A 56,811-nucleotide genomic window follows, 5' to 3' on the forward strand; every position below is an offset into this window, starting at 1 on the left:
GGAGTGGAATAAAGAATGGGCACGCCAACCGAGGTTGGGTGCCCATTTTTTGTGGCTACTTGATTATTTCCACATTGCTATCAAGCCCAGAGTCACAATGCCGGTTAATGCCGTTAGAAGAGACCATTGCAACACAACTAGCTTTCGCCTGAGGTCTCTAGGGAAGTTTTCAATATCCTCCGCACTGACGATGCCGTGTTTCAGGAAAAATCGAGGGAACGTTACGACACTGGAGACTGAGTAAACCAGCCGGGTTTTGCCCCTGAGTCCTTTGTCTATGCGTGCCGGGACAGTTATGAGTGAAGAACTGTTTTTGAAGTGCTCCGACAAGACCTCTCCCTTGGTGTATCCCAGATAAATAGCGACCCCAAAAATAATAATGGCACCACCAAAAACTAATAGACCTGACACCACGAAGAGTGCGTCTGCAAAGCTGATGTTCATTGAGTGGCCTCAAAAATTATTAGCTATTCAAGTACTCCTGATATTCACCATGCGATGAGTAGCGCCATCGCTTTCTAGGGATCATTACTGGATCTGGTCTGTGATTTTTCCAATACCCCACAGCAAAAATAGTGCCCCCACAAGCGTTACTACTCTCCGGCGCAAAAAACCAACTTGCGCTTGATTGGTGCTGGGAGGTTCTTTATATCTTCAGCACTGATGCTACCGTTTTCGATACCTTTACGTGGCGAGGTAACGTAATCAGCAATGTTGCCTATCAGCCTCAGCCGTCCCCATGGTCCAGCATGTCGCCAGAAGGCAAGAACCGTGATTGCTGGGCTGTTTTTCAGGTGCTCGAAGATCACATCCATCTTGGTGTAGGACATATGAAGCGCAACGACAATCCAGATGAACATCAGTATGAGGATTCCGCCACCGATAATACCAAATGTCATCTCGGTCGTACTCATTTCGTTGCCTCGTAACTGCGGACGTCCAAATGGTAATCATGAAAATTTTTAATGCTGTTTGACAAAAATTAATGTCGTAGAGGCGCCTATTCTGTTGGTGTGAAGAGCTTTTGTTAAAACTAGTTATATTGTTCAGTTTTAATTGAGTATTCCTGATCGTCCTATTATGACGAGCGATACCATTGAAGCGATAAGACCTATAAAGCTCCACTGCAGAATTTTAAGTTGTCGTTTTAGTGGGGAGGGGAAACTTTCTATTTCCTCAGCGGTAATTAGTTTCCGGCTGATGAAGAAATTCGGGAACGTAACAATGCTGGAAATATTTCCTATCAGCAGTATTCTCCTATAGAAGGTTGTCCCTTTGTGAATGCCAAAAATAAGCAAGACTGAGCAATGTTTGAAGTGAGACGAAATTATGTCTTTCTTCGTGTGGCTCAAATACAAAGCTGATCCAATGCAGATGAATTGTCCAGTGATAACTATGAGACACAAACTACCGAGAATTAGATTGGGGGTAATCATTTTATGGTCTCGTATATTTGCTCTCCAGCCATTTCACCAAGTGCGCCACCAAACTTCCCTCCAGCGTAAGAACCAATTCCAACTACCAAAATACTGCATGCTAATGGCGCAAAGCCGGCCGTAGGTACACTTAGTCCTATGCAAAGTCCTCCGACTAGCGGAGCAGTTATACCTCCCGCCAACACACCACCCCAATCCCACCCGCGAAATTACCCGCCTCAGTGAATTTAACCTGCTTACAGGCCTCGGTATTTCCCGCTGTACATACGTCCTGAACCTTCAGGGCAGACGCCCCGCCGCCAATCGCTGTACCCACCCAACCTCCGTACTGGATGTATTTAGAAGCCTTGGCCACTCCTTCAAGATGAGTCGCATGCCCCGGTATCTGCCCCCCAGGACTGGCGTCGGTCCAGAGGTGAACCAGGCTTTGGCTGGAAATGCCTAGTCTCTTTTTCAGGTTTATATGGTCAGGAAACCCGATGCCCTTGCGGGTGAGTGCCGTCATATGCGAATTGAGCTGTGCGAGCAGGCGTTGGCGTTCTGCAAAAAACGTCGGTGAGCGTAGATGTCCATCTTTTTGAAGCGTTCTTTGCTGCAACGCTTCGAGTTCCCTCATGGCCTCGCCAACGTTATCCAGATTATTTTTGAATATGCTCGCACCGACACCGATTGCGCTCGAACCATAGCCGAGGAATGTCTGGATGGCATCACGGTGGCGCACCATGAAATCCGCTTCTTCCGAGCTGAGTGTTTCAATGATCTGGTTGGTTTTAGCTGCCACCTCCATGAGCATGGCTTCTTGCCGGGTGCATTGATGGTTATTGGGATCACCGAGCACGATCATCGAGCCCGCTTTGACATCACGCAGATTAGGGTTCAGCAGCTTGAATTTGCCCATCACCGCCGGGTCGCGCAGGGTGAAGAGGTTGGACTCAAGTTGTTCGCGAGTGGTGCTTTTGGGGGCGATGTAAAAACCTGGTTCCTGGGCCGAGGTGTTGAGCGGAATTGGATTGGGATTGCTCCGCGCAGTCGCAAATGAGGATGGCATAGCTACCGGGTGGCTCGTGGCGCCTGCGGCCGGTTGTCTGACGGTCGGTGCTGCATGCGGTGAAGTACTTATTCTGGACCCATACGAGCCTGAGAAATTCGAGCCGATCAATGTCGCCCTGCAAGGGCAACCGCTGTAACTGTCCAGCGTACCGGCACGCAATCGTCCATTACTCTTCATGTAAGGAATACCGCCTAAAATCTTGTAGGTTTGGCCGTCCACGCCACAGCTGACCGGATCGCCTTCGCAAGCATAGGCGAGGCCATTCGCGCGACTGCTTGTATCGGCGTCTGTGACCTCGCCTCCGCAGGTGGTCTTGTCACCCAAAACGATGAAGTGCCCTTTAACCATCATTAAACTCCCTGTCTCTTCGCGCCATGAAGCGCACTGCCATTAACGGTGCATTGCACCGACTCAGGTTTAAGTTGGCCTTATGCAAGGTACTTATGAAAAGACGCAACTCAAGACGGCAGAGATCAAATCGGACGTGTCCTACGCGTGCTTCAGAAACAGGGAAGGGATCTGTGTAGGAACGCTCACTACCCCAGTGGCTTGGCCAAGAAAAACCCCGATTGGTGTCATCACCAATCGGGGTTTTTCCTGCATTGAGGGTTAGATGGTTCGACTGTGTTGCTTGGCAATAATCGCCGCCATTTCCGGTTCATCCAGATGATCCAGCGCTCGCTCTACCAACAATTCACACCATCGGCCATGCGGTTGAGCGCCAAGGCTACAGAGCGGCGTGAGCCATCCACGTCGTCGGCGAGGTCGGCAGCGATGGCGCTGATGGACAGCAGATCTTCTGAGGCGTTGGCCAGGAGTGCTTCAGTGTCGATGTCTGGGCAGACGCTGAAGAGTTGACCGTTACGTTTGGGTGGTTTCTTTTCGGTTGGCGGGAAGTGATGGTCGAGGGCGCGTTCGGCGGCTTCGTGGAGTTTCTTTGAATCGATGTTTTCGTAGGGCGATGCCGGATCGGTGTCCGGCGGGTTAGGTGTCACTTTGAACATGTCTTAGCTCTCTCTTGAGTGAGGCCGCGACCAGTTCGCTACTAAACGAAAGGGAGGCAGCTGTACGCAGGTTAGTAGACCGACGAGCTAAGAAATCGGCGCGCCCAAGGACGCCCTACGCACAGCTACCATCAAGGACAGAGTTGGACCCTGGCTGATGAAACTTGTACGACTTAACTACGGCAGGCTACTAAACCCGATCACTGACGATCAGTGACGCGAATCAAGTTACCGAGCGGTTCCAAGGCGCACAAGCCGGCGGATTCTGGCGTAACTGTAGGCAACGGCACAAGGCGTTGTAGCTTTCACGAAGTAAATCTGACAGTGGTTAAACAAACATTTTTTGCGTTAACTATTAACAATGAAGGCGAAATTTTGCCTGTCGAAAGGCTATTAAAGAGCGCAAAAAATTGCACAGTCGAGGTCAGTAGTGAACCAATATCCGCCAGTAAATGCATGTCGTACACAGCCTTAAGGCAATTCGTATGAAATGCGGAGAAACTTCCTACATACGTATTATCGATTACAGAATAAGTTCTTGGTCCTTCACCAAATGCCCTTTTGCTTATCTTCGAGTCGAGTGCACATGTCCAGAATCAAGCCGTAGGTCGGTGCTATCTTGAGCTAATACCTGCGAGCGTCGCTTTCGGTGCAACTTGTAAGTTTATATGACGTACTCAAATAAACTTTCGGCGCACTATTCCGATTTAGCCAAAGCACCTGTCCGCGAAGAAAAATTCGCAGGGGAGGATGCCCGCTACTCAAGCGAGTATGAAGCGCTGGAATACGAGCTTGGCAAAGCCCAGTCCGTGCACGAATGCGGTCAGATCGACTGGCTGAAAGTTCGCGAAAACTGCGAAAGCCTGCTGCGCACCCAGTCCAAGGATTTGCGAGTCGGCGCTTGGCTGACCTGGGCCTTGTACCAGTGCGAATCATTCCAGGGACTATTGGCTGGTCTCGGATTGCTTCGCTATCTATGTAAAAACCATTGGCTCGAAATTTACCCGAGCAAACCCCGCACCCGCGCCGCCGCTATCAGCTGGTTGGTGCCGCGTCTTGAACAGGTACTCACTGAAAACGTCGCGATCAAAGAGCAGTTGCCCTTGTTCCGCCAACTTGTGGAGCATCTGGAGGGACTAGATGCCATTTGCACCGAACATCTCGGTGGCGATGCACCCTTGTTGCTACCGATTTGCCGTCGCCTGAAAAATCTGGTGCAGCGCGCTGTCGAACATCAGCCCGCACCCAGCGTCCTGGAGTCCGCGGTGGCTCAGGTCAAGCAGGTTGCCACGCAGTTGTTCAATCCCTGCGCACCCATCGATAACGAAAAAGATGCCCATAAAGCCTTGCGTGCTCAACAGGACAGCGCGCGGCCACTGTGTGCCTGGTGGCTTAAGCAGAGGGCCACCGATCTGCGCGCATTACGCCTGAATCGTACGCTGCTCTGGCTACCTGTAGACACATTGCCCGAGCGCAACGCAGAGCAGATCACAGTGCTGCGCGGACTACCTGTCGACAGGCTCAAGTTCTTTCAGGAGCGTTACGATCAAGCCCGTTACGCCGACTTGCTGGTGGAGCTGGAGCCCAGTCTGTCCAAAGCGCCGTTCTGGTTTGATGGTCAGAGATTGGTTTGGGAGTGTCTTCAGGGGCTGAACGCGGAAATGGCCATGCGTGAAGTGGAAATCCACTTCGCACTGTTGATGCAGCGTCTGCCCGGCATCCTCGAATTACGCTTTCATGACGGCACTCCTTTCGCCGACCCGGCCACACGCTCGTGGGTCGATGTCCAGGTCACGCCGCATCTGCAAAATCCCCATGCACCGCGTCCTGTAGAAACCGCCGAAATACAACCAGCCTGGGAGCAGGCCCTAGAAGACGTTCAGCCGATTCTGCGCAAGGACGGCCTCAAGGCTGCGGTGCAGATTCTCAAGCAAGGCCTGCACAGCGCCTATGGCGCCCGCGAGCAGTTTTTCTGGCAGTTCGCTCTCGCGCGGCTTTGCTTTATGGCCAAAAATTTGAATTGGCCAAGAGCCAACTTGAAAACCTTGACCAGACATTACGGGACGCAGGCCTGCATACCTGGGAGCCGGATCTTGCGCTGCAGGTGCTGCAACTACTGCATAACTGCTGCGAGTTGTTGCCGCAGAACCACGCGGTGCGCGAATGCAAGGAAGAGATTTATCGCAGGCTGTGCCACCTCGATCTTGAAGTGGCACTCGACTAGGCCCAAGGGCCCCAACCGCAAGGAGAATCGCCATGGCCAAAGAAGGCTCGGTAGCCCCCAAGGAACGCATTAACGTCACTTTCAAGCCCGCAACTGGAGGCACTCAGGAAGAGATCGAACTGCCGCTGAAGCTGCTGGCGATCGGTGACTACACCCAACGCAAGGACGAACGCAAAGTTGAAGATCGCAAGCCGATCAACATCGACAAGATGACCTTTGACGAAGTGATGGCTAAACAGGATCTCCAGGTGACGTTGAGCGTGCCGAACCGACTTCAGGATGACAGCAGCACTGAAGACCTGGTCGTGGATCTGCGTGTCGATTCGATGAAGGATTTCAATCCAGCCAGCCTGGTCGAGCAAGTGCCTGAACTGAAAAAACTGATGGAGCTGCGTAATGCGTTGGTGGCGCTCAAGGGACCGCTGGGTAACGCACCGGCGTTCCGCAAGGCCATTGAAGGTGTTCTGGCAGACGACGAATCCCGCAGCCGCGTACTAGACGAGTTGGGGCTGAACGCCGCCGCCCAACCCGCCTGAATCCGCCATCAGTCAAGGAAGCCAATATCGTGAACACGAATGCAGCACAGCAACATAGTGATGAGAGTGAATACAGCATTCTCGATAGCATCATTGCCGAGACCCGCCTGAGCCCCGACGACGAAGCCTACGACATCGCCAAACGCGGTGTGTCTGCGTTTATCGAAGAGCTGCTAAAGCCACAGAACAGTGGGGAGCCGGTTAAAAAGGCCATGGTCGACCGGATGATTGCCGAGATCGACACCAAGCTCAGCCGCCAAATGGACGAAATCCTCCATCACCCGGACTTTCAGTCGCTGGAGTCTTCATGGCGTGGTTTGCAATTGTTGGTTGATCGCACCAACTTTCGCGAGAACATCAAGATTGAGATCCTCAACGTCTCCAAAGAAGACCTGCTGGACGACTTCGAAGATTCGCCAGAGGTGATGCAGGCTGGGTTGTACAAACACATCTACACCGCTGAGTACGGTCAGTTCGGCGGTCAACCGGTCGGAGCGATCATCGCCAACTACTTCATGTCCCCGAGCTCGCCGGATGTGAAATTGATGCAGTACGTTTCCAGTGTTGCCTGCATGTCCCATGCGCCCTTCATCGCTGCGGCCGGACCGAAATTTTTCGGCCTCGAGAGCTTCACCGGTCTGCCGGATCTGAAAGATTTGAAAGATCACTTCGAAGGCCCGCAATTTGCCAAATGGCAGAGTTTCCGCCAATCGGAAGATGCGCGTTACATGGGGCTGACGGTCCCCCGTTTCCTACTGCGTAATCCGTACGACCCGGAAGAAAACCCGGTGAAATCGTTCGTATACAAAGAAACGGTGGTCAACAGCCACGAGCACTACCTGTGGGGCAATACTGCATACGCACTCGGTACCCGACTGACAGACAGCTTCGCCATGTTCCGCTGGTGCCCAAATATTATCGGTCCGCAGAGCGGCGGTGCGGTTGACGATCTGCCGTTGCATCACTTCGAAAGCATGGGCGAAATCGAAACCAAGATTCCGACTGAAGTGCTGGTATCTGATCGCCGTGAATACGAGTTGGCGGAGGAGGGGTTTATCGCCCTCACGATGCGCAAGGGTAGCGACAACGCAGCATTCTTTTCCGCGAGCTCCGTTCAGAAGCCGAAACACTTCGGCATCAGCGCCGAAGGCAAGGTTGCAGAGTTGAACTACAAACTCAGCACTCAACTGCCTTACATGATGATCGTCAACCGACTCGCTCACTATCTGAAAGTGCTGCAGCGTGAGCAACTTGGTTCCTGGAAGGAGCGGACCGACCTGGAGCTGGAGTTGAACGAGTGGATTCGACAATACGTGGCTGATCAGGAAAACCCGAGTGCCGAGGTCCGTGGACGTCGGCCACTGCGTGCGGCTCAGATCATTGTCAGCGATGTTGACGGCGAGCCTGGTTGGTACCGCGTCAGCCTCAACGTGCGCCCGCACTTCAAGTACATGGGTGCAGATTTCACTCTGTCCCTGGTCGGCAAACTGGACAAAGAGTAAGCGGAGCTGACGCATGACTGGATACGGCAGCCTCTTCGAACGCCTGGGTGGCGACGCGAAAAAACGTGTCGGCTGGAGTCGCGAAAACTCCGCCATGGCGTCTGTGGCTGCCCATCTGGCCAAGATGCTAAGTACCCGCGCGGGCAGTGTGCGGACACTGCCCGACTACGGATTACCCGATCTCAATGATATGCGCCTGAGTCTGCACGACTCCTTGAGTCAAGCGCGCCTGGTCATCGAAAACTTCATCGAGGCCTACGAGCCTCGTCTGAGCAAAGTTCGTGTTTCTGCTGGGCCTCGTGATGACGATCGGCTTCGCCTGTCCTTCAGCATTGAAGGTCTGCTGGAAGTCGACGGCTTCAAACATAAGGTGTGTTTTGCCGCGTGCCTGGATGGCAGCGGGCAGGTAAAGGTCAGCCAATGACAAACGGAATTTTCCATGTCCTTTAACCACTACTACCAAAGCGAACTGACCGCACTTCGCCAGTTGGGTCGTCGTTTCGCCGAACGTAGTCCTGCTTTGGCGCCTTTCCTGGGGCAGCCCGGACGGGATCCGGATGTGGAGCGTTTGCTGGAAGGCTTCGCGTTTTTGACCGGGCGCCTGCGGCAGAAGCTCGACGACGAATTGCCAGAGTTAAGCCACTCGTTGATGCAATTGCTTTGGCCCAACTATATGCGACCGCTGCCGGCATTCAGCATTTTGCAGTTCGCGCCATTGGCGCGTTCGGAGTCGGCATTTGTGGTTGAACGCGACACCCCGGTGGAAAGTGTACCGATCGATGGTGTGCGTTGCCGTTTCCGCACGTGCTACTCAACCGAGGTCTCAGCGCTGGATCTTGTAGCGCTGAATTATTCGGTCAAGGGCGATGGTTCGCTTTTGAGTCTACGACTGGGGATGAGCGCTGAAGGCCATTTTGGTGAGCTGGGATTGAACCGTTTGCGTCTGCACTTTACGGGCGAACGTTACATTAGCCAAATGCTTTACCTGAGCCTGTTGCGCCATCTGCAAGGCATCGAGCTGATCCCGCTAGATGGTGCCGGCAAGCCAATCGCCGGGGTGAACGACATGCCGCTGTCACTTCGGTTACCTGGCGATCGCGTGCAACCGGTGGGTTTTGCCGAAGAAGACGCGTTGGTTCCGTACCCGTTGAATACCTTCCGTGGTTATCGCTACCTGCAAGAGTATTTCGCTTTTCAGGACAAGTTCCTGTTCGTTGACATCAACGATCTCGACCTGCTCAGGAGCTTGTCCGAAGACCACGTAAAGCAAGTGCGGGGTCTGGAGTTGCGCTTTGATATTCGCAAGAGTGGAATGCAGCGACTGCGCCCGACCCTGGACAACATAAAGCTCCACTGCACGCCGATCGTAAATCTGTTCACGCACGATGCGCTGCCAGTGCGTCTCGACGGAAAGCAGGATGAACACTTGCTTCTGCCAGCCCAGTACGACCCGGAAAACTGCGGTGTTTTCTCGGTAGAAAGCGTCACCGGATGGAGGTCTGGTGGCTTTGGTGAACGGGAGTACGTGCCGTTCGAGTCCTTCGAGCACGATCCGAGTTTTGATGTGCCGGCCAGCCGTCCGCATTACAGCGTTCGCCAGCGCTCATCCTTGCTACACGACGGCCTCGATACCTATCTGAGCTTCGGTATTCAACACTCTGAAGTGCAGGAAACGCTCTCGATCGAGTTGGTGTGCACTAACCAGAATCTGCCTCGCAAGTTAAAGCTCGGTGACATCAATCAGCGTTGCTCACAGACGCCGGAGTTCCTGAGTTTTCGCAATATAACTTCCGTCACGTCATGTTTTGCACCGCCGCTCAATCGGGACTTCCTCTGGAAGCTGATCAGCAACATGTCGCTCAACTATCTATCCCTGGCTGACGTGAATGCGCTGAAGCTGATTCTCGAAACCTACGACCTGCCGCGCTACTACGACCAGCATGCTGAAAAGGTCAGCAAAAGGCTGCTCGACGGGCTCAAGTCGATCAAGCATCAGCACGTCGACAGATTGCACCGTGGATTGCCGGTACGAGGCTTGCGCACTGAATTGATCATCGACCCACAAGGGTACATCGGCGAGGGCGATCTGTTCGTGTTCGCTTCGGTACTCAACGAGTTTTTCGCACTTTACGCCAGCCTCAATTCGTATCACGAACTGCGGGTAATAAGCACGCAAGGAGAAGTCTATCAATGGACGCCCCGCATGGGTCTTCAGCCCCTGCTTTGAGCGGGCTGAGCCAGGTAATACGCGAGTACTCACTGTTTCAGGCCGTGCGGCTGGTGATTGATCGACTGCGCGAGAAACACCCGCACCTGAGTGAAGACGATTTGTACGATCAACTGGAGTTCCAGGCCAATCCGAGCCTCGGTTTTCCTGGTAGCGATGTGGACAGCGTGGAATTTTTTGAGGAGCACGGGCAGATGCGAGCGCGGTTGCGCTTCAACCTGATGAGTCTGGTGGGGGCCGGTTCACCACTGCCGGCGTTCTACGCCGAACAGGCATTGAGCGATAGCGAAGATGGCAACCCGACCCGCAACTTCCTCGATCTGTTCCATCACCGTTTGCAGCGATTGATGTGGCCGATCTGGCGCAAGTATCGATACCACGCTGGGTTCCAGAGTGGTGCCCTTGATTCGTTTTCATCGCAGCTGTTTGCCCTGATCGGCCTTGGTGGCGAAGAGATTCGCAAGGCCCAGGAGCTGAACTGGAAGCGCCTATTACCGTACCTGGGTCTGCTCAGTCTGAGGGCACACTCGGCTGCATTGATCGAGGCAGTTCTACGGTACTACTTCAAGCATGCAGAGCTGACCATCGAGCAATGCATCGAGCGTAGTGTCGACATTCTCGACGAGCAACGTAATTGCCTTGGACGTAGTAACAGCAAGCTCGGTGACGACCTGGTACTGGGCGAACGCGTTCGCGATCGCAGCGGAAAGTTCCGGATTCATATCCGCGAACTTGACTGGCAACGCTTTCACGAATTCCTGCCGATCGGGTTCGGCTATCAACCTTTGTGTGCGCTGGTGCGATTCACCCTGCGGGATCCGCTCGATTACGACATTCGTCTTGTCCTGCGTCGGGAAGAAGTCCGCGAACTGCGCATCGGTGAGCAGAACGTCTGTCATCTGGGGTGGACCAGTTGGCTGGGCTGCGAACGCGCTGACGGCGTGGTGACCCTGAGCAGCAAAAATTCATTAAGGATGTGAGCAATGATCAACATGGACCTGCAACAACTTATCCAGGCGCTGGATCCCGATAGTCGTCGTGACCTGGAAAGTTCTGCTGAACGCAGCATCGCCCGTGGAGGCAGCAAAATCCTCATCGAGGATTTTCTGCTGGCTTTGTTGGAACGCCCGCAAGGTTTGCTCGGTCGTGCCCTGCGAGATGCTGAAGTAGATGCCGGTGAGCTGGCGGCCGCGTTGCAATTGCGAGTTGAGAACAGTGCCTCGCACAATCCGGTGTTCGCTCCGGAGCTGGTGCAATGGCTGCAGGATGCCTTGTTGGTGGCGACCCTCGAGTTGGGTCAGAGCGTGATTGACCAAGCCGCGCTGATCCTCTCATTGCTGCGCAATCCGATGCGCTACGCCGGCAGCCGTTATCAGTTGTTGCTTGCCAGGCTAAACATCGAGCGACTGAAAGAATTTGCGTTGTCCCGGATAGAGCAGCCCACCGTCGGCAAGTCGGTTGTAATCGGTGAATCGTTGTTGGAGCGCTTCACTCACAACCTGACTCAACAGGCCCGTGACGGCACACTCGACCCGGTGTTGTGCCGCGATGTTGCGATCCGTCAGATGGTCGACATCCTCGCCCGTCGCCGCAAAAACAATCCGATCGTGGTCGGCGAAGCGGGCGTTGGCAAAACTGCGCTTGTCGAAGGCTTGGCCTTGCGCATCGCTGCCGGTGAAGTGCCGCCAGTGTTGAAGGGTGTTGAGCTGTTGTCCCTGGACATGGGGCTATTGCAGGCCGGTGCCAGCATTAAAGGTGAGTTCGAGCGGCGCCTCAGGGGCGTGATCGATGAGGTCAAAGCACGGCCGAGTCCGGTGATCCTGTTTATCGACGAAGCCCATACGCTGATCGGCGCGGGGGGCAATGCCGGAGGTTCCGATGCGGCTAATCTGCTCAAACCGGCTCTGGCCCGTGGCGAGTTGCGGACTATCGCCGCCACGACCTGGGCGGAGTACAAGAAATACTTCGAAAAGGACCCTGCGCTGGCCCGACGTTTCCAGCCCGTGCAATTGCATGAGCCCACCATCAGCGAAGCGGTGACGATCCTTCGCGGCCTGGCTACGGTGTATGAGAAGAGCCACGGCATTTACCTGCGTGATGACGCTGTGGTGGCAGCGGCCGAATTGTCTGCGCGCTACCTGACAGGCCGTCAGCTACCGGACAAAGCCGTTGATGTCCTCGACACCGCATGCGCCCGTGTGCGTATCAGTCTGGCAGCTGCTCCGGAAAGTCTGGAGCGTTTGCGTAGGGAACTGGCTGAAGGTGATCGGCAGCGTCAGGCCTTGTGTCGGGACGCCGAAGCCGGGTTGCTGATTGATTACGCAGTGCTGGCCGCTCTGCAAGAGCGTCTTGCCTTGGTTGATGACGAAAGGGCCGAGTTCGAGTCTCTGTGGACCAGACAAAAGGAACTGGCCGAACGGCTGCTGGAACTGCGTCAGCAACTGGCCAGTGCCAGAGGAGGTGCCACCACTGAAACAGCGACACCTATGCAACAAGCACCACGCATCGAAGTACTGGAAATTGCGCTCAACGAAGCCCATCGCGACTTGACTGATGCGCAAGTCAAACAACGTCTGGTGAGCTTCGAAGTGTGCCCGCGTCTGGTGGCCGAAGTGATTAGTGCCTGGACGGGTGTGCCGTTGGCGCAGCTGGCCCGTGAGCACAATACCAAGGTCGCCAGTTTTGCCACCGACCTGCGCAACCGTATTCGAGGTCAGGAACAGGCTATTCAGGCACTGGATCGCTCGATGCGCGCTACGGCCGCGGGCCTCAACAAACCCGACGCGCCTGTGGGCGTGTTTCTGTTGGTCGGCCCGAGCGGCGTCGGCAAGACCGAAACCGCGCTGGCGCTAGCGGATTTGCTGTACGGCGGTGATCGTTTTCTCACCACAATCAACATGTCGGAGTTCCAGGAAAAGCACACTGTCTCGCGCCTGATCGGTGCGCCACCTGGTTATGTTGGTTACGGGGAGGGCGGCATGCTTACTGAAGCCGTGCGTCAGAAGCCGTACTCCATCGTGTTGCTTGATGAAGTCGAGAAGGCGGACCCGGACGTACTCAACCTGTTTTACCAAATATTCGACAAAGGCATGGCTAACGATGGGGAAGGACGCCAGATCGACTTTCGCAATACGCTCATTTTGATGACCTCCAACCTGGGCAGCGAGCGGATCAGTCAATTGTGCGAAAGCATTGCGCGGCCATCCGAGCAGGAGCTCGAAGCGTCCATTCGGCCGATCCTCAACCAACACTTCAAACCGGCTCTGCTGGCGCGCATGAGCATAGTGCCGTATTACCCGGTCAGTGGGCCGGTGCTGCGGGAGCTGATCGAAGTCAAACTCGGTCGCTTGAGAGAGCGCTTGCACCGTCGTCAGCTGGATTTCGGCTATTGCCAGAACCTCGTCGATCACCTGACCGAGCGCTGCACTCAAAGCGACAGCGGTGCCCGTCTGATTGACCAGTTGCTGGACCTGCATGTATTGCCTCAAGTAGCTGACCGTCTGCTTGATGGGATGGCAACGGGAGAACACTTCACGCGCGTTCATGCGACGCTGAATGCCGATGCACGCGTCATCTGCGAGTTCGCTTGAGATGGGGGTGTTCACTCAACTGCCGCAGCCGCTTGTGTACGCCGAGGCCTTGCTGGAGCAGTTCGCCAGTTTATCCCAGGCGGCGGACAGCCCTGCGTTGCTAGGCGCCTTCCTGCGGGGGGTGGCGCAACTCAGCGGTTGCGAACTGACGCAATTGTATTTGCTCGATGCAAACCAAAGCAGCCTAGAACTGAATGCCGAATACCTGAACGGCATCCTGCAACCTCGGGACTTGGCGCAATCCCCGTTGAATTGCAACGATGCGCAACTACTGCAATTCGCCCTGCGCAAGAATCGCGTGGTGTGTTTCGGGCACTTGAGTGGCAGCTTGTACGAAACAGATTTTTTGCCGCCCCAGGCCAAACCATGGCAATCGCTATTGTGTGTGCCGCTGCTGAATCGGCGAGATGCCGTTGAAGGTTTAGTTCTTTGTGCCAGTCGCAGGCATATCGACCTGCAAGGGTTCGCCGACTCTCTGGGTCAATTGGGTTCGTTTGTACTTGGCCAGCTGCAACTGTTGCAACGGCTACATCGGCCGACTGGCAATGCGCGACCTGCACCGGCCAGTGTCCCGAATGCCAGCGGCTTTGGCCTGATCGGCAATAGTCTGGCGATGCGCCAAACCTATTCGCTGATCAGCAAGATCCTGCATAGTCCTTACACCATATTGCTGCGCGGTGAGACCGGTACTGGCAAGGAAGTGGTCGCGCGAGCGATTCACGATGGCGGCCCGCGGCGTTCCCGACCGCTCATCGTGCAGAACTGTGCAGCGTTCGCCGAAAACCTCCTGGAAAGTGAACTGTTCGGCCACCGCAAAGGTGCCTTTACCGGTGCCGACCGCGACCGCGCCGGTCTATTCGATGCGGCTAATGGCGGCACCCTGTTCCTGGATGAAATCGGCGATATGCCGTTGTCCTTGCAAGCCAGATTGTTGCGGGTTTTGCAGGAAGGTGAGATCCGGCCACTGGGATGTAACGACACTCACAAAATCGACGTGCGCATAATCGCGGCGACCCACCGTGACTTGGCGTTGCTGGTCAGGGAAGGCAAGTTTCGTGAGGACTTGTACTACCGTCTCGCGCAATTCCCGATTGAGCTGCCGCCCCTGCGTCAACGTGCAGGCGACATCCTTGATCTGGCCCGACATTTCGCTGACAAGGCCTGCACATTTCTGCAACGGGATAATGTGTACTGGTCCGAAGCGGCGCTGAGTCGTCTGGCCGCCTATGCCTTTCCTGGCAACGTGCGTGAGTTAAAAGGGCTTGTTGAGCGCGCGGTGTTGCTGTGCGAGGGCGAAGAGTTATTGACCGAGCACTTTTCTCTGCCCCAGGACGCGTTTGCGCAAGACAGTAGCCTGTATTTGCGCGAACGCCTGGAGCAGTTCGAGCGCAGCCTGGTGATCGATTGTCTGCGTAAAAACAATGGCAACCAGACGGTTTCTGCCCGACAACTCGGGCTTCCACGCCGCACTCTGCTGTATCGCTTCGGGCGTCTGAACATCAAGCCGGGAGACCTCAATGGTTAATCAGTGGCAACAGATGACCGAGTCCCTGCGTCAGTTTCACCTCATCCCAATCTCTTTTTCCTTCGGAGACCTTCGCATGCCTGGTCGTCACTGGCAGGCCGCTTTGCTGGCACTCGTCGTTCTATGCGGCGTCGGTGGCTGTGGCGGTAATTACAAGTTCAACGACAACACTTATCGCCCCTTGGGTGATCCGCAGGCGGTCAATCGCGGCAAGTAACAGCAAGGAGCATCAACATGGAACTTGTTTTCGAAATACTGAACAACAATCAGTTCTTGTCGACAGATTTTTGCCAGAAGACCTTTACACAATCCGGTGGAATTATTGGCCGGGGCGAGGGTTGTGACTGGGTCATTCGGGACCGCAAGCGTCACCTTTCAAGTCACCACGCGATAATCAGCTACCACGACGGCGCGTTTTATCTGACCGATACCAGCAGAAACGGCATCCAGGACCTGGTCAGCGGTTTGCACCTCAAAAAGGGCGAAGCGCTGCGTATCGAAACCGGAAGCATTTATGGGCTGGGCGACTTCGAGATTCGCGCACGTCTGAGCCATGGCTCGGCACTCTTGGACGTCGAGCCATGCCGTCGGCACAAGACAGGCCATATCATTCCTGACGATGTGTTTATCGGGCTCGACCCATTGAAGGCCGTTGATCAGCAAGAGCATATTTACTGTGAACCCGACGAGCTGAGCGACTTTGATGGGCTTTTTGAGGCTCCCATGCAACGCGCTGACTATGCACGCATCGACATGGAAAACTTGACGGTGCCTTTCCTGGTTGAAGCCCCGACAAAACCTGAACCAGTCAGGCCCAAGGTTACCGAGGGTCAGCGCGAAGATTTCTGGGAGTGTTTCGGTGCCGCGCTGGGAGTGGATTTGAAGGGCCTCGACCCTGCAGCCCGAGAAACACTGGCGATCAATGCTGCGCGCTTGCTCAAGCAGAGCGTCGGCGGACTACAGCAAAGTCTGCGCACCCGCAGCGAACTGAAAAACGAGCTGCGACTGGCCCAGACGACTGTACAAAGTCTGCACGCAAACCCGCTCAAAATTGGCGTCGGTGCAGGTGAGGCGTTGGGCATGTTGCTGGCCAACAAATCGGGGCAGTTACCAGCAGAGCATGCGATTTCCCGCGCTTTCCTTGACCTGCAGGCGCACCAAGTGGCTTTGCTGGCCGCCAGTCGCGCAGCGGTTCGAGGGGCCCTTGAGCACTTTTCGCCACAACAGCTGACCCTGCGTTTCGAGCGCGATAAAAAATCGCTGATCGCCACTTCCGGCAGCCGCTGGAGAGCCTTCAGCCGTTATCACCAAGCCCTGCTACAGGATGATGACTGGAGTGAGCGCCTGCTGACGCGGGACTTTTCCCAGACCTACGAAGAGCAGATTCGCCTGATCTCCACCCTCCACACTGACCTCCAGGGATGATGCACATGTCTCGCAGTCGGACCGCTCCAATCAATGCCCTGACGCTTCTTGCCGCACTGCTTATTCTCACGGGTTGCTCGGCGTTATCGCCGTATTCCAGCGTGACCAAACTCAATTTGAAGCTGACTGCCAGTGATCAACTGAATCCGGATATCCATGGTCGTCCGTCGCCGATTGTCTTGCGTCTGCTGGAGCTCAAGCACCCGGTTGCGTTCGAAAACGCCGATTTCTTCAGCCTCTATGAGCGCGCCGGGAAATCCTTGGCGCCGGACCTTGTGACCAGTGAGGAACTGCAGCTGCGTCCCGGGGAAACCGTAGAGTTCAAGCTCAGCGTGCAAGAGGGAAGTCGTTACGTCGGCATCCTCGCCGCTTACCGCGACCTGCCTGAAACCAGGTGGCGCTACACCGTGCCACTCACATCGGGAGGCGTTACCAACACTGACCTGAAGCTTGATCAGGCCGGTATCCGCAGCAGCACTGAAACACTCGCCAAGGCAGGTGACTGAACATGCACGCCCATAAGGTCATTTGGCAAGAAGGCATGTTGCTTCGTCCGCAGCATTTCCAGCACAACGATCGATACCACGACTATCAGTTGAAAACCCGTACTCAACTGTTGGGCAGTTACACCTGGGGTTTCCTTGACCTGGAAGTCGATTTGCAATACCTCAATATGAGCAAACTGGTGATCAACCGGGCTTCGGGGTCCTGCCGGACGGCAGCCTCTTCGAGGTGGGCGGCAGCTCCAGGCCGCTGGCCCTGGATGTACCTGCCAATACTGGCAATACCCCCATCTATCTGGCGTTGCCATTAGTGACCGGCAACCATGTCGAGTCCCGCCGGCCGGAGCAGTGCGACGTGCTCGCGCGTTACATCGCGTATGAAATGGCTGTCGCCGATTCCAATGCGGGAGACAGTTGCACCAGCGAGGTCAGTTGCGCCCGTCCGGACTTTCGCTTACTGCTTGGCGAGCAGCACAACGATCAGGCCTGTGTGAAGCTGAAAGTCTGCGAAGTGCTCGACACCACACCCGATGGCGTGATCAGCCTCGATCCGGATTTCGTTCCGACGTACCTGCGGGTGCACTCGTCCAGCTATCTGCTCTCTTGTCTGAAAGAAGTCATCAGCATGCTCGGCCATCGGGGCGACGCTATTGCTGAGCGGATTCGCTCCAATGGCAAAGTTGGGGGGCGGAAGTAGGCGATTTCATGATGCTGCAATTGATCAACCGTACCGAACCACTGTTGCGTCATTACCTCACCAAGGAGCAGGTTCACCCTCAAGAGCTGTACTGCACGCTACTGACACTGCTGGGCGAACTGGCCACATTCTCCAGTGAGAGCAAGCGCTCGAATCTGGACAGCCGATACGAACACAGTGATCAGGCCACAAGCTTTCGCAAACTCATGGAAGCGATTCGTCAGGTTCTATCGATGGTGCTCGAACAGCATGCCATCGAAATGCCGATGCAGACGCGTCAGTACGGAATCATGGTTTCACCGTTAAACGACCATAAATTGCTGGGGTCGGCCTCGTTCGTGCTGGCCGCCAGTGCTCAATGCGACGCAGAGGAACTGCGCCATCGGTTGCCGGCACACCTCAAGGTCGGTCCGGTGGAGAGCATCCGCCAACTGGTCAATCTTCATTTGCCTGGCATCAAAGTCAGGCCGTTACCGGTAGCCCCTCGACAGATTGCGTTCCACGCCAACAAAACCTATTTCATCCTCGAACTCAGTTCCGAAGACCAGGCACAACTCGAACGCTCCGGCGGCTTCGCGTTCCACGTGTCCGGAGAATTTGCCGAGCTCGAATTGAATTTCTGGGCCATCAGGAACTGAGCGACATGAAGGACATGGAACACCATCAGGACGACAAAACCGTGCTGCTCGATCGTCTGGGCCAGGGCCCGGCGCAGGGAAACCTGACTGACTCCACCGTGCCACCCCGTTTCGAACAGTTGGAAGAGCGCATGATTTACGCCGCTCGACAGTCGCCAGCACACACCTTCAGCATCAGCCTTAACTCGTTGGTGGCGGCGGCGTCCGGCCTGCTTTCGGAAGTGGTGCGGCTCAAACAGAGCTCCGCTGCTGAAGATTTACCAACCCTTAACCAGCGACTGAGTACTGCACTTGGACACTTCGTCGATAGCGCGCGGCAAAAAGGCATCGAAAATAGCCAGGTATCAACTGCAAGTTATGTGTTGTGCACAGTCATTGACGAGGCGGTAGTGACTACTTCGTGGGGTAAGGAAAGCGAGTGGTCGAAAATGAGCCTTCTCAGCAAACTCCATAATGAGACGTCTGGCGGTGAAAGGTTTTTCCAGTTCCTTGATCGGCTATCGAAAAACCCGGTCAAGCACCTGCCGATGCTGGAACTGATGTACCTGTGCCTGGCGCTTGGATTCGAGGGTAAGTACCGAATTCAGTCGCGTGGCCTTCTGGAGCTCGACAATCTTCGTGACGCCCTCTATCAGCAGATTCGCCAGCTACGCGCAGATGTCCCGCGTGAACTCTCACCACACTGGCAAGGCCTTGGCGAAGGCCAGCAACACAATCCGGTGCGGATTGTGCCGTGGTGGATGGTGGCGCTGATTACGCTGGTGTGTCTGGTGGTGATGTACACAGGATTCGCCTGGGTATTGGGTGAACAACGCGCTTCGGTTTTACAGCCGTTCCAGTCGTTTGAACAAACAATGGATCAACCGCGGTCGCAGCAGTTGAAGGGGCGCGGGTGATGAAAAATTTCTTCAGAGAAGTTGGCGTTTTCTTGCAAAAGACGTGGGTCTGGAGCCTGTTGTTGGTGCTATTTGTCGCGTTGCTGGTGTGGTGTGTCGGGCCGCTGTTGGCGGTGGATGACTACAAGTTCTGGGAAAGCCAGGTGTCGCGCCTGCTGAGCATCAGCGTGTTGTTCCTGATCTGGGGCCTGAGCATGGTTTTCGTCAGTTGGCGCGCCGGTGTACGCACGCAGACACAGGATGGCGCCGAAGACGGTCAGGCATTTCTGCTGCGCAATAAACAGATCGATGAAGAACGCAGAGAGTTGAGGGTGCGCTTCAAGAGCGCCCTTACCACCCTCAAAACTTCGAGCCTCTATCGCGGGCGCCGGGAGTTGCCGTGGTATTTGTTGATCGGTCATCAAGGCAGTGGCAAAACCAGTCTACTGGACCACTCGGGCCTTGAATTCCCGCTCAACACGTTAGACCGCAATATGTCCCGCGAGCCGCTCGGTACTCAATATTGCGATTGGTATTTCGCCGAGAACGGTGTGCTACTCGATACGACAGGCCGCTACCTGACCCAGTCAAATGCCGAAGTCGACGCCAGCGCATGGAGCACCTTACTCGGCCTGCTGCATAAACGGCGTCGCATCGGACCACTCAATGGTGTGTTAGTGACACTCCCGGTGCAAACCTTGATCAGCCACGATCGGGACAGTCTGCGCGCTTTGGCGAAAGACGTGCGTTCACGCTTGCAAGAGGTGCAGCAAAAGCTACACGTCGACCTGCCGGTTTACCTGGTGTTAAGCAAAACGGACGAACAACCAGGCTTTCACGAGTTCTTCGATCAGTTGAGCCGGGAGGAACGGGATCAGGTGTTGGGCGCTAGTCTGAGTGAGGTGTCGGGTGCGTCTGATGCAGCCGCGGTGCGAGTCGAGTTCGAAGCACTGCTGCAGCGACTCAACAGCCAGGTGATCATTCGCATGCATCAGGAGCGCGACCCTCTGCGTCGAGGCCGCATCCTCGACTTCCCGCATCAACTGGGGCTGATCGGTGAAGGGTTGTGCCAATTCGTCAAGGAGACCTTCCCCGGTAGCGGTAACCAGCGCACGAGCAAATTGCGCGGGTTCTATTTCACCAGCGCCACTCTCTCAGGCAAGCCGCTGGATCAGCCGACGGACGCCAATGCGGGGGTAACGCAAGATACTGTTGCGGTTCGACATACCGGGCATTCGCGATTTATCCATCATTTGTTCAGTCGGGTCATTTTTCCGGAGGCAGGTCTTGTCGAGCTGGACAAGCGCGAGCATAGCCGTCTCTATTGGGGGGAGCGCACGGTGTACGCGGGGGCGCTGGTTGCACTGAGCCTGTTTGGTTTTTGGTGGGTTGTTAGTTTCTCTGCCAACCATGAGCGATTGGATAACTTGCGTGCTCTGGCTCAAACCTGGACTCAACAGCGCTCGGTCCTAAGCGGGGGGGACGAATGGCTGGCCGCGCTAGAGTCCCTCGACACCAGCTACGCGGCAACCCGCTTGTTCCCTCAGAAAGCAGATGTCTCGTACCTCGAGCGTGGGGGCTTGTATCAAGCTGAAGCGGTCAATCCGATGCTCAGGAGCGCCTACGAACGTGAGCTTGAAACGCACCTTTTGCCCCGACTCGCGACGCTGCTGGAGGGGCAGATTCGCGCCAGCATGAAAGACCGCGAACGCTTGCTCAATAGCCTGCGTGTGTACCTGATGCTGAACATAAAGGATCGCCGCGACGCGCCATGGCTGAAGGAATGGGTTGCCACCGATTGGTCCGTTCGGTACGCGGGCAACACGTCGTTGCAAAACCGCTTGAACACCCATATTGATCATTTGTTGAAACTGCCATTCAGCTACCCGCTCAATGATTCACTGGTTGCTCAGGCACGTCAGATCTTGCGCAGCGAGTCCTTGGCCAGCGTGGTTTACAGGATGCTCCGCGAGCAGGCTCGCATTCTTCCGGAATACCGTTTGAGCCAGCACCTGGGGCCGCAGGGTGCTCTATTTGTTGGCACCGATCATGTGATTCCCGGGTTTTACACCCAGCAGGGTTATCAAAAATATTTCTCGGTCCGCGGGGCTGCACTCGTTACCGACATCCTGCGTGACAATTGGGTATTGGGCGAGGGCTCGGACATCAGCGCCATGGACTTGCGGCGCCTGATGGTCGAACTGGAGCAACTGTATTTCCGTGACTATGCCAATGCATGGGGAGATGCGATGGGTCGAGTAGCGCTACAGCCCATCAACAACGCCGCTGAAGGGGCGGAGCAACTGGCCGGACTGACTTCTGCCAACTCACCCGTGCTGCAATTGCTCGTACAAGTGCGGGAGAACACGCATTTTTCGGTGGTTGCAGACGCTGTCGATGACGTAACGACAGCTGCACAGGCTTTAGCCGAGAAGGGTGGCAATGCAGGAAAACTCGCCGCCGCCACAGTAAAAAAGGCTTCAGGCGCATTGGCCAACAATCTGCCGGATACTGCAAGAAAAGCGCTCCAGCGTCGCTTCGAACCCCTGCACCGCTTACTGGATGAAAATAACGGTCCGAGCGCTGACCTGAACCCGGTATTGCAAGCGCTCAATGAGCTGCAACTGCAGCTGGCGAGCCTGGCCCGTGCCAGCGCGCCTGACCAAGCGGCGTATGACCTGGCAAAGGCCCGCATGGCCAGCCAGCGTGATGCGCTGAGTCATCTGCGCATGGCCTCAGGTCGCTTACCGCGCCCGGTCGGCGTCTGGTTCAACGTGCTGGCCGAAGATACCTGGCGTCTGGTACTCAGCGATGCCTATCAGTATCTGAATCAGCGTTATCAGAGTGAGCTGTACAGCTTCTACGGCAAGGCGATCAACAAGCGTTATCCCTTCAGTGCACACAGCGCCAGCGACGTAGCGATCAACGACTTCCGCGAGTTTTTCAAAGTCCAGGGCATCGTTGACCGCTTCTTTGATGACTACATGCGTCCATTTGTCAGCGGCGCCCCGGGTACCTACCGCTTGCGCACTATTGATGGTCAAAGTCTGCCTTTGTCTCGGGTTTACCTCGACCAGATGGCTTCGGCACACGTGATCCGCCAGAGCTTCTTCGCCGAAAGCCCCTCCGAGCCGCGCGTACAGTTCAAGCTGGAACCGTACACCCTGGACCCGGCTGTCAGCCGTTCCGAGTTCCGCTTTGGCGACAAGACTATGGAATACCGCCACGGCCCCATCGTAGCGGCTTCTTTCAAATGGCCAACCGATGCCGAGGATGGTCGCACTAGCCTGGTACTCGACAGAATGGCCGATCGTCCGATCGGCATCGAGAAGAACAGCGGTCCATGGTCACTGTTCCGTCTGCTGGACTTGATGCAATCCGAACACCTGATCGGCCGCGATGTGCTTGTGCTCAAAGCCGATCTGGGTGGTCTGCGCGCCAACTACTTGCTGACGAGTCAGCGCACACCGAACCCGTTCGATATGGGTGTGCTGCGCACGTTCCGCATGCCAGTGCAACTCTGATGCCGATGGTCAATCCCTGGCGCAGTGCTGCGCGTACTGACACTGGAAAAGTCAGGGCGCGCAATGAAGATGCATTTCTCGATTGTCCACAGCAGGGCCTGTGGGTGGTCGCCGATGGCATGGGAGGGCATCAAGGGGGCGACATCGCCAGCCAGATGATCGTCTCCAGTCTGGCGGAGTTGCCGGTACAACAAAACTTCGACGAGCAGCTCAAAGCCGTGAGCCAGTGCCTGCATTGGCTCAATCGTCGCCTGGGCCACGAATTGACCCTCATTGCGGGACAACAGGACAACATCATGGGCAGCACCGTTGTAGCGCTGCTGGTGGACGGAAGTCGCGCTGCCTGTATCTGGGCTGGTGACAGCCGATGTTATTTGTGGCGCGATCAGCGCTTGTATCAGCTAACCAAGGATCATTCGCTGATGCAGCAGCTGATTGATAAACAACAGATGTGCGCCGCACAAGCCTGTACTCAACCGTATGCCGGTGCTTTGACTCGGGCAGTAGGGGCAAGCGAAGTGCTGACCCTCGAAGTACTGGAATTGGTGGTGTATCCCGGAGATGCATTTTTGCTATGCAGCGATGGTTTGTATCAAGGCTTGAGCAGCAACGCGCTGGGGAGTGCCTTGAGCGTGAATGTACCGGCGCTTGCGCTGGCGCGTTTGTTCGAGGGCGTCTTGTGCGGGCCGGCGCGGGACAACCTGACTGGTGTGGTGATTCGCCAGTGAGTGAGTCTGCACTGCCGCTCGACAAGCTACCGATCAGTGTAGAGGAGGTTCCCGACCTGACTTACTTCGCTTTCGCCAAACCCGCTGCCGAATCTGGTGAGATTATGTCGACCCAGCCCCATCCCCCCGAGTTGCTGGACGTGTTGACGGGGCGATACCGCATCGAGCGGTTGCTCGGTGCCGGTGGTATGGGCGTGGTGTACCGCGCGCGGGATTTGTTGCACGAACAGTTCGGTGATCCTGAGCCATATGTTGCGCTGAAAATGCTCGGTGAAGAGCTTGTCGACTCCCCGGATGCCAGCGCCTTGCTCTACAGCGAGTTTGCCCTGACCCGGCGCTTGCACCATCCGAATGTGCTGCGCGTGCACAGCTTTGAAGTAGACACACATTGCCGACGAGCCTTCATCACCATGGAGTTGATGCGCGGCAAGACGCTGGACAAATTGCTCTGCGAACGGCCTCTGGGTTTATCGTGGCCAGAACTGCGTGACATTGCGCTTCCTTTGCTCGATGCGTTGGCCTATGCCCACGGCCGCGGCGTGCTGCACGGCGATTTGAAACCGAGCAATGTGATGCTCAGTGAAGAAGGCGTCCGGCTGTTTGATTTCGGTCTGGGCCAGGCTGAGGAGCGCATCATTGCGGGTCTGCCAAAGCTGAGTCGCCAGCGTTTCAATGCCTGGACTCCAAGCTATGCAGCCCCCGAACTGCTCGAAGGCGAACCGCTGTCGGCCGGCGCGGACGTCTATGCCGTAGCTTGTGTGTTGTACGAATTGGCAGGGGCAAACACCCGTTCAGCCGTTGGCCCTCAACTCGCGCGCGGGATGAGCATCTGGACCGTGAGCTGCGTGCTCCCAGGCATCTGCCGAAACACTGTTGGCCCGCGTTACGAGTGGCGCTGAGTTTCGATGCGGCGCAACGGGTCAGCTCGGCCCAGGGACTTTATGACGCCATGAGCAATCAACCATCTTGGCTGCGACGCTGGTCTGCCCCGTTACGTTTTTACTCCTGTTGAGGCGTTGCTTGTGACACGGGGTGTAGGAGCGTTCAGTGAGGTGAGATAAATGTGACTTAGCAGTCATCATGTAGGAAACAGTATTGATCTTCTTCTAACACAACTCGATAGTAGCGTTCTTGCTTCAACTCGCTACACTGCGCCAGCCGTTCATTTTTCTATTGAGGCTTGCGCATGAAGTTTCGTTTTCTGCTGTGGATGATGGGTTTGTTGATGGGCAAGGCCAGTCGGACCAACCCGGCGTTCCAGCAGCAGTTGGGTGACAAGGAGTTGGTGTTTCAGTTGCAGACCCTGGACGGGAAAGTCGCACGGCATTTTCGGGTGAAGGATCAGCGCATCACCAGCAAGTCAGGCGTGTATGCCGAGCCTGCGTTTGCGATTGCTTTTAAAGACGCGGCTTATGGCTTTGCCACGATGCAGGCGAAGAACAAGCAGTTGGCGTTCATGACGGGGATTCAGGACAAGTCGATTCAGATCAAGGGCAACCCGGCGTTGGTGATCTGGTTTCAGGGGTTGACCAAGTATTTGAAGCCGAAGAAGGCCAAGCCCAAAGCTTGAGGTTTTTCAGGTCGCGCGCGGGGTGCTGCGTCGGGTCGCCGCCCGGAGCTAGTTCGCCTCCTCAGTCATCCGATTCAGGAGGCTCCCCGGCGTCGAGAGGCTGTGCCCTGTATGTCTTGTAGATCTGCTGGACTTGCGGGTTGTCCAGGCTCTCATAGGTGATGCCTTCCTTGTCCAGACCATCCAGGCCTCGGATGCCGCTGATGGTCTCAGGCCACTCGTCACGACTGGATATCTCAACAATGAACGGTTTCAGGTAGTTATCGAGATACCGCTCGCGAGGTTCTCGGATCTCGTCGCTGAGTGCCCGCAGGTAGTCGTCTTTGTTTGTCTTTGACCAGTCGATGGCGAACCTGGCTCGATAGCAGAGTTCCATGAAGACCAACAGGATTGTGCGCCCGTTGCCGTCCAGGAATGGGTGTGCGAAAGCCAGCTGGCCCATCACCCGGCCTGGCTGCTCTTTGAAACGCTTCTTGTCTGCTGCCAGCTCAAGCGCATAGTCGACAGACAACTTGATTGAGTCCGGGTGCTCGAAGAAGGTGCTTTGGGGATCGTTGTATGGACCCTTGAAGACTGCCAGGTGAGGTACAAGCTCGTTCCGATCTTTCCCTGCCCAGTGATAAAAGCCGGAGAACAGGACTTCATGGACTTGGAGCACGGCCTTGTAGTCGATTGGCTTCTTCTTGGCCAGATAGGCAAGGGCATCCTCGATGCTCAGTTCGAACGAGAGATGCTCTGACTCTTTTACTTCGGTGGGGTCTTTCAGTTGCAGCGAATTTTGCAGATATCCAGCAGCTTCGAAGTCGCCGAACGGATCGAAAGTCATGCGCTATGGTTCTGTGAACGCCTTTCCTGAAGGTAGCGTCCTTGGAGTGTCAGGGTCTCAGACTTGCTCAGAACACCTTTTTTCTTGAGATTGACGAGCAATTGTTCGACGCCATCCAACTCAACGACATCGCCAGCCATGCGGGTAATGATCACGGCCATACGGCTCATGCCGTCAGGATCAGCGGTAATGTTGTGATCTTTGGCCAGCTTGCGGACTTGACTTGCAACACTGACAGCCGCGGTTTGGGTCATCGGAAAGCCCTCTGTTTGCAGTCAAATAATAGCAGGGCGCTTGCTTTTTGTCCGTTGGCTCATGGGCGAAGATCAGGGAATGAGGGGGCACCCATGCCTGGGTTCAGTCAGTCAGACCGAGTTGGGTTCTTCGCGGGCAAGCCACGCTCCTACAGGATTTGTCGTTCAATACATGGGTGAACGACACAAATCCTGTAGGAGCGTGGATTGCCCGCGAAGCTTTTTCAGGCCTGGATGAATTGCGAAGCCAGTTCACGCAGCAGCATTTCGGCTTCGAGGACTTTGCTGACGACGTCTTCGGCTTTGGCGCGGCTCAGGCCGAGGCGTTCGAGCAGGGCGTCGGGGATGTCTTCGTCCGGGCCGGAACCGATGCCGCGGCTGCGTAGCAGGCGCACCGACAGGCACACCAGGTTCGGGTATTCGGCGTAGTCGCCGTCGTAGCCCGGATCGTGCTGGAAGCGCAGCGCGGTGGCCAGTTCATCGGGCATGTCCCAGTAGCGCATCAGCCACGCACCGATCTGTTCACGGCTGATGCCCAGCAGGTGTTGCTCGATGTAGCTGTGGCACAGGTGCGGGTTGACCTCCATGTGGCGGCAGATCAGCGAGAAGTGCGGCGGGAACACGTGGGCCAGCAGCAAGTAGCCGAAGTTGTGCAGCAGGCCGGCGAGGTAGGTCAGGCCGGCTTCCGGGCGCTGGGTGCGCGGCATGGCGCGGGTTAGACCTTCGATGACGGCCGCGGTGTAGATCGATTGCTGCCAGTACGGCGTGCTGTGTTGCGGGTGGTCTTTGGGCAGGCTCAGGGTTTTGCCCAGTGCCAGGCCCAGCGCCAGGTTGATCACCAGATCGAAACCCAGCACCCGCACGATGGCGTCTTCCACCGAACGAATCTTGCCCGGCGAGGCGTAGTACGGCGATGCCGCCCAGCTCACCACTTGCGCGGCCAGTGCCGGGTCGGTTTCGACCACGCCGGTGATGTCGTCGATGGTGGCGTTGGGGTCGACGCGCAGCTTGATGATCTTTTGCGCCGTTTCGGCCAATGGCGGAATTTCGATGGTCGCTTCCAGGCGTTGCTGGATGCGCCGCGCGGTGAACGCTTGAACCGCCTGGGTGATTTCCTCCCGGTCATCATCGGGGCGATCGAGGTTCGGGCGGATGCTGCTCAGCGGCTCACCGAAGTTGGCGGCACTGGCTTTGTTGAGCATGGATTTGAAGGCTTCGCTGCTGATTTCCAGCAACACATCCGGCTCACCCGAGTTGACCAGCACTTTCGGCTCGCGCAGCAGGCTTTCGTCGTACAGGCACGGCGAGCTGGTGAGCGAAGGCAGGCCTGGCAACAGGCTCAGGTTGTGCTTGCCGAGCATCTTGACCAGCCTCTCAGTCGGCACCGCGGTGAGGCGGCGGCCAGTGAGTTCGGTGAGGCGGTTCAGGTCGAGCAACTGGCTCTGCGGGAAAAGCACCATCAGCGAGCCGACGGCGTCATCGAGCAGCACGGCCTGGACCTTGCGCGCCGGGTTCAAGCCGTGATGGTCGAGGACTTCTTCATAGGCAATGCCCAGTTTGCCCAGCAACAGCCGAATAACCGACGGAGCGTGCGGGGAGGCGGGTGCGAGGGCAACTTCGGTCATGGTCTGTATCCGGATTAAAACAGTCGCGGGAGTATAACCAGCTTGCTCAAACCCATCCTCCAGAAACTGCGACGGTGCTCACACTTGGCCATATTGCTGCCCGTGACGCAGCCAGCGGTCGAGTAATGGGCTGACGTGGTCCGGCCAGCGTTCCAGCAAGGCTTGAGCGGCGTCGCGCACGGCGGGCAGCAGGTCGGCGTCGCGCATCAGGTCGGCGACCTTGAATTGCAGCAGGCCGGTCTGCCGCGTACCGAGCATTTCGCCGGGGCCGCGCAGTTCGAGGTCTTTTTCGGCGATGACAAAACCGTCGTTGGTTTCGCGCATGATACCCAGGCGCTGACGGCCGATCTGCGACAGCGGCGGATGGTAGAGCAACACGCAGTGGCTGACCGCGCTGCCCCGCCCGACGCGGCCGCGCAACTGGTGCAGTTGCGCCAGGCCCAGGCGTTCGGGGTTTTCGATGATCATCAGGCTGGCGTTGGGCACGTCCACACCGACTTCGATCACGGTGGTGGCGACCAGCAGCTGCAAGTTACCGGCCTTGAACTCGGCCATCACTGCGGCCTTCTCGGCGGGCTTCATGCGCCCGTGGATCAGCCCGACTTTCAACTCGCCGAGGGCGGCAGTCAGGTCTTCGTAGGTGGTTTCGGCGGCCTGGCACGTCAGCTCTTCCGACTCCTCGATCAGCGTGCACACCCAGTAGGCCTGACGCCCTTCGGCACAGGCACTGCGCACCCGTTCGATGACTTCGACGCGTCGGGTATCGGTGATCAGCACGGTGTTGACCGGGGTCCGGCCGGGCGGCAATTCGTCGAGAATCGAGGTGTCGAGGTCGGCGTAGGCGCTCATGGCCAGCGTGCGTGGAATCGGCGTGGCGGTCATGATCAGCTGATGTGGACACATCCGCCCGCCGACGCCTTTCTGCCGCAAGGCCAGCCGCTGTTGCACGCCGAAGCGGTGCTGTTCGTCGATGATCGCCAGCGCCAGGTTCTTGAACTGCACTTCGTCCTGGAACAGCGCATGGGTGCCGACCACCATCGGCGTGCCATTGGCGATCTGCTCCAGCGCGGCCACGCGGTTTTTGCCTTTGAGCTTGCCGGCCAGCCACGCGACTTCGATGCCCAGCGGTTCGAGCCAGCGCTTGAAGGTGATGAAGTGCTGCTCGGCGAGGATTTCGGTGGGTGCCATCAGCGCCACCTGGTATCCGGCCTCCAATGCCTGTAATGCGGCGAGCGCAGCGACCACGGTTTTACCCGCGCCCACGTCGCCCTGAATCAGCCGCAACATGGGCTCGCGCTGACTCAGATCGTAGGCGATTTCGTTGCCGACCCGTTGCTGTGCACCCGTGGGGGTGAACCCGAGGTTGGCCAGGTATTTGGCCGGCAGCTGCGTGGCTTTGGGCATGGCCGGCGCGCGCAGTGAACGCATGCTTTCGCGCAGGCGTTGCTGGGACAGTTGATGGGTCAACAGTTCTTCGAAGGCCAGGCGATGCTGGGCCCAGTGATGACCGAGGGCGAGTTCGTCGACATCGGCATCGGCCGGTGGGTTATGCAGGTAACGAATCGCGTCGGCCAGCGGCGCCAGTTGGTAATCGCGGGCCAGTTCGGTCGGCAGCCAGTCGGGCAGGCTGCTGGGGCCGAGCAAGGTCAGGGTTTGCATGCATAACTGGCGCAAGCGCTGCTGGGTCAGGCCTTCGGTGAGCGGGTACACCGGGGTCAGGGTTTCATCCACGGGCGGCGGTTCGTCGCCGGTAATGGCGCGGTATTCCGGGTGGTAGATTTCCAGCCCCGACGCACCTGGGCGTGCTTCGCCGTAACAGCGAACGCGCGTGCCGCGTTTAAGGCCTTCTTTCTGCGCGTTGCTGAAATGGTAGAAACGCAGACTGAGCCCGCCGGTACCGTCCTGCAGACGCACCACCAGGCTACGGCGACGGCCCATGACCACATCGGCGCCGCTGACGGTGCCTTCGATCACGGCGTCTTGCCCTGGACGCAGCGCGCCGATCGGGACCACGCGAGTGCGGTCCTGATAACGCAGCGGCAGGTGAAACAGCACGTCCTGGAGATTTTCCAGGCCAACCTTGGCCAGTTTCTCGGCCATGGCTTCGCCGACACCCTTGAGTGCCGTCACTGACACTTGCGACAACTCAGTCATGACGCTTGCTTAGCCCGCCACCACCTGCGCGGATGGCTTGGCCACCGAGCACAGGCGAATGGAGTCAGCGAGGATTTCAATGGCCTTCGGGCGCGGGAAGCTCGCGCGCCAGGCGATGGCCACGGTGCGAAAAGGCGTCGGCGGCGACAGCGGCCGGACTTCGATCACGCCGGGGGCGTAGTGATGGCTGTCGACCGCCGATAGCGGCAGGATCGAAATCCCGAGGCCGGACGCAACCATGTGGCGGATGGTTTCCAGCGAGCTGGATTCCACCGTGGTGTGCTTGGCGCCATCGTTGCCTTTGGCCAGCGTCGGGCAAGCTTCCAGCACTTGATCGCGGAAGCAATGGCCTTCGCCGAGCAGCAGCAGGCTCTTGTCGTTGAGCAGGCTGGCATCGATGGTTTCTTTTTGCGTCCATGGGTGCTGTGCCGGCATCAGGACGTAGAACGGTTCGTCGTAGAGCTGCAGAGTCAGGACGTCAGCTTCGTTGAAAGGCAAGGCGATGATGATCGCGTCGAGCTCACCGTTGCGCAATTTGTCGCGCAGCACATGGGTGAAGTTTTCTTCGATATACAACGGCATCTGCGGGGCGACCCGGTGCAGTTGCGGAATCAGGTGTGGAAACAGGTACGGGCCGACGGTATAGATCGCGCCGACTTTCAGTGGTGCGGTCAATTGGTTCTTGCCGGCCTGGGCCAGTTCGCGAATACCTTGGGCCTGCTCCAAGACTTTTTGGGCCTGGGCCACAATGCCTTCGCCGACCGGGGTCAGGCGCACGGCGCTTTTGCTGCGCTCGAAAATCAGCACACCGAGTTCGTCTTCAAGCTTTTTCACGCCCACCGACAGGGTCGGCTGGCTGACGTGGCAACGCTCGGCCGCGTGGCCGAAGTGCTGCTCTTGGGCGAGGGTAACGATGTAGCGTAATTCTGTAAGAGTCATAGCAAGCGTCCATGAAGATGCGGGCCAAGCATACCGGCTGCAATCGATAGACGCACGTTATCAGAGAGAGTGTGTGTAGGAGCAGCCGGTCGACGCTCGATTGCTCGCGAAAAACCTGACACCGGCGCGGGGCGTCAGGCTTGCAGCGTTATCGTTGACGACCATCCCGAACAGGCTCGCTCCTAACATAGGTTTCGGCAGGGCTTTACCGTCGGTGTTTGTCTATCGAGTAGACAAAGGGTGCAACGATTTCTATGGAGCCGTTGGTGAGCATGTGGGCCGGAGGTTTTGGCAGCGGCTGGGCGCGGCGGATCATTTCCAGGGTGGCCCGGTCCAGATCGGCAGTGCCTGAGGCGCCCACCAGCTCGAATGACAAGACGTTGCCTTCGGCATCCACCACGAAACGCAGGCGGTTCATACCTTCTTTGCCCCGTGCCTGTGCGCTGGCCGGGTACTTCTTGTATTTGGCCAAATGCGCGAGCAGGGTGCCTTCCCAACTGGCCTTAGCCGCCACTTGAGCTGCCGATGGACCCGGTGCAGGCTGAGCGGATTTTTCAGTCGGCGCTGGCGTCGGCGCTGCTTCGCTCGGTTTTGCCTCGGACGGTTTTTCCTTCGGCGGCTCGGGCTTTTTCTCCACAGGCTTAGGCGGTTGAGGCTTTGGCTTGGGCTTGACCGGTTTCGGTACTGCAATCTCGGCCTTCGGCGCTTCGGCCAGCTTCGGTATCGGCAGTTCTTCAACGGGAGCCGGTGGCTGCGGTGGTGTGACGACCTTCGGCGGTGCGGGCGGTGGCGGGGCTGGAACCGGTGCCAGCTCGACCATCATTGCCTGTGGCGGCAATTCGATGGGCGGGCGGGCGGTCCAGTTCACGGCCAGTGCGATGGCCAGCGCGTGAACGCCCAGCACCACGGCCAGGCTACCGCTGTAACGCGTCAGCTTATGGCGCGTCGTGATCATTTCTTGACTGACTCGAGTCCGACCAAACCGACCTTCAGGTAACCGGCCGAGCGCAGGTTGTCCATCACGCTCATCAGGTCGCCGTAATCCACACCTTTATCGGCCTGGAAGAAGATCGTCGTGTCTTTCTTGCCATGGGTCCGGGCGTCGAGCGTGGCGCCGAGTGCTTCGGCCTTCACTTCGTCTTCGCCAAGGTACAGGCGTTGGTCAGCCTTGACGCTGAGGAACACCGGTTTCTCTGGCCGCGGCGCCGGTTTGGCGGTGGACGCAGGCAGATCGACCTTGATATCCACGGTGGCCAGCGGGGCCGCCACCATGAAGATGATCAACAGCACCAGCATCACGTCGATGAACGGCGTGACGTTGATTTCGTGGTTTTCGGACAGATCGTCGTCTGCGCCTTCTTTCAAATGCAGGCCCATGGCCGATTACCCCACTTTCACCATGTGCGGTTGCGAGCTGCGCTCAGGCTGGTGATCAAGGTCGCGGCTGACCAACAGCAGGACTTCTGCCGACGCGTCGGACACCTGCGCCTTGTATCCGGCGATGGAGCGGGCAAACACGTTGTAGATCACTACCGCAGGAATCGCCGCGACCAGGCCCAGCGCAGTTGCCAGCAGGGCTTCGGCGATGCCGGGGGCCACAACGGCAAGGTTGGTGGTCTGGGTTTTGGCGATGCCGATGAAGCTGTTCATGATGCCCCACACGGTGCCGAACAGGCCTACGAACGGGGCGGTGGAGCCGATGGTAGCGAGCACGCCGGTGCCGCTGCTCATGTTGCGGCCGCAGGCTGCAACCAGGCGCTCAAGACGGAAGCTGACGCGTTCCTTGATGCCTTCTTTCTCGCGGCTGGTGGCCGACAGGCGCATCTCTTCCAGGGCGTCGTGGACCAACAGGTTGGCGAGGGTGCCGGCCTTGGTTGCCGAAGCGCTGGCTTCTTTCAAGGTTTTGGCTTTCTTCAGTTGGACGATTTCGTTGCGCAGACGACGCTTGGCTCCCATCAGCTCGAAGCCTTTGGCAATCCAGATGGTCCAGGTGATGATCGATGCGATCGCCAGGCCGATCATCACGATTTTCACGATGATGTCGGCGTTCTGGTACATACCCCACGGCGACAGATCATGGGCCATGCCCAGGCTGTTGTCGGCTTCGAGAACTTCAGGAACGTTTTCGCCGAGGGCTTCTTGAGCAGGTGCTGCCTGGGCCTGGGCCTGGGCGGTCGCGGCAAGAGCAGCAGTCGGAGCGGCCTGGTCAGCTGCGGTCGCAGTGGCAGGTGCTTGCGCGTCAGCGAATGCCGCGGTTGGTGCCAGCATCAAGCTGAGCAGCAGGGCGGCCACTGCGCTCCAGGCGCGAGGTCGTTTGGTTGGCGAAGCGGGGATTTGATTACGTGTCATGCTAGCCGGACCTGAGATAGAAAAACGATGGCGCTCTTCCAGGCCTCGTAAGGCCGAGAACAAAAGTGGGGCGTATTATTGCAAACAATTCTTGTTAACAAAAGTAATAGAGTCTCTTTTTCTTGTATTGCTAGCCGCTCGCACATTGCCAGCGCTAGTCTGTCCGTTTCCAAGGGGAGTTTTCTGATGTCCGCGCCTTCTGTTTTGATCGCCGGTTGCGGTGATGTCGGCAGTCGTCTGGCCACACAATTGTTGGCTGGTGGGTGGGAGGTTCATGGTCTGCGGCGCGACGTCTCACGCCTGCCCGAGGGTGTGATTGGCGTTGCCGGCGACTTGTTCGACAAGGACTGTCCGGCGACCTGGCCAGTCGGCGCGGTGGATTACCTGGTGTATTGCGCGGCCGCCACCGATCATGACGAAGCCGGTTACCGCGCCGCCTATGTTCAGGGCTTGCAGCATGTACTGGAGTGGCTGGATGACTATGGCCAGGTGCCCAATCGCCTGTTGTTTGTTTCCAGTAGCAGCGTTTACGGTCAGCAGGCGGGCGAGTGGGTCGACGAGGCTTCTGCGGCCGTAGCGGCGGGCTATTCGGGGAGTGTGATGCTCGAAGCCGAGCAGATTGCCCTCAATAGTGGAATTGCGACCAGCATTGTGCGTTTGACCGGCATTTACGGTCCGGGGCGCGAGTGGCTGTTGACCCAAGTGCGTCGGGGTTATCGCGTGGCGGTCGATCCGCCGTTGTATGCCAATCGGATTCATGCCGACGATGCCGCCGGGTTGATGGCGTGCCTGCTTGAGGCGGATCGACGTGGCGTGGCGCTGGAAGATATCTACATCGGCGTCGATGACGCACCGGCAGCGCTGGCGGATGTGGTGGGCTGGTTGCGCGAGTATCTGGGTGTGACCGAATGGGCGGAAGACGCCAGCGTGCGCCGTACGGGGAGCAAGCGATGCAGCAATGCGCGGGCGAAAGCATTGGGGTGGACGCCCAAGTATCCGAGCTTTCGCGAAGGATATGCCGCGATTCTTGAAGGTCGCTGCTGACTTTCAAACACCCTGAAATCGTAGGAGCCGGCTTGCTGGCGATAGGGTCGTCACATTCAACTCTGCGTTGATTGTCAGGCCGCAATCGCCAGCGAGCCGGCTCCTACATTGATTTGCGTTGGTTCCCGGGGCAGGTTACTGCTTTTCCAGCAACCACTTGCGATCACCCGGCGTGAACTGAGGCATTTCATCTGCCTGCGCCGTATTCACCGTCTGGAAAATTTCCAGCTCTTTGCCTTTGCGCGCAAAGATCCAGGCGTTTCCTTGCCCGTTGAGCTGCAGCCACATGTTGTCGTTGCCGCCACTCATCGAGGCGCAGTCGCCGGCCAGGCACAAAGCATAGCGATCAGTACCCGGCAGGCCGGTCACTTGACCGTCGGCCTGGAACTGCACGGTGTTGCCTTCGCCTTGGCCGCTGATGACCTTCCAGCTACCGCCCATGTAGGCCGAATACAGCGCGCGTTCGAAGCTGGCGCCAATCGGTGCGCCATCCGGTACCGGAATCAATGCGCGATCGAAGACCTGGGCGGGTTCGTTTTCGGTCGCCGCCTGGCTCAAATGCTTGCCGTTGCGCTTCAGCTCACTGCCGGAGCTGCCATAAAAGTCGACTTTCCAGGCACCGGACTCTTCGCCCAGCAACTTGCCATCGACATTTTCAAAACCATTGGTGTAACGGACCTGACCGGCCTTGGTGTTGACGTCCCATTCCAGGTTCGGGCCATAGGCCTGGAGCGCTTCACGCAGGGGGACGCCCTTGGATGCAGCGTCGATCGCCACCTGATTGATCCAGGTGCCACTGATATCACGGTCGGCAGGGTTGCTGGCACAACCGCCCAAAAGCAGGGCGAGCAGCGAGAGAGCAAGCGCTTTGCGCATGGTGGAATCCTTTCAGACTTTCTTTACAGCAGAGCAGTCGGCGCAGCCCGAGGCTGCGCCGGACACATTACTCGATGACCAGGATGGCATCCATTTCAACCTGCGAACCCTTTGGCAGGGCCGCTACGCCGATGGCGGCGCGGGCTGGGTAAGGCTGGTCGAAGTACTTGCCCATGATCTCGTTGACCTTGGCGAAGTGGCTCAGGTCGGTGAGGAAGATGTTCAGTTTGACGATGTCCTTGAACGAGCCGCCGGCGGCTTCAGCCACGGCTTTGAGGTTCTCGAACACCTGGACGGTCTGGGCTTCGAAGCCTTCGACCAGTTCCATGGTTTTTGGGTCCAGAGGAATTTGACCCGACATGTAAACGGTGTTGCCAGCCTTGATCGCCTGGGAGTAGGTACCGATGGCGGCCGGGGCTTTGTCGCTGGTGATAACAGTCTTGGTCATGAAGGACTCCTTGTAATTGATGGATGGCTACGCGCGCATGCGGGTGATGCGGATCACCCCGGTCAGGGCGCGCAGTTTCTTGATCACGCGGGCCAGGTGCACACGGTCGTGCACGCTGACCACCAGTTGGACGACGCTGATGCGACCATCGCGTTCGTCCATGCTGATTTTTTCGATATTGCCGTCGGCCGCGTTCACGCTGCTGGCCAGCAGGGCGATCAAGCCGCGCTGGTGTTCCAGTTCGACGCGCAGTTCGACATTGAACTCGCCGGTGACATCCTTGGCCCAAGAGAGCTGGATGCATTTTTCCGGGTTGTGGCGGATTTCGCTGATATTGCGGCAGTTGTCCAGGTGCACGACCATGCCTTTGCCCGCAGACAGGTGGCCGACAATCGGGTCGCCAGGAATCGGTGTGCAACATTTGGCGTAACTGAGCACCAGGCCTTCTGTACCGCGAATCGCCAGCGGACCTTCCGGGCTCGGCAACTGTTCGCCTTCGCCGAGCAGTCGGCGCGCGACCACATAGGCCATGCGATTGCCCAGACCGATGTCTTCGAGGAGGTCTTCGGCCAGTTCGAGACGGTACTCGGTGAGCATTGCCTTGACGCGCTCGGCTGGGATTTTTTCCAGCGAGCTGTCGAAACCGTTGAGAACCTTGTTCAGCAGGCGCTCGCCCAGGCTGATGGATTCGGAGCGGCGTTGCAGTTTCAGCGCATGGCGGATGTGCGTGCGCGCCTTGCCGGTGACCACAAAGTTGAGCCAGGCCGGGTTCGGCCGTGCGCCCGGAGCGCTGACGATCTCGACTGTGGAGCCGCTTTGCAGCGGTTCGGACAGTGGCGCGAGACGACGATTGATCCGACAGGCAATACAGCTGTTGCCCACGTCGGTGTGCACCGCGTAAGCGAAGTCGACCGCCGTGGAGCCTTTGGGCAGCTCCATGATTCGGCCCTTGGGCGTGAACACATAGACCTCGTCCGGGAACAGGTCGATCTTCACGCTTTCGATGAATTCCAGCGAGTTGCCTGCGCGTTGCTGCATTTCCAGCACGCCTTTGACCCACTGGCGGGCGCGGGCGTGAGTGCCTTTTGGCTGCTCGTCGCCGCTGGATTTGTATAGCCAGTGGGCGGCGATGCCGTTATTGGCCATCTCTTCCATTTCACGGGTGCGGATCTGGATCTCGATCGGAACACCGTGCATGCCGAACAACGTGGTGTGCAGCGACTGATAGCCGTTGGCCTTGGGAATCGCGATGTAATCCTTGAAGCGCCCCGGCAACGGTTTGTACAAATTATGAACAGCACCCAGCACGCGGTAGCAGGTATCGACCTTGTCGACGATGATCCGGAATGCGTAGACGTCCATGATCTCGTTGAAGGCCCGACGCTTGCCGCGCATTTTCGTGTAGATGCCGTAGAGGTGTTTCTGGCGACCGCTGACCTCGCCCTGGATGCCGTCGATGGCCAGGCAGTGGCTGAGTGATTCTTCGATCTTGTTGACGATTTCCTTGCGGTTGCCCCGGGCACGTTTCACGGCCTGGTAGATCCGCGCGGAACGCATCGGGTGCATCGCCTTGAAGCCGAGGTCTTCGAATTCTATGCGGATGGCGTGCATGCCCAGCCGGTTGGCGATGGGCGCATAGATTTCCAGGGTTTCCTTGGCAATGCGTCGGCGTTTTTCGCCGGACAGCACTTCCAGCGTGCGCATGTTGTGCAGGCGGTCGGCCAGTTTGACCAGGATCACGCGAATGTCGCGGGCCATGGCCATGGCCATTTTCTGGAAGTTTTCGGCTTGTGCCTCGGCCTTGGTCTCGAAGTTCATCTGGGTCAGTTTGCTGACCCCGTCGACCAGTTCGGCCACGGTCTCGCCGAACTGCGCTTGCAGCGCTTCCTTGGCAATACCGGTGTCTTCGATCACGTCATGCAGCATGGCCGCCATCAGGCTCTGATGGTCCATATGCATTTCGGCAAGAATATTCGCGACCGCGAGTGGGTGCGTTACGTACGCCTCGCCGCTACGGCGGCGTTGACCGTCGTGGGCTTGTTCGGCGTAGAAATACGCTCGGCGGACCAGGTTGACCTGGTCTTTACCGAGGTAGGTCGATAAGCGATCGGCGAGGGCGTCTATGCTCGGCATGATGTCTCCTGCCGTAAGCTTTGTTCCCGCGCCGTGCTACGTCGACCAGGCATAGGCTTAGACGGCCTCGTTGGACTCGTCCTCGAACGCAGCAAAAAGCGGTTCATCTTCAACGATTTCGGCTTCGGCGATAGCTGCGTAGTCGATCAGGCCTTCAGCGATTTCACGCAGGGCGACAACGGTAGGCTTGTCGTTTTCCCATGCTACTTTCGGCTCTTTGCCACCGGTGGCCAGTTGACGGGCACGCTTGGTAGAGAGCATGACCAGCTCAAAGCGGTTATCCACGTGATTCAGGCAGTCTTCAACGGTTACGCGGGCCATGGTCTTCCTCGTAGCAAATGCAATATGCGCGCTGCCCGGATGGGCGAGCGGACTCAACAGTTTAAAAAATCACCAGCGATTAGGGAAGCGCTGATTTTTTGATCAAACTCTTCAACGCGCTACAAGTGCCAATGTAAAGCCCTTGCAGCTGTTTTGGGAAGAGCGGATCAGCCAAGCAATTCAGCCAATAATTTGCCGTGGCGTTGCTGCTGACGCTTCTGTTGCAGCTGGTTGGCGCGAAAAATCGCCTTCAAATCATGCAGTGCGTGGGCGAAATCGTCGTTGATGATCAGGTAGTCGTAGTCGACGTAGTGGCTCATCTCGCTGACGGCTTCGCGCATCCGACCATCAATGATCTCGTCGCTGTCCTGGCCGCGGTTGGTCAGGCGCTGGTGCAAGGCTTGCAATGATGGGGGCAGAATGAAGATCGAACGCGCCTGAGGCATCAGCTTGCGCACTTGCTCGGCGCCTTGCCAGTCGATTTCCAGTATCAGGTCGTGGCCTTCGTCCAAGGTTTGCTGCAAGTGGCTTTGCGAGGTGCCATAGAGATTGCCGAACACTTCGGCGCGCTCAAGGAAATCCCCGTGTTCGATCATCTTCACGAACTCGCTGCGTTCGACGAAGTGATAGTTCACGCCGTCCACTTCACCGGGGCGCATGGCGCGGGTGGTGTGGGAGACCGAAACGCGGATCTCTGGATTGGCGTCAGTCAAGGCCTTGACCAGGCTGCTCTTGCCTGCGCCCGATGGGGCGGAAATGATGTACAGGGTGCCGGTGCTGTGGGTCATGTCGGGTTTGCCTTACTCAATATTCTGCACTTGTTCGCGCATCTGCTCGATCAACACCTTGAGGTTGACCGCCGCCTGGGTGCTGCGCGGGTCGAAGGCTTTGGAGCCCAGTGTGTTGGCTTCGCGGTTGAGCTCCTGCATCAGGAAGTCCAGGCGCCGCCCGGCAGCGCCGCCGGATTTGAGTACCCGACGAACTTCGATGATGTGAGTGCTCAGGCGATCCAGTTCTTCGGCGACGTCGCTTTTTTGCGCGAGCATGACCATTTCCTGCTCCAGGCGCTGCGGGTCCATCTCGGCCTTCATGTCGGCAAAGCGGTCGAGTACTTTCTGGCGTTGGGTGGCGAGCATTTGCGGAACCAGTTCGCGCAGCGTCACCACGTCTTCTTCAATGGACGTCAGGCGATCGTTGATCAACCGCGCCAGCTCCGCGCCTTCGCGCTCGCGGCCGGCCTTGAGTTCTTCGAGGCCCTGGTTGAACAGCGCCAAGGCTTCAGCGTTCAAGGCTTGCGGATCGCTTGCATCTCCCACCAGTACGCCTGGCCAGGCCAGAACTTCGAGCGGGTTGAGCGCCGCTGGATTTTTGATCAGGCCGGCAATGGTCTCGGCGGCGGCGACCAGTTGCGCAGCGCGTGCCTGGTCCACTTGCAGCGGCTTGCCGGTGTTTTCTTCTGTGAAGCGCAGGGTGCATTCGAGCTTGCCCCGGGACACACCCTGGCGCAGCGCCTCGCGGACGGCGCCTTCGAGGTCGCGAAAGGATTCCGGTAAACGCAGGTGGGGTTCCAGGTAGCGGCTGTTGACCGAGCGCAGTTCCCAGCTCAGGGTGCCCTGAACACCGGCTTTCTCGACGCGGGCGAAGGCGGTCATGCTGTGCACCATGGAGGTACCTCGCAATGCAGATCGGCCCGGAACTGGTATTCCGGCAATCCGATATCAATGAATTTAAGCCGACTGGCAGCAAAGGCGCCGGATTGTAGCGCAGTGCGGTGGATGCGCCCAAACACACGGTGTCACAAAGGGCTGCAGGCCGTCGGCGATGGGCTATTCAGAGCCTTCGGTCGTCGGAGGATTTTTTTAGAAGTGCCCAGTCGTGGCTGGCGGCTCTATAATGCTCCGCAGTTTTCCGTCCCCGTACAGGTATCCCTTATGAAACGTCCAAGTGGTCGCGCTGCCGATCAGCTCCGCTCGATCCGCATTACCCGCAACTACACCAAACACGCCGAGGGATCTGTACTGGTCGAGTTCGGTGATACCAAAGTCATCTGCACCGTCAGCGTCGAAAACGGCGTGCCGCGGTTCCTTAAAGGTCAGGGCCAGGGTTGGTTGACCGCCGAGTACGGCATGCTGCCGCGCGCAACCGGTGAGCGTAACCAGCGTGAAGCCAGCCGTGGCAAGCAAGGCGGCCGTACCCTGGAAATCCAGCGTCTGATCGGCCGTTCCCTGCGCGCTGCGCTGGACATGTCCAAGCTGGGTGACGTCACCCTGTACGTCGATTGCGACGTGATCCAGGCCGACGGCGGCACCCGTACCGCGTCCATCACCGGTGCCATGGTCGCACTGGTCGATGCCTTGAAAGTGATCAAGAAGCGCGGCGGCCTTAAAGGCGGCGACCCACTCAAGCAAATGATCGGTGCCGTTTCTGTCGGCATGTACCAGGGCGAGCCTGTGCTCGACCTCGACTACCTGGAAGACTCGGCTGCCGAGACCGACCTGAACGTGGTGATGACCAGCTCTGGCGGCTTCATCGAAGTGCAGGGCACCGCCGAAGGCGCGCCGTTCCAGCCGGAAGAGCTGAACGCGATGCTGGAGCTGGCGAAGAAAGGCATGAACGAAATTTTTGATCTGCAAAAGGCTGCGCTGGCTGACTGATCGGATTGTTCCGCGCAAGGAGGACGCCATGAATGACGAGCAACAGCTGCTTCCCACCCCGAGCAAAGAAGTTCGGCAGTGGGCGATGTTTTGTCACTTGTCCGCCTTGCTGGGGATCTGGATTCCGTTCGGTACGCTGATTGGCCCGTTGATTTTGTGGCAGATGAAGCGCGAGATGGACCCGTTCATCGATGCCCAGGGCAAGGAAGCGCTGAATTTTCAGATCACCGTCGCTATCGCTTCTGCCATTTGCTTCCTGTTGATGGTGGTGATTATCGGGTTCTTCCTGTTTGGTTTGATCGCCATCGGGGCGTTGGTGCTGACGATCATTGCCGGGGTAAAGGCCAATGAAGGTTTTCCGTACCGTTATCCTTTCACATGGCGTTTGATCAAATAGGCTCGTTCAAAACCTCCATGTTGGAAAATGCAATTTCGAATGCGTGAAAAAAGCCCTGACTTGTCGGGGTTTTTTTACAACTAAATTAAACTCTATTGTATGTAGGATTAATCTGGTTTAGATGAATGACAGGAGAAGCTTATATATATGTTGCCTTTACATCTTTAGTCACAACTGTGATGCTTTAGAGCTGCCCAAGTCCTTGGCAGCAAGACTTTGTGATTGCTAAAGTCTGCGCACGAAATATCCATTCTGAAATATTTCTATATGTTCAAGCCATCGAAGGTACTTGAATTCCTGTGTTGTCAGTGTTGAGACAATCAGCCGTTTCATGAAGCGCGGACAGGGAAAGGTTCGCCTCTGAATATATAGCCAAGAATAATCCAAATGATTCAGCTCGATTTTTATGGAACGCTCGTGGCCGCTTCCCTCGTACTTCTTCTGGGGCGTGGCCTTATTGCGCGTGTTGGTATTCTGCGCAATTTCAATATTCCCGAGCCTGTAGCGGGTGGCCTGTTGGTCGCCCTGGCTCTTCTGTTGTTGCGAACGCTTAATGTTGAAGTTCGCTTCGACACTTCGCTGCAAACTCCCCTGATGCTGGCGTTTTTTGCCACTATCGGTCTGAGTGCAGACTTCGCCAGTCTCAAGAAAGGCGGTCGCGTAGTAGGGGTATTTCTAATTGCAGTCATTGGGCTCTTGGTGCTGCAGAACGCCATGGGCATCGGACTCGCAACAATGCTGGGGCTCGATCCGCTGATGGGTTTGTTGACGGGCTCAATTACCCTGGCGGGCGGTCACGGAACTGGCGCTGCGTGGGGAACGGTATTCAATGAGAAATACGGCCTGGCTTCCGCCTCTGAACTGGCGATAGCCTCCGCGACGTTCGGTCTGGTGTTGGGTGGATTGATCGGTGGTCCGGTGGCGCGCTTGCTCATCAAGCGTGTGGAGGTGCCCTCCTGCAACATGAAGGAGGGGCCGCGCCTGCCGAAGGGTTTTGAACAGCCGAACAAAGAGCGCTCGATCACGCCCTCTACGTTTATCGAAACTCTGGCTCTGATCGCAGTCAGCCTGCTGGCTGGCAATCTTTTGAATGGTCTGCTGCACGGGACGGCATTCGAGTTGCCGACATTCGTTTGTGTGCTGTTTGTGGGCGTGTTGCTGCGCAACGGTCTTTCAGCATTTGGTTTGTATCGGGTATTCGAGCGTGAAGTCTCGGTGCTGGGTAATGTCAGCTTGTCGCTTTTTCTTGCCATCGCGCTGATGTCGCTCAAGCTGTGGGACTTGGCGGCGCTGGCTTTGCCGATCTTCGTCATCCTGGCTGTGCAGGCGTTGGTCATGGCGCTTTTCGCGATTTTCGTGACGTTCAGAATGATGGGCAGCAACTACGATGCGGCGGTGTTGGCGGCAGGGCACTGTGGTTTCGGGTTGGGTGCGACGCCAACGGCCATCGCTAACATGCAGGCAGTGACGCAGCGCTTCGGGCCTTCGCAGATCGCATTCCTGGTAGTACCGATGGTGGGCGCGTTCTTTATCGACATTATCAATGTCATCGTGATCAAGCTGTATTTAGCCCTGCCGTTTTTTGCCGTGACCTGACGCGTGCCTCATTCCGACTAGCGCATAAAAAATGCCCGTATCTCGCGATGCGGGCATTTTTTCACTGCGAAACGACGCCTAGATGGTCAACGTCCAGTCGTAGTCCACGATCAGTGGCGCGTGTTGCGAGAACCGCGGCTGGCGTGGCAGGCGTGCGCTGCGTACAAAGCGGCGCAGGCCCGGGGTCAGCAGTTGATAGTCGAAGCGCCAGCCGAGGTTGAGCATTTCGGCTTGTTCGTTATCCGGCCACCAGCTGTACTGATCGCCTTCACGGCTGACTTCGCGCAGGGCATCAACGTACCCCATGTTGCCGACAATCTCGTCCATCCAGGCGCGTTCAGGCGCCAGGAATCCCGGAGATTGCTGGCTGTCGCGCCAGTTCTTGATGTCCAGTTTCTGTTGCGCCACGTACAGCGAGCCACAATAAATGTACTCGCGGCGTTTGCGCCGCTGCTTGTCCAGGTATTTGGCGAAGTCGTCCATGAGCTTGAATTTCTGATTCAAGTCTTCGTCGCCGTTCATACCCGACGGAAGCAGCAAGGTAGCAATACTGACTTTGTCGAAATCGGCTTGCAGGTAGCGCCCGTAGCGGTCGGCCGTCTCGAAACCGAGACCGCTGATGACAGCCTTCGGTTGCAACCGCGAGTACAAAGCCACACCACCTTGGGCGGGAACTTCGGCGTCGCAGGCATAAAGGAAGTATCCATCCAGTTGGAAGGCTGGATCGTCCAGTTCAAAGGCGGAGGCACGGGTGTCCTGCAGGCAGATGACGTCGGCATTCTGTGCTTGCAGCCAACTGAGCAAACCTCGCTCGACCGCAGCCTGAATACCATTGACGTTCACACTGATGATCCGCATAAATGGCCCCAAAAATCGCGTGCGTGTATGATACACGGCGTCAAGCTAATTAGCTAAATCCGTGGTATTTGGGGTTTTTTTCATGCAAGCGTATCAGCGCGATTTCATTCGTTTTGCCATCGATCGCGGCGTTTTGCGCTTCGGTGAGTTCACCCTGAAGTCCGGGCGCACCAGTCCTTACTTCTTTAATGCGGGCCTGTTCAACTCGGGTTCGGCCCTGGCGCAGCTGGGTCGTTTCTACGCCGCAGCCATTACCGAAAGCGGCATTGCGTTCGACGTTCTGTTCGGGCCGGCCTACAAGGGAATCCCTTTGGCGGCGACCACAGCCGTGGCGTTGGCCGAGCATCACAACCGTGACCTGCCATGGTGCTTCAACCGCAAGGAAGCCAAGGCCCATGGCGAAGGCGGCAGCCTGGTTGGCGCACCGCTGACTGGCGACGTGCTGATCATCGATGACGTGATCACAGCGGGCACCGCCATCCGCGAAGTGATGCAGATCATCGCTTCCCAGGACGGCGCGAAGGCTGCCGGCGTGCTGATCGCCCTCAACCGCCAGGAGCGCGGCAACGGTGAGTTGTCGGCGATCCAGGAAGTTGAACGTGATTTTGGCATTCCGGTGATCAGCATTGTTTCGTTGAACCAGGTGCTGGAGTTTCTGGCTGACGATCCGCAGCTCAAACAACACCTGCCTGCCGTCGAAGCGTACCGCGCCCAATTCGGAGTCTAGCGCTTACCCCTGTAGGAGCGAGGCTTGCCCGCGAAGAGGCAGGCACATCCAACATAGATGTTGGCTGTTGAATCGCCTTCGCGGGCAAGCCTCGCTCCTACAGGGGATCGGCGTTCAAAAAAAGACCCCGCTCAGCCTGGCTGAGCGGGGTCTTTTTGGGTGCGCTATCGCTTAATGACGCTTGCGATTGCTGATCAAGGTGCCCACACCGGTGTCGGTGAAGATTTCCAGCAGGATCGCATTCGGCACGCGTCCGTCGATGATCAGCGAGCTACCCACGCCGCCCTGAACCGCTTCCAGCGCGCAACGGATCTTCGGCAGCATGCCCCCATAGATGGTGCCGTCGGCGATCAGATCGTCCACCTGCTGAGTGCTCAGGCCGGTCAGAACCGTGCCCGACTTGTCCATCAGGCCAGCGATGTTGGTCAGTAGCATCAACTTCTCGGCCTTCAGCGCTTCGGCAACTTTACCGGCCACCAGGTCAGCGTTGATGTTGTACGACTCGCCATTGGCGCCGACGCCGATTGGCGCGATTACCGGGATGAAGCCACCTTTGACCAGCAGGTTCAGCAAGTCGGTGTTGATCCCGACCACTTCGCCGACGTGACCGATGTCGATGATTTCCGGCTGGGTCATCTCCGGAGTCTGGCGAGTGACAGTGAGTTTTTTCGCGCGAATCAGTTCGGCGTCTTTACCGGTCAGGCCGATGGCGCTGCCGCCGTGACGATTGATCAGATTGACGATGTCCTTGTTGACCTGACCGCCGAGGACCATTTCCACCACGTCCATGGTCGCGGCATCGGTGACGCGCATGCCATCGACAAAGTGGCTTTCGATCGACAGGCGCTTGAGCAAATCACCGATTTGCGGACCGCCACCATGAACCACTACCGGGTTGATGCCAACGGCTTTCATCAGCACGATGTCGCGGGCGAAGCCGGTTTTCAGCTCCTCGCTTTCCATCGCGTTGCCGCCGTATTTGATCACCAGCGTCTTGCCGACATAGCGGCGAATGTAAGGCAGCGCTTCGGACAGGACCTTGGCGGTATTGGCGGCGGCATCGCGTTCGAGGGTCATTCAGGGCTCCGGTGCTTCAATAAATCAAAACGATAGTTGGAGATCAGGTGCAACACGCTTCAACTGGACATGAAATACGTCCTTGATGCGCTGCAATTCAGCCTCGTCATCGGCCTCGAAGCGCAATACCAGCACCGGTGTGGTGTTGGAGGCGCGAACCAGGCCCCAGCCTTTGGCATAGTCGACTCGCACGCCGTCAATGGTGGTCAGGTCGGCGCCTTCTCCCCACTGTGCGTCATGCAATGCATCAATGATGCTGAATTTGCTCTCTTCGGTCACATGGATATTGATTTCCGGCGTAGAAATATCGTTCGGGAAGGTCGCGAACAGCTCTTCGGCCGATGATTTTTCCTTGCTGAGGATTTCCAGCAACCGCGCAGCACTGTAAATGCCGTCGTCGAAGCCGAACCAGCGCTCCTTGAAGAAGATGTGCCCGCTCATTTCGCCGGCCAACAAGGCGCCGGTTTGTTTCATTTTCTTTTTGATCAACGAATGACCGGTCTTCCACATTAGCGGACGACCGCCGTATTCCTCGATCAGCGGGGTCAGGCGGCGGGTGCATTTGACGTCGAAGATGATTTCCGCGTCCGGGTTGCGCGCCACCACGTCGCGGGCGAACAGCATCAGTAGACGGTCCGGATAGACGATGCTGCCGGTGTTGGTCACCACGCCGACGCGGTCACCGTCGCCGTCGAAGGCCAGGCCGATGTCGGATTTGGTTTCCTTGACCTTGGCGATCAGGTCGATGAGGTTTTCTGGCTTGCCCGGGTCCGGGTGGTGGTTCGGGAAGTTGCCGTCAACTTCGCAGAACAGCGGGATGACTTCACAGTTCAATGCTTCGATCAGTTGCGGGGCAATCACACCGGCCGCGCCGTTGCCGCAGTCCACCACGACTTTCAAGCGTCGGGCCAGTTTGATGTCCTGGACGATCTCGGTGGTGTAGCGGTCGAGGATTTCGGTTTTGGTGATGCTGCCTTTGCCGCTGCTCAGGTTGTTGTCTTTGAGGCGGTCGTGCAGGGCCTGGATCTGCTCGTTGGCCAGGGTGTCGCCAGCGATGACGATCTTGAAACCGTTGTAGTTCGACGGGTTGTGGCTGCCGGTCAGCATCACGCCGGATTTGCCGGCCAGTACGTTGGCGGCGTAATACAGCGCAGGGGTTGGCACCAGTCCGACATCGCTGACATGGCAGCCGCTGTCGGCCAGACCCAGGATCAACTGTTCCACCAGTTCCGGACCGGACAGACGACCGTCACGGCCGACGGAAACATTCGGTTCATTCTGGGCCAGGCTTTGGGCACCGATGGCGCGACCGAGCCAGTAAGCCGTTTCAGCATTCAGAAATTCCGGAACGGTGCCACGAATATCGTAGGCGCGGAAAATGCTGTCAGGGAACTTGGGGGCGACGCGGGTAGGGGTGCTCATCTGCAGAAATGCTCCATCTCGAAAGTGGCTGGACCTGCCTGCGAATCATTCGTCGGCGGGCTCAAACTGAAAGGTATGACGGCGTTTTCCGCAGAGAGTTCGTGGTGCGAAAGGGCCATGACACCTGTAAAGGCCGGCCCACACCTTGATTTTCGCGACTCCCCTGTCGTATCAGTGGCTGCCGGAATGACCAAAGCCGCCGGTACCGCGCTGGGTCTCGACGAACTCTTCAACCATCTCGAAATGTGCTTGAACCACCGGCACCAGCACCAGTTGCGCCAGGCGTTCGCCGACGGCCATGGTGAAGTCAGTCTGACCACGGTTCCAGCACGAAACCATCAGTGGGCCCTGGTAATCGGAGTCGATCAGGCCAACCAGATTGCCCAGCACGATGCCGTGCTTATGGCCCAGGCCAGAGCGTGGCAGGATCAGCGCCGCGAGATTCGGATCACCGATATAGACCGACAGGCCGGTGGGAATGAGTACGGTCTCACCCGGTTTGATCACGATGTCGTTTTCCAGCATGGCGCGCAGGTCGAGGCCGGCGGAGCCTGGAGTAGCGTATTGCGGCAGCGGGAATTCGGTACCGATGCGAGGGTCGAGGATCTTGGCTTGCAAAGTGTGCATGTAAATTAAACCTGGTTCAGTCGTTCAGCGATAAAAGTGATCAGCTGGCGTGCAATCTTGCTCTTGCTGGTCTGGGCGAAAAGTGTGGCGTGTAGCTGGCGGTCGATCACGCTGCAGGCGTTCTCTTCGCTGTTGAAGCCGATGCTCGGGTTGGCAACGTCGTTGGCGACGATCAAATCGAGATTCTTGTCTTTCAACTTGCGGGCAGCGTAGTCGAGCAGGTGTTCGGTTTCAGCAGCGAAACCGACACTGAACGGACGGTCGGGACGCGTGGCGATGCTCGCCAGGATGTCCGGGTTGCGCACCATTTGTAGCAACAAGCCGTCGCCGTTCGTAGGATCTTTCTTAAGTTTTTGTGGTGCGACGACTTCCGGGCGGTAATCCGCGACCGCCGCGGAGGAGATGAACAGGTCGCAAGGGATCGCGGCTTCACAGGCGGCGAGCATGTCGCGGGCGCTGACCACGTCGATGCGCGTGACACGATCCGGGGTCGGCAGGTGCACCGGGCCCGTGATCAGGGTCACGCGGGCGCCGGCTTCCACCGCCGCTTCGGCCAAGGCAAAGCCCATTTTTCCGGAGCTGTGGTTGGTGATGTAGCGCACCGGATCGATATTTTCCTGGGTCGGGCCGGCGGTAATCAGCACATGTTTACCGGTCAGCGCCTGGCGCTGGAAGCAGTCCGCGGCGAGCTGGGCAAGGTCGGTGGCTTCGAGCATGCGACCCAAGCCGACATCGCCGCAGGCCTGGCTGCCGGAGGCCGGGCCGAAGACTTTCAGATCACGGCTTTCAAGGGTTTGCAGGTTGGCTTGGGTCGCCGGGTCGCGCCACATGGCCTGGTTCATCGCCGGGGCAACGGCGACCACCGCATCGGTGGCCAGCACCAGCGTGGTCAGCAAGTCGTCGGCAATGCCTTGGGCCAGTCGGGCGATCAGGTCCGCGGTGGCGGGGGCGATCAGGACCAGGTCAGCCCATTTTGCCAGCTCGATGTGGCCCATGGCCGCTTCGGCCGCCGGGTCCAGCAAGTCCAGGTGCACAGGGTGCCCGGACAGGGCCTGCATGGTCAGCGGAGTGATGAATTCGCTGCCGCCACGGGTCATGACCACGCGCACTTCCGCGCCCTGGTCCATCAGGCGGCGAACCAGATCGGCGCTTTTGTAAGCAGCAATGCCGCCGCCGACGCCCAGAACAATGCGTTTCCGATACAGCCGCTGCATAGGCCTGCCTTTCAATTCGTTGGTGACTGCGTTGCGATACCCCCTCCCCAGGAGTGAAATCGCCCGCAAAAAAGATGGGCTACGATATCACAGCGACCGCTACGGAACAGCGGCGCCCACAGACAGGGAGGTGCTATGAGTATTCGCGATTGGCCGGCAGCGGAGCGGCCGCGGGAGAAGCTTCTTGATCAGGGCTCGGCAAGCCTTTCGGATGCCGAGTTGCTGGCAATCTTTTTACGAACCGGCGTGTCCGGCAAAAGCGCGGTGGACCTGGCGCGGCATCTGCTGAGTCAATTTGGCAGTTTGAGGTCGCTGCTGGAAGCGGATTTACCGGCGTTCAGCACGCAGCTGGGACTGGGGCCGGCAAAGTTCGCACAATTGCAGGCGGTGCTTGAGATGGGTCGGCGGCATTTGGCCGAGCGTTTACGCCACAGATCGGTGCTGGAAAACCCGCAAGCCGTTCGTGATTACCTGAAAGCGATGCTGCGCCATGAGCCCCATGAGGTGTTCGGCTGCCTGTTTCTGGATTCCAAACATCAGGTGCTGACCTTTGAGGCACTGTTTCGCGGCTCCATCGACAACACCAGTGTTCATCCGCGAGAAGTGGTCAAGCGCGCATTGGCGCACAACGCCGCGGCCCTGATCCTCTGCCACAACCACCCGTCGGGCAACACCGACCCCAGTCAGGCCGATCGATTACTGACCAAGCGCCTGCAAAAGGCGTTGGAGTTGATCGATGTGCGGGTGCTTGACCATTTCATCATTGGGGACGGCGATCCGCTTTCGATGGCCGAGTACGGGTGGATGTAAGGCAACCCTGTAGGAGCGGGCTTGCTCGCGAAAAACGGACGGACAATGCGGTCTACCAGGCACGCTGCGTCATCGTTGACGTTCTTCGCGAGCAAGCTCGCTCCTACAGTTTGACTTTAGAAAAGTCCTGCCGACCGAACGGGCTGACCGAATAGCCCTCGACATCCTTGCGCGTCAGGGCGAAAGCCGTCGGGTGGGCCAATGGCAGCCACAGTGCCTGTTGCTGGATCTGCGCCTGGGCCTGTTCGTAGAGTTTGGTGCGCACACCTTGTTCGCCGGTGGTCTTGCCGGCGCTGATGAGCTTGTCCAGGTCCTGGTTGCAGTAGCGGGCGAAGTTGGTCCCGGACTTGACCGCGGCGCAGGAAAACTGTGGCGTGAGGAAGTTGTCCGGGTCGCCGTTGTCGCCGGCCCAGCCCATGAACAGCAAGTCATGTTCACCGGCTTTGGCGCGGCGAATCAGTTCGCCCCATTCGATCACGCGAATTTCGGCTTGAATGCCGATTACCGCGAGGTCGGACTGCAGCAGTTGGGCGCCAAGGCTTGGGTTCGGGTTCAGCAGGCTGCCCGAAGGGCGAGTCCAGATCGTGGTCTGGAAGCCGTCCTTGAGCCCGGCCTTGGCCATCAGTGCCTTGGCTTTGGCCACGTCATGCGGGTAGCCCGGCAGGCTTTTGGCGTAGCTCCAGGTATTGGGTGGATAAGGGCCGTTGGCTGGCTCGGCGGTGTCTTCGAAGACGGCTTTGACGTAATTGGCCTTGTCGAAGGCGAAGTTGATCGCCTGGCGTACTTCAGGCTTGTCCAGCGGTGGATGCTGACTGTTGATGCCGACGAATGCGGTCATGAACGCGTCAGTCTTTTCCACTTTCAAGGTCGGTTCTTTCAGTGCTGCCTGTACGTCCAGAGGCTTGGGCGACAGGGCGATCTGGCACTCATTGCGACGCAGCTTCTGCAGGCGCACATTGGCGTCCGGGGTGATGGCGAAAATCAGCGGGTCCACCGAAGGCTTGCCGCGGAAATAGTCCGGGTTTGCCTTGTAGCGGATCGACGCGTCCTTCTGGAAGCGCGTAAAAACAAACGGGCCGCTACCGATCGGCTGGCTGTTGAGCTTTTCCGGGGTGCCGGCCTTTAACAATTTGTCGGCATATTCAGCCGAATAGATCGAGGCGAAGCCCATGCTCAGGGTCGCCAGGAAAGTCGAATCAGGGTGGTCGAGGGTAAAACGCACGGTCAATGGGTCGAGGGCATCGATTTTCTTGATCAGCGCCGGCAATTGCATTGATTGCGCATGCGGGAAGCCGCTCTGGGCGACTTTGTGCCACGGGTTGGCCGGATCAAGCATGCGGTCGAAGCTGAATTTCACGTCTTCGGCGGACATTTCACGCGTCGGGCTGAAGTAGTCGGTGCTGTGGAATTTTACCTGCGGGTGCAGCTTGAACTCATAGGTCAGCCCATCGGGGGAGACTTCCCAGCTGTCGGCGAGGCTGGCGACCACTTTGCCGCTGGCCGTGTCGAAGTCCACCAGACGGTTCATCAGCACATCCGCCGAGGCGTTGGTGGTGGTCAGCGAGTTGTATTGCACTACATCGAACCCTTCGGGGCTGGCCTCGGTGCAGACGCTCAGGGCGGCCGCCATAGCCTGTGGGCTCAGCAAAAGAGGGGCGAGCAACAACGGTAGGGCAGCGAGGCGCATTGTCGGATTCCTTTACAGATCGAAGGCCCATCTGCAAGTGCAGTCTGGAAAAGGCTTACCCTAGTGACCTCTTTTGCAAATGACTATCCCCTTTTTCATTTTCAGTGGACTATAGGCGATTGATTTTGCTGTGCTCCGATGTAAAGCCCTGGATTTGCGAGACGGGCAGATTCTCTGCGACGAGTGGTCGATATCGCCGACAGCCTTTATCCAAAGCGCTTGAGGCGTAAAAAAACGGGTTTTTCTCCATTCAAGGCGCAGCGAATGTTGTTGCTCTCCAGTCTTTCTGGTATAAAGCAGCGCTCTTTTCTAGGGGCCCGGTTCCTTCACTGTTAGGTGTAGCCGGTAAGACCTCTAAAGAATCGCGGCGCCTGGCGCCACAATGACTAGAGATTAAGCGGCCAACCCATGCCGGGTTGGGCATGTGGTTTTAGAGGGCTGAGGCATGTCTAGAGTATGTCAAGTTACCGGTAAGGGTCCGGTGACTGGGAATAACATTTCCCACGCAAACAACAAAACCCGTCGTCGTTTCCTGCCGAACCTGCAGCATCACCGCTTCTGGGTTGAAGAAGAGAAACGTTTCGTGCGTCTGCGCGTATCTGCCAAAGGCATGCGTATTATCGACAAGCGTGGCATCACTGTCGTGCTGGCCGAAATCCGCAAAGCCGGCAAGATCTAAGGGAGCTAATCATGCGTGAATTGATTCGTTTGATTTCGAGCGCCGGTACTGGTCACTTCTACACTACCGACAAGAACAAGCGTACTACTCCGGACAAAATCGAGATCAAGAAATATGATCCGGTTGTTCGCAAGCACGTGATCTACAAGGAAGGCAAAATCAAGTAATTGATTTTTCCCTCTTACGAAAAAGGCCCGTATCGCGAGATACGGGCCTTTTTTGTTGCGCGTTAATCAGGGGGCTTTCGTTAGTGTCGACGAGGTCAGCCGCAATTGATGCTGATGATGATTCTGTCGGCATTGGTGTGCAGATTGATTCGTCGCGGGCGCCGGTCGAAAGTCGAGGGATACGTTGGCCCGGTGGCCCGCACGGGGGCTCCGTTGGCCAGGGCGCGAACTTCTTCGAGCAGCTGCGGCGTGCATTTCTGGCCGAGGGTGTGTTGAGCGACCGAGACGTCGCATAGATCTGGATTGTCAGGCATGGTGCCTCCTTGGCATGTGAAACACCCGATGCAAACTATCGGTGTTTCGAATGGGCGTCGGGCAAATCAGTTGCCCATGGCTACCTGGGTGATGATTCCGTTCTCGACCAGCAAATTGATGCGTTCAGGGTTGTAGTCCTTGGTCATGATGAACCCGATGCCTCTGGGGCGTACCGCCAGGCCGGTCTTGTTGGCGAGTTCTTCACGTAGATCCTCGGAGTATTGTTGGCCGATGTACTGGGTAGCGGTGTCCAGGTGTTGTTTCAAATCAGTGGTCATGCATGGCTTCCTTGCGATAGCTGAAGTGAGCGAATGTGCTCCCGTCATCCGTCATGGATGGCGTGGGGAAAATACTGGAATAACGCCGGCCATTTATCACCTGTTGGACTGTGTCGCGATATTTGCCCATCGTGCGGCCAATAAAAAAGCCCATCACCAGGGATGGGCTTTCGGTGGCTCGCCGGCCTGGCTTCAGGTCTTTTGTTCAAACGCCACATAGATCTTGCGGCACGGCTCCAGCACCTCCCAGGTGCCACGAAAGCCGGCGGGGATCACGAAGCGATCGCCCACGCGCAGGGTCTTGGCATTGCCGTCGAAATCGCGCAGTACGGAAACACCCTGCACGATTTCGCAGTATTCGTGTTCGGTGAAGTTCACTGTCCATTGGCCGACGGCCCCTTCCCACACGCCGGCGTTCAACTGACCGCAAGGACTGTTGTAGTGGTTGTATACCACTTGCTCAGGGTCGCCCTTGAGCACTCTGGCCGGGTCCGGGCGATAGCGTTCGGCGGCGGTGTTGGCCTGACTGAAGTCGACGATGTTCTGGATGCTCATTGTTGTATTCCCCGTGAATGCGACGCGAGTGGTTGGTAGATCCAAAGTCTATGTTTATTAAAATGAACATCGCAAGGCCGTTTGCCGGTGTTATGTCAAATATATTGAAACTTCCCCTGCCGCTGGTTTAGGGTGGCGGTTGCCTAAGGCCGAAATTCAGGCTGGCCGGGCAGAATTCCTGACAGCGCCCGCGAAGAACGCAGGTGTCGTATTCAATAAGAGGAGGACACTCGAATGACCACCCTGACTCGTGCCGACTGGGAACAAAAGGCTCGCGATCTGAAGATCGAAGGCCGCGCCTACATCAATGGTGAATACACCGATTCCGTCTCCGGCGAGACCTTCGAGTGCATCAGCCCGGTCGATGGCCGTTTGCTCGGCAAGATTGCCAGCTGTGACGCCGCCGACGCCCAGCGCGCTGTGGAAAACGCTCGCGCCACCTTCAATTCCGGCATCTGGTCGCGCCTGGCGCCGACCAAGCGCAAATCCACCATGATTCGTTTCGCCGGCCTGCTGAGGCAGCACGCTGAAGAATTGGCACTGCTTGAAACCCTGGACATGGGCAAGCCGATCAGCGATTCCTTGTACATCGACGTTCCTGGCGCGGCGCAAGCCCTGAGCTGGAGCGGCGAAGCCATCGACAAGATCTATGACGAAGTCGCCGCCACTCCGCACGATCAGCTGGGTCTGGTAACCCGTGAGCCAGTCGGCGTTGTTGGCGCGATCGTGCCGTGGAACTTCCCGTTGATGATGGCCTGCTGGAAGCTCGGCCCAGCGCTGTCGACCGGTAACTCGGTGATTCTCAAGCCTTCGGAAAAGTCTCCGTTGACCGCTATCCGCATCGCTGCGCTGGCCGTTGAAGCCGGCATTCCGAAAGGCGTGCTGAACGTGCTGCCAGGCTACGGTCACACCGTCGGCAAGGCACTCGCACTGCACAATGACGTGGACACCCTGGTGTTCACCGGTTCGACCAAGATCGCCAAGCAGCTGTTGATTTACTCCGGCGAATCGAACATGAAGCGCGTCTGGCTTGAAGCCGGCGGCAAGAGCCCGAACATCGTGTTCGCTGACGCACCGGACCTGCAGGCTGCCGCTGAAGCCGCTGCCGGCGCCATCGCGTTCAATCAGGGCGAGGTCTGCACCGCCGGTTCGCGCCTGCTGGTGGAGCGCTCCATCAAGGACAAATTCCTGCCGCTGGTAATCGAGGCCCTGAAGGCCTGGAAGCCGGGCAATCCGCTGGACCCGTCGACCAACGTCGGCGCACTGGTGGATACCCAGCAGATGAACACCGTGCTGTCCTACATCGAGTCCGGTCACAGCGACGGCGCCAAACTGGTGGCCGGCGGCAAGCGTACTCTCCAGGAAACTGGCGGCACTTACGTTGAGCCGACCATTTTCGATGGTGTAAGCAACGCAATGAAGATCGCCCAGGAAGAAATTTTCGGGCCAGTGTTGTCGGTCATCACTTTCGACAGCGCTGAAGAAGCCATTGCGATCGCCAACGACACGCCGTACGGCCTGGCCGCTGCGGTCTGGACTGCCGACATCTCCAAGGCTCACCTGACCGCCAAGGCATTGCGTGCCGGTAGCGTCTGGGTCAACCAGTACGACGGCGGCGACATGACGGCACCGTTCGGTGGCTTCAAGCAGTCCGGCAACGGTCGCGACAAGTCGCTGCATGCGTTTGATAAGTACACCGAGCTGAAGGCGACCTGGATCAAGTTGTAAGCCAGTGAAGGAGTCCGGTAGCAAATCGGACTCCTGAACGACGCAGATCCCTTGTGGGAGCGGGCTTGCTCGCGAAGGCGCCATGACAGTCAACATTGATGTTGGATGTGATGGCCTCTTCGCGAGCAAGCCCGCTCCCACATTTGTTTTGTGCTGTACATAAATTATCCACAGGAGCGTGGAACATGCGTTGGGCGACGTATTTTGCCGTGTTGGCGTCTGTCTTGAGTGTCGGCCTGGCCTTGGGTGTCAGCATGCCGCTGGTATCGTTTCGCCTGGAAAGCTGGGGTTACGGTTCGTTTGCCATCGGCGTAATGGCGGCGATGCCGGCCATTGGCGTCCTGCTGGGCGCGAAGATCTCCAGTCATCTGGCGGCACGTCTCGGTACGGCTAATCTGATGCGCCTGTGTTTGTGGGGCGGTGCCGTTTCCATCGGTTTGTTGGCGCTGTTACCCAGCTATCCGATCTGGCTGGTGCTGCGCTTGATGATCGGCGTGGTTCTGACCCTCGTCTTCATCCTCGGCGAAAGCTGGATCAATCAATTGGTGGTCGAGGAGTGGCGTGGGCGGCTGGTGGCGCTATACGGCAGCAGTTATGCGTTGAGCCAGTTGGCCGGGCCGATCCTATTGGGCGCCCTCGGCACCGAACACGATTACGGCTTTTGGGCTGGTGTCGGTTTGCTAGTGGTAGCACCGCTCCTGTTGTTGGGCCGTAGTGGTGCGCCCAGTAGTGAAGCTTGCAGTGTAACCCTCGGCGATTTGCTGACTTTCTGTCGCGGTTTGCCGGCGATTGCCTGGGCGGTGTCACTGTTTGCAGCATTCGAGGCGATGATCCTGACGCTGTTGCCGGTCTATTGCCTGCGCCAGGGGTTCACCACGGAAATTGCCTTGGCGATGGTGAGCACGGTGGTGGTGGGGGATGCCTTGCTGCAATTACCGATTGGCGCAATGGCGGATCGTGTGTCACGGCGCGCATTGTTCACCGGTTGCGCGATGGTCTTGCTGGTATCGAGCCTGGCGATCCCGTTGCTGATCGATACGCTGCTGATCTGGCCGCTGTGGGTGTTGTTCGGCGCCAGTGCCGGCGGTTTGTTTACCTTGTCCCTGATCCTGATCGGCGAGCGTTATCGCGACGATGCGCTGGTTCGCGCCAATGCGCACATCGCGCAGTTGTGGGGGATCGGCTGTCTGCTCGGGCCGTTGATCGCCGGTGCCGGCAGTCAGTGGATCAGCGGCCATGCGTTGCCGTTGCTGATGGCGGCGGGGGCGTTCGGTCTGGTGATTCTGGTGTCGCGACAAGGGGCGTTTGGCTCGGTTGCCGAGCCGGCCTAGAGCATTCGTTCCAGCCCAACCATATTGCTGAGCCAGGCATTGAAGCGTCGCCACAAGCTGCCCGGTTCTTTGGTCAAGGTATGCATTTTGCCGTCGTCTTCGGTGGTCCAGACGACTTCGTCATTCTCCAGCCGCACCTGATAACTCAGGGGCGGCGCCATGCCCTGTAACGCCAGTTCGCGGACGCGGGCGGCGAGTTCCGGGCTGTCCACCAGCACCCCGACTTCGGTGTTCCACAACGTCGAGCGCTGATCGAAGTTGAACGAGCCGATGAAAGACTTCTGCTGGTCGAAGATGATCGCCTTGCTGTGCAGGCTGGTATCGGAATCGCCATAGGACTTGCTGGAAAACAGGCGAGGTCCGCTGCCGCTGTTATCGCCGGGCTGGCTGCGTAGCTCGAAGAGTTGCACGCCATGCTCCAGCAATGCCTTGCGGTACGGGGCATAGCCGCCATGCACTGCCGGGACGTCCGTGGCTTCCAGTGCGTTGGTCAGCAGCCGCACCGAAACCCCGGCATCGGCGCGACCGGTCAGGTACACCAGCCCCGGCTGGCCGGGTACGAAGTAGGCTGAAACCATGATCAGCTCTTTGCTGACGCCATTGAGTTCGGGCGCCAGTTGGGTAGCCAGCAGCAACTGCGGATCGGGTTCACCCTTGGACAGTAT

At 57.7% G+C, this 56,811-nt stretch carries 50 protein-coding genes and 5 pseudogenes (1 of these 55 only partly in view); 27 read left to right on the top strand and 28 right to left on the bottom strand.

Going from position 1 to position 56,811, the window contains the following annotated elements; translation table 11 throughout:
• Nucleotides 1-63 precede the first annotated feature (63 nt).
• The 4 genes and pseudogenes from CES87_RS01095 to CES87_RS01110 all read right to left on the bottom strand — a co-directional run bounded on the left by CES87_RS01095 (nt 64) and on the right by CES87_RS01110 (nt 3,491).
• The gene (locus tag CES87_RS01095; protein ID WP_128604591.1) at nt 64-444 is read right to left on the bottom strand and encodes a hypothetical protein; all 381 of its coding nucleotides are present in this window, start codon (nt 442-444) and stop codon (nt 64-66) included.
• Nucleotides 445-593: 149 nt separating this feature from the next.
• Nucleotides 594-914: a hypothetical protein gene (locus CES87_RS01100; RefSeq protein WP_256590808.1), complete on the bottom strand. Its 321-nt coding sequence runs from the start codon at nt 912-914 to the stop codon at nt 594-596.
• 688 nt (nt 915-1,602) lie between these two features.
• Complete coding sequence (locus CES87_RS01105; RefSeq protein ID WP_256590809.1) at nt 1,603-2,838, bottom strand: PAAR domain-containing protein; 1,236 nt, start codon at nt 2,836-2,838, stop codon at nt 1,603-1,605.
• A gap of 258 nt (nt 2,839-3,096) precedes the next feature.
• A pseudogene (locus CES87_RS01110) lies at nt 3,097-3,491 on the bottom strand (DUF6124 family protein).
• 668 nt (nt 3,492-4,159) lie between these two features.
• On the opposite strand from CES87_RS01110, the pseudogene tssA reads away from it, so the two are divergent.
• The 17 genes and pseudogenes from tssA to CES87_RS01195 all read left to right on the top strand — a co-directional run bounded on the left by tssA (nt 4,160) and on the right by CES87_RS01195 (nt 25,055).
• Nucleotides 4,160-5,715, top strand: a pseudogene (gene tssA, locus CES87_RS01115) (type VI secretion system protein TssA).
• A 32-nt stretch (nt 5,716-5,747) separates the two neighbouring features.
• A complete protein-coding gene (gene tssB / locus CES87_RS01120; RefSeq protein WP_128604592.1) occupies nt 5,748-6,251 on the top strand; it encodes a type VI secretion system contractile sheath small subunit in 504 nt (167 codons plus the stop codon).
• A 29-nt stretch (nt 6,252-6,280) separates the two neighbouring features.
• Nucleotides 6,281-7,753 (top strand): type VI secretion system contractile sheath large subunit, encoded by a 1,473-nt coding sequence (tssC, locus tag CES87_RS01125; RefSeq protein WP_128604593.1) that lies wholly within the window; start codon nt 6,281-6,283, stop codon nt 7,751-7,753.
• A gap of 13 nt (nt 7,754-7,766) precedes the next feature.
• Nucleotides 7,767-8,177 (top strand): type VI secretion system baseplate subunit TssE, encoded by a 411-nt coding sequence (gene tssE, locus CES87_RS01130; RefSeq protein ID WP_128604594.1) that lies wholly within the window; start codon nt 7,767-7,769, stop codon nt 8,175-8,177.
• 15 nt (nt 8,178-8,192) lie between these two features.
• A complete protein-coding gene (tssF, locus tag CES87_RS01135) occupies nt 8,193-9,980 on the top strand; it encodes a type VI secretion system baseplate subunit TssF (protein WP_128604595.1) in 1,788 nt (595 codons plus the stop codon).
• On the top strand, nt 9,944-10,960 hold the full coding sequence (tssG, locus tag CES87_RS01140; protein ID WP_128604596.1) for a type VI secretion system baseplate subunit TssG: 1,017 nt from the start codon (nt 9,944-9,946) through the stop codon (nt 10,958-10,960). Before tssF ends, tssG begins: the two co-directional genes overlap by 37 nt.
• A gap of 3 nt (nt 10,961-10,963) precedes the next feature.
• Nucleotides 10,964-13,570, top strand: a complete 2,607-nt coding sequence (gene tssH / locus CES87_RS01145; protein WP_128604597.1) for a type VI secretion system ATPase TssH — start codon at nt 10,964-10,966, stop codon at nt 13,568-13,570.
• 7 nt (nt 13,571-13,577) lie between these two features.
• Nucleotides 13,578-15,095, top strand: coding sequence for a sigma 54-interacting transcriptional regulator (locus CES87_RS01150; RefSeq protein ID WP_128604598.1), 1,518 nt, complete (start codon nt 13,578-13,580; stop codon nt 15,093-15,095).
• 76 nt (nt 15,096-15,171) lie between these two features.
• On the top strand, nt 15,172-15,312 hold the full coding sequence (locus CES87_RS01155; protein ID WP_128604993.1) for a type VI secretion protein: 141 nt from the start codon (nt 15,172-15,174) through the stop codon (nt 15,310-15,312).
• Between the two features lie 17 nt (nt 15,313-15,329).
• The gene (gene tagH, locus CES87_RS01160; protein ID WP_128604599.1) at nt 15,330-16,520 is read left to right on the top strand and encodes a type VI secretion system-associated FHA domain protein TagH; all 1,191 of its coding nucleotides are present in this window, start codon (nt 15,330-15,332) and stop codon (nt 16,518-16,520) included.
• Between the two features lie 5 nt (nt 16,521-16,525).
• On the top strand, nt 16,526-17,026 hold the full coding sequence (gene tssJ, locus CES87_RS01165; protein ID WP_128604600.1) for a type VI secretion system lipoprotein TssJ: 501 nt from the start codon (nt 16,526-16,528) through the stop codon (nt 17,024-17,026).
• A 2-nt stretch (nt 17,027-17,028) separates the two neighbouring features.
• Nucleotides 17,029-18,358, top strand: a pseudogene (tssK, locus tag CES87_RS01170) (type VI secretion system baseplate subunit TssK).
• Between the two features lie 5 nt (nt 18,359-18,363).
• Nucleotides 18,364-19,254, top strand: coding sequence for a type IVB secretion system protein IcmH/DotU (gene icmH, locus CES87_RS01175; protein ID WP_128604601.1), 891 nt, complete (start codon nt 18,364-18,366; stop codon nt 19,252-19,254).
• Nucleotides 19,254-22,757 (top strand): type VI secretion system membrane subunit TssM, encoded by a 3,504-nt coding sequence (gene tssM, locus CES87_RS01180; RefSeq protein WP_128604602.1) that lies wholly within the window; start codon nt 19,254-19,256, stop codon nt 22,755-22,757. Before icmH ends, tssM begins: the two co-directional genes overlap by 1 nt.
• Complete coding sequence (locus tag CES87_RS01185; protein WP_128604603.1) at nt 22,757-23,485, top strand: PP2C family serine/threonine-protein phosphatase; 729 nt, start codon at nt 22,757-22,759, stop codon at nt 23,483-23,485. The genes tssM and CES87_RS01185 overlap by 1 nt, the downstream gene beginning before the upstream one ends.
• Nucleotides 23,482-24,497 (top strand): annotated as a pseudogene (locus tag CES87_RS01190) (serine/threonine-protein kinase). Before CES87_RS01185 ends, CES87_RS01190 begins: the two are co-directional and overlap by 4 nt.
• A 174-nt stretch (nt 24,498-24,671) precedes the next feature.
• Nucleotides 24,672-25,055, top strand: a complete 384-nt coding sequence (locus CES87_RS01195; RefSeq protein ID WP_128604604.1) for a helicase — start codon at nt 24,672-24,674, stop codon at nt 25,053-25,055.
• A gap of 61 nt (nt 25,056-25,116) precedes the next feature.
• On the opposite strand, the gene CES87_RS01200 is transcribed toward CES87_RS01195, so the two are convergent.
• The 8 genes from CES87_RS01200 to exbB form a co-directional block, all read right to left on the bottom strand.
• Entirely contained in the window at nt 25,117-25,881 is a 765-nt protein-coding gene (locus tag CES87_RS01200; protein WP_128604605.1) for a Fic family protein, read from the bottom strand.
• A complete protein-coding gene (locus CES87_RS01205; protein WP_128604606.1) occupies nt 25,878-26,135 on the bottom strand; it encodes a hypothetical protein in 258 nt (85 codons plus the stop codon). The genes CES87_RS01200 and CES87_RS01205 overlap by 4 nt, the downstream gene beginning before the upstream one ends.
• 224 nt (nt 26,136-26,359) lie before the next feature.
• A complete protein-coding gene (locus CES87_RS01210) occupies nt 26,360-27,760 on the bottom strand; it encodes an aminoacyl-tRNA deacylase and HDOD domain-containing protein (RefSeq protein WP_128604607.1) in 1,401 nt (466 codons plus the stop codon).
• Between the two features lie 78 nt (nt 27,761-27,838).
• Entirely contained in the window at nt 27,839-29,914 is a 2,076-nt protein-coding gene (recG, locus tag CES87_RS01215) for an ATP-dependent DNA helicase RecG (protein WP_128604608.1), read from the bottom strand.
• A gap of 9 nt (nt 29,915-29,923) precedes the next feature.
• Complete coding sequence (locus tag CES87_RS01220; RefSeq protein WP_128604609.1) at nt 29,924-30,853, bottom strand: hydrogen peroxide-inducible genes activator; 930 nt, start codon at nt 30,851-30,853, stop codon at nt 29,924-29,926.
• Between the two features lie 205 nt (nt 30,854-31,058).
• A complete protein-coding gene (locus CES87_RS01225; RefSeq protein ID WP_128604610.1) occupies nt 31,059-31,808 on the bottom strand; it encodes an energy transducer TonB in 750 nt (249 codons plus the stop codon).
• A complete protein-coding gene (gene exbD / locus CES87_RS01230) occupies nt 31,805-32,230 on the bottom strand; it encodes a TonB system transport protein ExbD (RefSeq protein WP_128604611.1) in 426 nt (141 codons plus the stop codon). The genes CES87_RS01225 and exbD overlap by 4 nt, the downstream gene beginning before the upstream one ends.
• Before the next feature lie 6 nt (nt 32,231-32,236).
• Nucleotides 32,237-33,202, bottom strand: a complete 966-nt coding sequence (gene exbB / locus CES87_RS01235; RefSeq protein ID WP_128604612.1) for a tonB-system energizer ExbB — start codon at nt 33,200-33,202, stop codon at nt 32,237-32,239.
• Nucleotides 33,203-33,388: 186 nt separating this feature from the next.
• On the opposite strand from exbB, the gene CES87_RS01240 reads away from it, so the two are divergent.
• Nucleotides 33,389-34,246 (top strand): NAD-dependent epimerase/dehydratase family protein, encoded by an 858-nt coding sequence (locus CES87_RS01240; protein WP_128604613.1) that lies wholly within the window; start codon nt 33,389-33,391, stop codon nt 34,244-34,246.
• 135 nt (nt 34,247-34,381) lie between these two features.
• On the opposite strand, the gene CES87_RS01245 is transcribed toward CES87_RS01240, so the two are convergent.
• The 6 genes from CES87_RS01245 to CES87_RS01270 all read right to left on the bottom strand — a co-directional run bounded on the left by CES87_RS01245 (nt 34,382) and on the right by CES87_RS01270 (nt 39,688).
• Nucleotides 34,382-35,122, bottom strand: a complete 741-nt coding sequence (locus CES87_RS01245; protein ID WP_128604614.1) for a hypothetical protein — start codon at nt 35,120-35,122, stop codon at nt 34,382-34,384.
• Nucleotides 35,123-35,189: 67 nt separating this feature from the next.
• Nucleotides 35,190-35,570, bottom strand: a complete 381-nt coding sequence (locus CES87_RS01250) for a RidA family protein (RefSeq protein WP_003229509.1) — start codon at nt 35,568-35,570, stop codon at nt 35,190-35,192.
• Between the two features lie 27 nt (nt 35,571-35,597).
• Nucleotides 35,598-37,703: a bifunctional GTP diphosphokinase/guanosine-3',5'-bis pyrophosphate 3'-pyrophosphohydrolase gene (gene spoT, locus CES87_RS01255; RefSeq protein ID WP_128604615.1), complete on the bottom strand. Its 2,106-nt coding sequence runs from the start codon at nt 37,701-37,703 to the stop codon at nt 35,598-35,600.
• Between the two features lie 57 nt (nt 37,704-37,760).
• A complete protein-coding gene (rpoZ, locus tag CES87_RS01260; RefSeq protein ID WP_128604616.1) occupies nt 37,761-38,024 on the bottom strand; it encodes a DNA-directed RNA polymerase subunit omega in 264 nt (87 codons plus the stop codon).
• A 167-nt stretch (nt 38,025-38,191) separates the two neighbouring features.
• The gene (gene gmk, locus CES87_RS01265) at nt 38,192-38,812 is read right to left on the bottom strand and encodes a guanylate kinase (RefSeq protein WP_128604617.1); all 621 of its coding nucleotides are present in this window, start codon (nt 38,810-38,812) and stop codon (nt 38,192-38,194) included.
• 12 nt (nt 38,813-38,824) lie between these two features.
• Nucleotides 38,825-39,688: a YicC/YloC family endoribonuclease gene (locus CES87_RS01270; RefSeq protein ID WP_128604618.1), complete on the bottom strand. Its 864-nt coding sequence runs from the start codon at nt 39,686-39,688 to the stop codon at nt 38,825-38,827.
• A 267-nt stretch (nt 39,689-39,955) separates the two neighbouring features.
• On the opposite strand from CES87_RS01270, the gene rph reads away from it, so the two are divergent.
• From rph to gltS, 3 genes are all read left to right on the top strand, one after another.
• Nucleotides 39,956-40,678 (top strand): ribonuclease PH, encoded by a 723-nt coding sequence (rph, locus tag CES87_RS01275; RefSeq protein WP_128604619.1) that lies wholly within the window; start codon nt 39,956-39,958, stop codon nt 40,676-40,678.
• Nucleotides 40,679-40,706: 28 nt separating this feature from the next.
• Nucleotides 40,707-41,075: a DUF4870 domain-containing protein gene (locus CES87_RS01280; protein ID WP_128604620.1), complete on the top strand. Its 369-nt coding sequence runs from the start codon at nt 40,707-40,709 to the stop codon at nt 41,073-41,075.
• Between the two features lie 387 nt (nt 41,076-41,462).
• Nucleotides 41,463-42,671 (top strand): sodium/glutamate symporter, encoded by a 1,209-nt coding sequence (gltS, locus tag CES87_RS01285; protein WP_128604621.1) that lies wholly within the window; start codon nt 41,463-41,465, stop codon nt 42,669-42,671.
• A 78-nt stretch (nt 42,672-42,749) separates the two neighbouring features.
• On the opposite strand, the gene CES87_RS01290 is transcribed toward gltS, so the two are convergent.
• On the bottom strand, nt 42,750-43,529 hold the full coding sequence (locus CES87_RS01290) for an exodeoxyribonuclease III (RefSeq protein ID WP_053163881.1): 780 nt from the start codon (nt 43,527-43,529) through the stop codon (nt 42,750-42,752).
• 82 nt (nt 43,530-43,611) lie between these two features.
• Between CES87_RS01290 and pyrE the strand changes: the two genes are divergently transcribed.
• The gene (gene pyrE / locus CES87_RS01295; RefSeq protein WP_128604622.1) at nt 43,612-44,256 is read left to right on the top strand and encodes an orotate phosphoribosyltransferase; all 645 of its coding nucleotides are present in this window, start codon (nt 43,612-43,614) and stop codon (nt 44,254-44,256) included.
• Nucleotides 44,257-44,427: 171 nt separating this feature from the next.
• Here the strand turns inward: pyrE and argB are convergent, their stop codons facing one another.
• From argB to coaBC, 4 genes and pseudogenes are all read right to left on the bottom strand, one after another.
• The gene (gene argB / locus CES87_RS01300; protein ID WP_128604623.1) at nt 44,428-45,333 is read right to left on the bottom strand and encodes an acetylglutamate kinase; all 906 of its coding nucleotides are present in this window, start codon (nt 45,331-45,333) and stop codon (nt 44,428-44,430) included.
• 24 nt (nt 45,334-45,357) lie between these two features.
• Nucleotides 45,358-46,743: pseudogene (locus tag CES87_RS01305) on the bottom strand (phosphomannomutase/phosphoglucomutase); the annotation flags it as partial.
• Nucleotides 46,744-46,926: 183 nt separating this feature from the next.
• Nucleotides 46,927-47,382 carry a dUTP diphosphatase gene (dut, locus tag CES87_RS01310; protein ID WP_128604625.1) on the bottom strand — a complete coding sequence of 152 codons (456 nt, stop codon included), beginning with the start codon at nt 47,380-47,382 and terminating at the stop codon, nt 46,927-46,929.
• A gap of 5 nt (nt 47,383-47,387) precedes the next feature.
• Nucleotides 47,388-48,596 carry a bifunctional phosphopantothenoylcysteine decarboxylase/phosphopantothenate--cysteine ligase CoaBC gene (gene coaBC, locus CES87_RS01315; protein WP_128604626.1) on the bottom strand — a complete coding sequence of 403 codons (1,209 nt, stop codon included), beginning with the start codon at nt 48,594-48,596 and terminating at the stop codon, nt 47,388-47,390.
• A 135-nt stretch (nt 48,597-48,731) separates the two neighbouring features.
• On the opposite strand from coaBC, the gene radC reads away from it, so the two are divergent.
• Nucleotides 48,732-49,406 carry a DNA repair protein RadC gene (gene radC, locus CES87_RS01320; RefSeq protein WP_128604627.1) on the top strand — a complete coding sequence of 225 codons (675 nt, stop codon included), beginning with the start codon at nt 48,732-48,734 and terminating at the stop codon, nt 49,404-49,406.
• Between the two features lie 103 nt (nt 49,407-49,509).
• Here the strand turns inward: radC and CES87_RS01325 are convergent, their stop codons facing one another.
• On the bottom strand, nt 49,510-51,093 hold the full coding sequence (locus CES87_RS01325; protein WP_128604628.1) for an ABC transporter substrate-binding protein: 1,584 nt from the start codon (nt 51,091-51,093) through the stop codon (nt 49,510-49,512).
• 445 nt (nt 51,094-51,538) lie between these two features.
• Here CES87_RS01325 and rpmB point away from each other — a divergent pair, with 445 nt between their 5' ends.
• Together rpmB and rpmG are read left to right on the top strand one after the other, a co-directional pair.
• Entirely contained in the window at nt 51,539-51,772 is a 234-nt protein-coding gene (gene rpmB, locus CES87_RS01330; RefSeq protein ID WP_007894701.1) for a 50S ribosomal protein L28, read from the top strand.
• 11 nt (nt 51,773-51,783) lie between these two features.
• On the top strand, nt 51,784-51,939 hold the full coding sequence (gene rpmG / locus CES87_RS01335) for a 50S ribosomal protein L33 (RefSeq protein ID WP_003177274.1): 156 nt from the start codon (nt 51,784-51,786) through the stop codon (nt 51,937-51,939).
• Between the two features lie 95 nt (nt 51,940-52,034).
• Here rpmG and CES87_RS01340 read toward each other — a convergent pair whose 3' ends face one another.
• The 3 genes from CES87_RS01340 to CES87_RS01350 all read right to left on the bottom strand — a co-directional run bounded on the left by CES87_RS01340 (nt 52,035) and on the right by CES87_RS01350 (nt 53,087).
• Nucleotides 52,035-52,253 (bottom strand): I78 family peptidase inhibitor, encoded by a 219-nt coding sequence (locus CES87_RS01340; RefSeq protein WP_128604629.1) that lies wholly within the window; start codon nt 52,251-52,253, stop codon nt 52,035-52,037.
• Nucleotides 52,254-52,319: 66 nt separating this feature from the next.
• Nucleotides 52,320-52,532 carry a hypothetical protein gene (locus CES87_RS01345; RefSeq protein ID WP_178081357.1) on the bottom strand — a complete coding sequence of 71 codons (213 nt, stop codon included), beginning with the start codon at nt 52,530-52,532 and terminating at the stop codon, nt 52,320-52,322.
• A gap of 192 nt (nt 52,533-52,724) precedes the next feature.
• Nucleotides 52,725-53,087, bottom strand: coding sequence for a cupin domain-containing protein (locus CES87_RS01350; RefSeq protein ID WP_128604631.1), 363 nt, complete (start codon nt 53,085-53,087; stop codon nt 52,725-52,727).
• A gap of 234 nt (nt 53,088-53,321) precedes the next feature.
• Between CES87_RS01350 and CES87_RS01355 the strand changes: the two genes are divergently transcribed.
• Entirely contained in the window at nt 53,322-54,815 is a 1,494-nt protein-coding gene (locus CES87_RS01355; RefSeq protein WP_128604632.1) for an aldehyde dehydrogenase, read from the top strand.
• Between the two features lie 185 nt (nt 54,816-55,000).
• A complete protein-coding gene (locus CES87_RS01365; RefSeq protein WP_128604634.1) occupies nt 55,001-56,146 on the top strand; it encodes an MFS transporter in 1,146 nt (381 codons plus the stop codon).
• On the opposite strand, the gene CES87_RS01370 is transcribed toward CES87_RS01365, so the two are convergent.
• Nucleotides 56,143-56,811, bottom strand: the end of a protein-coding gene (locus tag CES87_RS01370) for a phospholipase D family protein (RefSeq protein WP_128604635.1). Its footprint extends 900 nt past the window's final position; 669 of the gene's 1,569 nt are visible here — the last part of the coding sequence; its start codon lies off the right edge, out of view; its stop codon occupies nt 56,143-56,145. The two genes, CES87_RS01365 and CES87_RS01370, sit on opposite strands and share 4 nt — an antisense overlap.

This window comes from Pseudomonas sp. ERMR1:02, assembly GCF_002277815.1.
Lineage (GTDB): Bacteria > Pseudomonadota > Gammaproteobacteria > Pseudomonadales > Pseudomonadaceae > Aquipseudomonas.

Bases quoted from the DNA above. Each gene is read 5' to 3' on its own strand.
- CES87_RS01185 (WP_128604603.1), top strand. From the start codon at position 22,757: ATGCCGATGGTCAATCCCTGGCGCAGTGCTGCGCGTACTGACACTGGA.
- radC (WP_128604627.1), top strand. From the start codon at position 48,732: ATGAGTATTCGCGATTGGCCGGCAGCGGAGCGGCCGCGGGAGAAGCTT.
- coaBC (WP_128604626.1), bottom strand. From the start codon at position 48,596: ATGCAGCGGCTGTATCGGAAACGCATTGTTCTGGGCGTCGGCGGCGGC.
- rpmB (WP_007894701.1), top strand. From the start codon at position 51,539: ATGTCTAGAGTATGTCAAGTTACCGGTAAGGGTCCGGTGACTGGGAAT.
- CES87_RS01100 (WP_256590808.1), bottom strand. From the start codon at position 914: ATGAGTACGACCGAGATGACATTTGGTATTATCGGTGGCGGAATCCTC.
- exbB (WP_128604612.1), bottom strand. From the start codon at position 33,202: ATGACACGTAATCAAATCCCCGCTTCGCCAACCAAACGACCTCGCGCC.
- CES87_RS01195 (WP_128604604.1), top strand. From the start codon at position 24,672: ATGAAGTTTCGTTTTCTGCTGTGGATGATGGGTTTGTTGATGGGCAAG.
- gmk (WP_128604617.1), bottom strand. From the start codon at position 38,812: ATGACCCACAGCACCGGCACCCTGTACATCATTTCCGCCCCATCGGGC.
- CES87_RS01200 (WP_128604605.1), bottom strand. From the start codon at position 25,881: ATGACTTTCGATCCGTTCGGCGACTTCGAAGCTGCTGGATATCTGCAA.
- exbD (WP_128604611.1), bottom strand. From the start codon at position 32,230: ATGGGCCTGCATTTGAAAGAAGGCGCAGACGACGATCTGTCCGAAAAC.
- rph (WP_128604619.1), top strand. From the start codon at position 39,956: ATGAAACGTCCAAGTGGTCGCGCTGCCGATCAGCTCCGCTCGATCCGC.
- CES87_RS01270 (WP_128604618.1), bottom strand. From the start codon at position 39,688: ATGGTGCACAGCATGACCGCCTTCGCCCGCGTCGAGAAAGCCGGTGTT.
- spoT (WP_128604615.1), bottom strand. From the start codon at position 37,703: ATGCCGAGCATAGACGCCCTCGCCGATCGCTTATCGACCTACCTCGGT.
- tssE (WP_128604594.1), top strand. From the start codon at position 7,767: ATGACTGGATACGGCAGCCTCTTCGAACGCCTGGGTGGCGACGCGAAA.
- rpmG (WP_003177274.1), top strand. From the start codon at position 51,784: ATGCGTGAATTGATTCGTTTGATTTCGAGCGCCGGTACTGGTCACTTC.
- CES87_RS01325 (WP_128604628.1), bottom strand. From the start codon at position 51,093: ATGCGCCTCGCTGCCCTACCGTTGTTGCTCGCCCCTCTTTTGCTGAGC.
- CES87_RS01155 (WP_128604993.1), top strand. From the start codon at position 15,172: ATGCCTGGTCGTCACTGGCAGGCCGCTTTGCTGGCACTCGTCGTTCTA.
- CES87_RS01240 (WP_128604613.1), top strand. From the start codon at position 33,389: ATGTCCGCGCCTTCTGTTTTGATCGCCGGTTGCGGTGATGTCGGCAGT.
- CES87_RS01220 (WP_128604609.1), bottom strand. From the start codon at position 30,853: ATGACTCTTACAGAATTACGCTACATCGTTACCCTCGCCCAAGAGCAG.
- tssG (WP_128604596.1), top strand. From the start codon at position 9,944: ATGGACGCCCCGCATGGGTCTTCAGCCCCTGCTTTGAGCGGGCTGAGC.
- pyrE (WP_128604622.1), top strand. From the start codon at position 43,612: ATGCAAGCGTATCAGCGCGATTTCATTCGTTTTGCCATCGATCGCGGC.
- CES87_RS01105 (WP_256590809.1), bottom strand. From the start codon at position 2,838: ATGATGGTTAAAGGGCACTTCATCGTTTTGGGTGACAAGACCACCTGC.
- CES87_RS01345 (WP_178081357.1), bottom strand. From the start codon at position 52,532: ATGACCACTGATTTGAAACAACACCTGGACACCGCTACCCAGTACATC.
- CES87_RS01225 (WP_128604610.1), bottom strand. From the start codon at position 31,808: ATGATCACGACGCGCCATAAGCTGACGCGTTACAGCGGTAGCCTGGCC.
- rpoZ (WP_128604616.1), bottom strand. From the start codon at position 38,024: ATGGCCCGCGTAACCGTTGAAGACTGCCTGAATCACGTGGATAACCGC.
- CES87_RS01355 (WP_128604632.1), top strand. From the start codon at position 53,322: ATGACCACCCTGACTCGTGCCGACTGGGAACAAAAGGCTCGCGATCTG.
- CES87_RS01365 (WP_128604634.1), top strand. From the start codon at position 55,001: ATGCGTTGGGCGACGTATTTTGCCGTGTTGGCGTCTGTCTTGAGTGTC.
- CES87_RS01245 (WP_128604614.1), bottom strand. From the start codon at position 35,122: ATGCGCAAAGCGCTTGCTCTCTCGCTGCTCGCCCTGCTTTTGGGCGGT.
- CES87_RS01250 (WP_003229509.1), bottom strand. From the start codon at position 35,570: ATGACCAAGACTGTTATCACCAGCGACAAAGCCCCGGCCGCCATCGGT.
- argB (WP_128604623.1), bottom strand. From the start codon at position 45,333: ATGACCCTCGAACGCGATGCCGCCGCCAATACCGCCAAGGTCCTGTCC.
- tagH (WP_128604599.1), top strand. From the start codon at position 15,330: ATGGAACTTGTTTTCGAAATACTGAACAACAATCAGTTCTTGTCGACA.
- CES87_RS01350 (WP_128604631.1), bottom strand. From the start codon at position 53,087: ATGAGCATCCAGAACATCGTCGACTTCAGTCAGGCCAACACCGCCGCC.
- CES87_RS01205 (WP_128604606.1), bottom strand. From the start codon at position 26,135: ATGACCCAAACCGCGGCTGTCAGTGTTGCAAGTCAAGTCCGCAAGCTG.
- icmH (WP_128604601.1), top strand. From the start codon at position 18,364: ATGAAGGACATGGAACACCATCAGGACGACAAAACCGTGCTGCTCGAT.
- gltS (WP_128604621.1), top strand. From the start codon at position 41,463: ATGATTCAGCTCGATTTTTATGGAACGCTCGTGGCCGCTTCCCTCGTA.
- dut (WP_128604625.1), bottom strand. From the start codon at position 47,382: ATGCACACTTTGCAAGCCAAGATCCTCGACCCTCGCATCGGTACCGAA.
- CES87_RS01210 (WP_128604607.1), bottom strand. From the start codon at position 27,760: ATGACCGAAGTTGCCCTCGCACCCGCCTCCCCGCACGCTCCGTCGGTT.
- tssF (WP_128604595.1), top strand. From the start codon at position 8,193: ATGTCCTTTAACCACTACTACCAAAGCGAACTGACCGCACTTCGCCAG.
- tssB (WP_128604592.1), top strand. From the start codon at position 5,748: ATGGCCAAAGAAGGCTCGGTAGCCCCCAAGGAACGCATTAACGTCACT.
- recG (WP_128604608.1), bottom strand. From the start codon at position 29,914: ATGACTGAGTTGTCGCAAGTGTCAGTGACGGCACTCAAGGGTGTCGGC.
- tssM (WP_128604602.1), top strand. From the start codon at position 19,254: ATGAAAAATTTCTTCAGAGAAGTTGGCGTTTTCTTGCAAAAGACGTGG.
- tssJ (WP_128604600.1), top strand. From the start codon at position 16,526: ATGTCTCGCAGTCGGACCGCTCCAATCAATGCCCTGACGCTTCTTGCC.
- CES87_RS01340 (WP_128604629.1), bottom strand. From the start codon at position 52,253: ATGCCTGACAATCCAGATCTATGCGACGTCTCGGTCGCTCAACACACC.
- CES87_RS01095 (WP_128604591.1), bottom strand. From the start codon at position 444: ATGAACATCAGCTTTGCAGACGCACTCTTCGTGGTGTCAGGTCTATTA.
- tssH (WP_128604597.1), top strand. From the start codon at position 10,964: ATGATCAACATGGACCTGCAACAACTTATCCAGGCGCTGGATCCCGAT.
- CES87_RS01290 (WP_053163881.1), bottom strand. From the start codon at position 43,529: ATGCGGATCATCAGTGTGAACGTCAATGGTATTCAGGCTGCGGTCGAG.
- CES87_RS01280 (WP_128604620.1), top strand. From the start codon at position 40,707: ATGAATGACGAGCAACAGCTGCTTCCCACCCCGAGCAAAGAAGTTCGG.